Here is a 56,988-nt window from a genome sequence, read left to right on the forward strand (position 1 = left end):
GCGGCTGCCTGCCCAAGTCCATCGGCACCGGGATCGCGGTAGGTTTCCTCACCGGCCTGTTCGGCGTCGGCGGCGGCTTCCTGATCATCCCCGCCCTCGTCCTGCTGCTGGGCCTGGACATGCCGGCGGCCGTCGCCACCTCACTGCTGATCATTGTGATCAACTCAGCCGCCGGCTTCGCCGCGCACGCCGGCGACGCCGCGATCGACTACCGGATCGCCGCCGCCTTCACCCTCACCGCCATCGCCGGGTCACTCGTTGCCGCCCGGATCGCCACCCGGATGCCCACCCGGCGCCTGCAACGCCTCTTCGCCTACCTGGTCTTCGCCGTCGCCGCGTTCGTCGTCATCCGCACGATCTGACCGGGGTGTCAGGCCGGCGACAGCGGTCCCGGCGCTACCCCGCGGCGATGTCCAGGTAGAGCCGGCCCGGCAGCTCGCCGACCCGGAAACCGGCCAGGTGGTCGACGCCCAGCGCGATCGAGACGTAACCCTCATGATCGCCGACGACGGCGTACGACTCGAGGTTTGGCAGGTCGAGGTGGTGGACGCCGGTCACCGTGGCGGTGCCGTCGTCGCGGTGCGCCTGTGCCGGGTTCATGACCACGAGCAGGTGCCGGTGGCCGGGCACGGAGACCGGTTTGTCGGACGGGTCGGCGTGGACCTGCGTCACATACTTGACCGAGTAGCCGGGCATGGCTCCGCTGATGTCGAAGACGATCCGGTCGTAACCTTCGCGCGGGTGCGCCGCATACCGGACTCCGGTGAGGACCGGTACCGGTGGCACGGCCGGGTGATGGGTCACCGTCACCGGGCTGGTCGGCCAGGGCAGATGGGGGGCGACCGGCGGGGTGCTCGTTGCGGCTCCGCCTTCGCCAGGGGCGGACGAGGTCGGAGCGGACGAGACGGTCGTGCCGGCCGAGGGTGTGGGCGCTGTGCTGCTGCTTTTGCCGCCGCCGCAGGCAACGGTCATGGCGGCAACGGCCACCAACGTGACCGCGAACCGCAAGCGTGTGTTCATGGTTCAACACTGACCACGGCGGGCGCCGGCGGCCAGAGGCCAACGACACGACCAGCCAGGACATCGGCCCCGCTGCCGAGGCGCCGGCTACCGCAGCACCCGCGTGGGACAAAGGACTCTACCGGTGGGGCCCGGCGCAGGCGCAGAGTGAGGACACGGGGAGGCGGCCCGCCAACGCTTGCGCCGCGTCCGGTGCGGCCGGAGGTGAGCTCGATGTGGTACGAGATCCTGTTCATGCTGGTGTCAGCCGGCCTCCTCGGGTATGCGATCTGGCCGGCCGTCCGTGACTCGTGGAAGAGAAGGCGGCGGCCGTGGCTCGATGCCGGCGAGGCCTGCCCGCCCGAGCCGGAGAGCGTCGAGGGTGTGCTGGCCGGCCGGCTCGCCGCCGCCGAGATCAGCCGGCGGCAGTACATCCGGGCGATGGAACGCCTGGCCGCCCGCGACGACAAACGTAATCCGGTGGAGGTGCCGCCGGAGGCCGGCTCGGCGGCGTGATGTCCGATCGCACCGCACCACCACATCAGGCGAAGGGTTTGCGTTCGAGCCGCAGGGCCAGTGCCGGACAGGCCGCGACGGCCCGGGCCGCCGCGGCGGTGAGACGGCGGGGGACCGGTGCGGTCAGCACCGGGTAGCCCCACTCGTCGAGGTCGATGAGTTCGGGCAGCAGTTCGGCGCAGATGCCGTGGGCCGCGCAGGCGATCGGGTCGACCCGCAGCCGGCGCTCGTTCATTGCCAGCCTGCCGGGGTGGGGTCGCCGGCCGCGGGCAACGACAGCCACGGGTGCCCGCTGCCCGGGCAGGGCCGGCCGTCGGCGTGATCGCGGAAGTCGTCGGCGAACGCGTCGAGGGCGCCGCGCACGAACCGGGTGAAGCCATCGGGGTGTCCGCAGGCGCCACGGCCGGGCAGCAGGCCCAGCCGCCGCATCAGCCGTCGCAGGATCGTCCGGGGATCCTCGCGGGGGTCGTGCAACGCCCACAGGTCGCCGGCCACCGCCGGCAGTCCGAACATGCACGGCCCGCACTGCCGCGCGGACTCGCCGGCCAGATAGGTCGCGATGCGCGCGGTCTCGGTGACCCCGCACACCCAGGCCGGTACGGCGAGGATTGCCGCCACGCCCAGCGCGGCCCCGGCGGCCCGCAGCTCGGCGTGGTCGAGCCGGACGTCGAGGGCCCGCCGGAACGGCAGCCACCCGCCGCCGAGGCCGCCGACCAGCAGGGCCTGCACCGGCTCGGCCGGGCCGCCGGACAGCTCGAGAATCGTGCCGAGCGGGGTGCCGAGCGCGACCTCGAGCACGCCGGGGAAGGCAACTCCGCCGCCGACGGTGACCAGTGTGGTGCCCGGCGAGTCGGCGGTGCCGACGCTCCGGAACCAGTCGGGCCCGTATCGGGCGATCAGGGCCACGTGCGCGAGCGTCTCGACGTTGGCGATCAAGGTGGGGCGCCCGTCGATACCGCGCTCGAACGGCCGCGGTGGCTTGGCGGTCGGCCGGGCCGTGCCGGTGTTGACGAAGTTGACCAGGGCCGATTCCTCGCTCGCGGCGTACCGGCCGGGGACCTCGACCACCCGGACCGGGCGCCCGTCGTGGGCCCGCTCGGCAGCGGCGGCCCGCACCGACGGCACGATCGGATCGCCGCGGTGCACGCACAGCAGGACTTCCTCGGCGCCGAGCGCGGCGGCCACCGCCAGGGCGCCGTCGAACACGAGATGGGGTGCCAGTTCGAGCAGCACGTGGTCCTTGCCGCTGATCGGCTCGCCCTCGCAGCCGTTGGCCACGACCGTCGGGCGCCGGCCGGTGAGCTGGGCCGACACCGAGGCGATCTTGCGACCGGTCGGGAAGCCCGCGCCCCCGCGCCCCCGCAGGCCGGCCCGGGTGACCGGGTCGATCAGTCCGGCATCGCCGGGCGCCGGCAGGGGGCCGAAGTGGGCGAGATGGGCGGCGAGGCCTGGGCCGTGCTCGGCCGGAGCGCTCAGCAGGCGGGAGACGCTCGCCGCGATCGGACCGGGGCTCGGCGGTGCCGGGTGCGGGCCGATCACGACGTCACCCGCCCGCCGCGACGGGCCTCGGTGTCCGGATGCACCGACAGCAGCCGCCACGCGATCGCGCCGATGACGGCCAGGACGCAAGCCACGTCGAGGGCGACGACCCAGGTGGTGTGCCGATCGGTGGTACCGGTGCCCAGGCCGTGCAGCACGGCGACCGGCCAGCAGGCGTAGCTCGCCCAGTGCACCAGGCGCCAGAGCCGGACGCCGAGGCGCCGGCGCAGGAGGCTGGTGGCGAGGATGGCGAGGAACAGGTCGCCGGCCACCGCACCCAGCCCCAGCCAGAGCGGCCGGTAGACCGAGCCGAACGGCACGACCGCGTCCAGCCAGCCGATTCCGGCGTACGGGTCGATCACCGCGGTGGCCACGTGCACGGCCAGGAACGCCAGCGCGATGAGGGAGAAGTTGCGGTGCACCGCGGCGACGACGAAGCGCGGCCAGCCGGACGAGGCCAGCCGGCCGGTGTTCAGGGCGCCGAGCACGACGGTCGCGGTCAGCAGCAGCAGCGAGACCAGCCCGGTCGCTCGGCTGCTGTACCAGAGGGCGTGTCCGATCACGGTACGGGCACCTCCTCCGGCCATCCCGCGACCGTCAGTACCCGGCCGTCCACCGCGACCAGCCGCGCCGGCACGGCGCGCTCGCTCAGCCAGGCGGGCGCGTCCGCACCCAGCACGATCGCCGCGGTGGTGGCCGTGTTGGCGTCGACGCACGAGGCCGCCGCGACCGACGCCGTACGCCAGTGCGGCGCGACCGCGTCGCCGGTACGCGGATCGATCAGGTGGTGGACGATCCGGTCGCCGCGCCGCCAGCGCCGGCGGGTCGTGCTGGAGGTGGCGAGGCCGCCGGAGGTGACCGCGACGACGATGGCCGGGTCCCGCTCCGCGGCGAGGTGGTCGTCGCCGATCGCGACCCGCCAGCTGCCGGCCGGCGCGGGACCGGCCACGGCGAGATCGCCCCCAAGGTTCACCAGCACCCCGCAGCCCGCGGCGTCGGCAGCGGCGGCCGCCGCCAGGTCGGCGGCCAGCGCCTTGGCGGTCGCCCCGAGGTCGAGGACGATCCCGCGGGGCAGCACGAACCGCCGTGACCCCGGCTCCCGGCGCAGCCGCCACCAGCCGGGCGCCGGGACGCTCGGCGCGGGCGGTCGCGGATCGCCGCCTTCGATCAGGGCGAAGTCGCGGTCGTAGCCGACCGCCCGCAGCGCGGCGCCGACCGTCGGATCCACCAGACCGTCGGTCAGCTCGGCCGCCCGCAGCGCGACGTCGAGGGCCTCGGCGAGCAGCGGGCTGACCGTGGTCGGGCGCCCGGCCCGTGCGTGCAGGCGGCTGATCTCGGAGTCGGCACGGAAACGGCTGCACGTCCGGTCGATCGCGGACAGCACTCGCCGGACCGCGCGGCCGGCCGGCGCCAGCCCGTCCGGATGCTCGGTGACCAGCGCCGCGGTGGTGCCCAGAGCGGGGAAGCGGAGCTGGCCGGGCGCGGGCGCGGTCACGAGCCCCCCGAGGAGGTGTGCTGCGAGCCGGTGGCCGCGGCCGGTGGCGTCGTCGGCGGGGTGAGCCGGGGCGTGCTCGTGCGCCGGGGATGCGGCCGGGCGGTTACGGCCGGCGTACGGGAGGGCCTGGCGGTGTCCTCGGGGGGTGCGGCCGGTGTGGTGCCGGCGTTCGAACCGCTGGTCACGGCGCGACCGGACGCGGGTGACGCCGTCGCGGGCACGAACGCGATCGCGGCCGCGACCGCAAGACCGGCCGACCCGGCGGCCGACCACACTGTCACGCTCCGGACGCGGCGGATCCCGCGGTCGCGGACGGCGAACCTGCTGGTGTGGGCACGTGGCATGGAACCCGGTCCTCCTCAGATCGTGGCCGGCCGGTGTCTTCGGGTCCCAGCATTGCCCGTGGTTTCTTCGGGTTCTCGAAGAAACCTCACCTCGCGCTCGGGCTTGGGTCCGGCACCAGGCTGAAGGCACCCTCCTCCTCCTGCGCGTTGTGCAGCCGCAGGATGGCGTAGAGGCCGTAAAGCAGGCGGCGTACGTCGGTGACGTCCTCCGCCTCGGCCCGCTCGCCCGGGTCGTCCGCCAGCGTCCGGCGCAGCCGCCCGATCTGATGCTCGATCTCCGCGTGGGTACGGCTGAGTCCGCTGGTCACCTCGACCCCGCCGAGCGCCCTTGCCATGATCGGCAGCAGTTCGGCCTCCTCGGCGCGCTCGTGCGCCAGCAGGCGCAGATGCAGATCGTCGGCCAGCTGCCGGGCCGGGCCCAGGTCGTACGGCGGCTGGTTCAACGCGTCCGCGACCGTCCGCACGCGCTCCACCAGCGGGAGCACGTCGCGATGTTGCGCGTGCAGGCGCTGCGCCGTGGTGATGTCGGCCGGCGTCAGCGTCACGGTGTGCGAGCGGACGGGCAGCAGCGCCGTCAACGCGATCGCGATGGCGGCGACGTCGATGCCCTCCTGCAGCAGCGCGCCGGCGACCGGTGGCAGGAGGCCCGCGGCCGCCACGAGCATCGCCGCGGCCGACAGTCCCATCCCGACGGTGACCGCCCACAGCGCGACCCTGCGGCAGTGCCGGGCGATGAGGATGGCGTCGGCCAGCGCGTCGATCCGGTCGATGGTCAGCACCACGTCCGCGGCCTCGGCCGAGGCGGTGGCTCCGCGGGCGGCGAGGGCGACCCCCACGCCGGCCGCGGCCAGCGCCGGGGCGTCGTTGATGCCGTCGCCGACCATGATCGTGGGCGCCCGGCGTTGCTCGGCGCGTACCAGGGTCAGCTTGTCGCCGGGGTCCCGGTCGGCGTGCACCGCGTCGACGCCGACCACTCGCCCGACCGCCTCCGCCGTATCGGCGTGATCACCGGTCACCAGCACGACCCGGGCGATCCCGGCTTGACGCAAGGCCCGCACCATCCGGGGCGCCTGCGGGCGGACCGGATCCTCCAGCAGCAGCACGCCGGCGGGCACGTCGTCGACGGTGACGAAGACGGTCAGCGACCCGTCGAGGGCCGCCCGGCGGCGGGCGTGCCGCACCCACGCCGGGGCGGGACCGGCGGTCATCGTCGCCGCCTTGCCCAGCCGGACGCGGTGGCCGTCGACGGTGCCGTCCACCCCGTACCCGTGGCGCTCCCGGACCCGCTCCGGCGCCGACAGCCGCAGCCCGCGGTCCCGGGCGGCGGTGACGATGGCGCCGGCCAGCACGTGCGCCGAGCTCTGGTCGAGGCTCGCCGCCAGGCGCAACACCTCACCGGCGGGCAGCCGGCCGTCGGCGGGCGTCACGACGTCGGTGAGCACCGGCCGGCCGGCGGTCAGCGTGCCGGTCTTGTCGAACAGCAGGACCCGTCCCGCCGCCAGGCGTTCCAGCGCGGCGCCGCCCTTGACGATGACGCCGCCGCGGGCCGCCCGGGAGATCCCCGACATGATCGCGATGGGTGCGGCCAGCAGCAGCGGGCACGGGGTGGCGACCACCAGCACCGCGACCGCCCGTACCGGGTCGCCGGCGACCGCCCACGCGACGCCGGCCAGGAGCAGTGTCAGCGGCACGAAGACGACGGCGAAGCGGTCGGCCATCCGCACGAACGGAGCGCTCTGCGCCTGTGCCTGCTCCACCAGGCGGACCACTCCGGCGTACGTCGAGGCCTCCGCGGTCGCGGTGGCCGTCAGCCGCATCGGGGATCCCGCGTTCACGATCCCGCTGCGGACATCCTCACCGGCGCGGCGTTCCACCGGCAGCGGCTCGCCGGTCAGCGCCGACTCGTCCAGCACCGCCGGGCCGAGCAGCCGCCCGTCCACCGGCACGATCTCGCCGGACCCGACCACGAGCCGGTCGCCGATCACCACCTCGGCGACCGGGATCTCGACGGGCCCGGACCCGGTCTCCCGGCGGGCGGTTCGCGGCGCGCGTGCCACCAGCGCGCTGAGCTCCCGGCGGGCCCGCGCCTGGGCACGCGCCTCCAGCAGGACACCGCTGGCGAGCATCACGGCGATCACGGCGCCGGCGAGGGGCTCACCCACCCACAGCGCGCCGGCCAGGGCCAGCCACGCGATCACATCCACGCTGGCCTCGCGCCGGCGCGCCGCCGCGATCAGCGTCGCGGACGAGTACCCCAGGCCCAGCAGCGTGGCGGTGACCCAGACGGCGCGTGCCGCCGCGTCCTCGCCGCCGCCCGCCAGGATCAGGCCGGCCAGGACCAGCGTCGTCGTCGCGGCGAACAACGCCTGCTCCCGTCGCTGCCACCACCAGCGCATGCCGCCTCCCGCAAGACGCTCGTCCCTCCACGGTCCGCCCCCGGACGCCGGGACGGGCAGGGCCGAAGGGCCTTGATCAACGGGAGCGATCCCGGAGCTGCGGGGACCATCGGCTCTGGGGGGCCGTGGCATCCCCGGCCCACGCTGGAAGGAACGCCACTACGGCAACGGGAGGATCCGATGTGGCAAGCACTGCGAGACATCCTCGGCAGCGTCAAGGAATCCGTGGGCATCGAAGGTCCCGCCGTTCCCGATCCCGCGGTCGTCGCCGATCCGGCGGCCGAGGCAGCCACGAGCGCGACCGAAGTCGCGACGGACGCGGCCGGCAGCGTCGCGGAGGCCCTCGGCGGAGCGGGCCAGGAGATCACCGCCAAGGTGTCGGACTTTCTCGGCGGCCTCGGCGGCTGACCAAGTGGGGGTGATGGTCCGGCCGAGCCGCCGCCGGGTCTGGCACCGCCTCGGCATCGAGCGCTTCCTCCGGCTCGACGCGAGCAACGGCCGGGGCTGAGCGGCATCCGACGCCTCAACGCCAGTCGAAGTGTTCCCGGTGCAGGTTGCGGTTGCGCACGCCGGCCTGGCGGAACCGGCGGACGAAGGTGTCCACCATCGCGGCCGGACCGCAGAGGAAGACCGAGAGCCCGCGCGGGTCGCCCCCGACGGCGTCGAGGACGGTGTCGGCGGTGAGGTAACCCCGCGCGGCGGTGTCGTGCAGGTGGACCTTGATCGTGGGATGGGCGCCGGCGATGTCGGTGATCTCGCCGGCGAACGGCGGCTCGCCCTGCGTGCTGTAGAACAGGTCGACCTGGCCGGGCGCGGTCTGCTGGTCGAGGGCGCGCAGCCAGCTGAGGAACGGGGTGATGCCGATCCCGCCGGCGATCCACACCTGCCGGCCGGTGCCGCGGGCCCGGTCGAACCGGCCGTGCGGTCCGCCGACGACGGCCGGCATGCCCGGCCGGACGTGGTCCTGCATGCGGGTGGTGTCGTCGCCGAGCGCCTTGATGGTGAAGCGCAGGAGCTCCTCGTGGGGCGCGCTGGAGATGGTGAACGGATGCCGCCGCCACCCCAGGCCGGTCTCGAGGAAGAGCATGGCGAACTGGCCCGGGGTGAAACTGATCGGCCGGCCGAGCGGGGCGAGCGCGAGCTCGGTCAGGCCCGGTCCGACGGGTCGCACGGCGGCGACCTGGTAGTCGTGCAGGGCGGTGAGGTGCCGGGCGACCACCTCGCGATAGGCGTAGAAGGCCAGGCCGACCCCGCCCGCCGCCACGTACGCCCAGCGCAGCACCGCGGAGCCGAACATGGTGCCGTCGAGGAGGCCGTGCACGAACGCTGCCGCCAGGAACAGGCCGGTCAGCCGGTGCAGCGCCCGCCATCGCTCGTAGCCGCCGAAGATCCATCGTCCCGCGCTCAGCATGCGATGAACCGCGGCGTTGCCGGCCAGCCGGTCGGCCGCACGGGCCAGATACGGGCCGGCCCACGGCAGCATCGTGCGCCAGCGCGGCGCGATGGCCCACGCGGCGAGCGCGAGCAGTCCCCAGATCCCGATCTGAGCCAGCAGCCCGCCGATGTTGCCACCGCCGTCGTCGGGTGCCATCGGCCCCGCGCCGGCGGCCGGCGGTGCGTGCTGACCGGAGGAGAGCATGACGTGCGGCGCGAGCAGCGCCAGGCCGGCGATCGACAGGCGACGGTGCCAGATCGCGGCGCGGTCGATCCCGTGGAACCACACCTCGACGGCCGGCAGCAGGGAGATCAGCACCATGGCGAGCGACATCAGCAGGACCGCCTCGGCGCCGGCCAGCTGCCCGGCGAACGACACCCAGCGCCCGTCCGGCGGCCCGGCGACCACCCAGAGGACCGCGAACGCGGCAGCCATGGTCGCGATGCTGAGCGGACCCAGATACCGCGTCGGCGGCAGCACCGATCTCGCGGCGTCGGCGGCGGCCCGTGCGGCGGTACTCACCGGACCAGGGTCGCACCGTCGGCATCGCCAGGACGCCGACTCGGCGCGACCAGGAGGTATCGGCGTACGGAGGGAAGGGTCGGCAGCAGGGCCAGCGCCACGCCGACACCACCGTAGAGGGCCTCCAGCCAGGATCGTTCGGGCAGGTAGACGACCTCGAGGCCGATCCAGGCCAGCATGCCGAGCCCGAGGAGCTCGGTCATCGCCCACGACCAGTGGCGCCCGGTCAGCCGCTCCACCGGGGACGGCCAGGCCGTCCGGGGGCGGCGCAGCATCCCGTACGCGGCCACCAGCGAGCCCACCCCGAAGCCGGCGCCGAGCACCAGCCCGGGCAGCACCCAGCTGTCGATCAGGGGGATGGCGTCGAGCCAGTCGCCGGGGGGTTGGGCGCTCATCCAGAGACCGAAGGTCAGCTCGATTCCGCCGAGGACGGCCGTGATCCCCAGGAAGAGGAGCACGCCGATGGTTGTTCGTACCGCTGCCGGCCTCGGTGGGGCCACCGCCGTCGTTGGTTTGCCCATGGTGCCAGCATTGCGACGGCGCGGGCGGGACGAACACTGCCGAAAGACCCGACGGGCCGGCCGATGGTCCGGCGTGTGTCCCGCACGGTCCGGTTCCGTACGCAGTCTTTAACATAGATGTACATCTATGGTACTCCGGCGTAATCCATTAACATCCGTGAATATCTACAGGTTGTAGGAGTAGGAGGACACGGATGCGCGGGAACCGATTTACCGAGGTCGTCTGGGCGCTGTTCCGGGTGGTGATCGGGCTGCTGTTCGCCCTGCACGGTGCGTCGACGGTGTTCGGCGTCTTCGGTGGCAACCGGGGCAGCGGACACGCGGCGCAGGCGTGGACCTGGCCCGGCTGGTATGCCGGCGTGATCGAGCTGGTGTGCGGCCTGCTGGTGCTGGTCGGCCTGCTGACCGTGCCGGCCGCGATTCTGGCTTCCGGTTCCATGGCGTACGCGTATTTCACCGTGCACCAGCCGCACGCGCTGCTGCCGCTGGAAAACGGCGGTGACGCGCCGGCCCTGTTCTGCTGGGCTTTCCTGGCCATCGCCGTGGTCGGCCCCGGTCCGTGGTCGATCGACGGGCTGCTGCGCTCGCGCACTCAGTCGACGGCGTACGAGACGGCCGAAGCCTGACCGCGCCCGGCGGGAGGCAACGTCCCGGGGAAGGTGCGCGGATCACCCGAGCGTCAGCACCTCCTCGAGTCCGGCGCGGACGCACTCCACCAGCACGTCCGGATCGGGCACGACCGAGCCGTCCATGGTGAGCCCCAGGCAGCAGGTGCCGCCCTGCGACACGATCGCGGCACTGACCGCGCTCCCGGGCACCGGCCCGAGGGGGTAGACGCGCTCCACCCTCGCGCCGGCCAGGTAGGCCGGGCGGGGGGTGCCGATCCGGTTCGTCGCCGACAGGTCGGCGCCCGCCGTGATCCGGCAGGCCGCGGCGCCTACCCCGGAAGGGAACCGGTTCAGCACTGGTGCGAGCGCGGCAAGACCGTCCTGCGCGGAGTCCACCCGCAGCGTCATGGTGATGCCGCGGAGCGAGGCGATCCGCTCGGCGAGATCGCAGACCCCCACGGGTGCGGCGAACACCGAGCCTACCCAGCCGCCAGGGTCGCGCGGCAGGCTGACCGGCATCTCGTCGAGCTCGATTCCGTGCCGCTCGTGGTAGCGCCGTATCCCGCCGAGCAGCGCGGCCAGGTAGGCATCGGTCACCGAGCCGCCGGCCGCGTGTGCGGCCGCCCGCAGGTCGTCGAGTGGGCACTCCAGCAGGCCGAACCGCCAGGACACGCCGGTGCGCCCGTGAAACAGCGGCGATCCGGCGACCGGAGTGGACGCGGCGCGACGCAACGACACCGCGAGGCGCAGCGTGCTCGCGGCCGCCGCACCGGGATGCGTGAGCGCGTGCGCCCCCGTCGTCAGCAGCCGGCCGGTGGCGAGCGGAAGGGTCAACGCCTGCCGGGCGACATCAGCCAGCGCAAGCGAACGGGCGTCCGGCGGGATCGTCTCCGCCCGCGGCAGGTCCCCGGGCCTGCCGCTGAGCGAGCGGTGTGCTTTCAGCACATACGCCGCCCGGCCGTGCGGCAGCCCTTCGACCAATGTGCCTTCCCACAGCGGGCGATCGCGGTCGAGCGGCGCCGTCGCGGCCTCCTCCGCGAAGGCGAGCAACTGGGCCGGGCTGCCCGGCGCCGGCAGGCGTGCCCGGCGCAGATGGCGGTCGAGGTCGAAGTCGTCGTCGGGAATCCACGCGGGCGGCCCGACCGGCACGGCCGGCTCCAGCACCCGCTCGCGCATCCCCGGGATCAGCCGGGTCGCCCGCTCGTGGACGGCACGCAGCCGCTTCCACTCCGGCGCGCCTTCGAGCAGCGCCACGGTCGACGACTGGGTGGGTTGCCGCTCGCTGCGCCAGATCAGCGTCTCCAGGTCGGTCATGCGGCGCTGTGGAGTCGTGGTCACCATGCCTCCCCGTGCACCTCGTGCCCGGGCGTGACGCGCAGCAGCCCGCGGTACGTCTCCTCGACCGGCTGGCCGTGGTTGAGCACGGCGTCCACATCGCGGGCGATCGGTATCTCGATGCCCCGCTCGGCCGCGAGCTTCATCACCGACGCCGTGGTCTTGACGCCCTCGGCCACCTGGTTCATCCCGGCGAGGATCTCCGCGAGGGGCCGGCCGCGGCCGAGCTCGAACCCCACATGCCGGTTGCGGCTGTGCGGGCTGATGCAGGTGACGATCAGATCGCCCATGCCGGCCAGCCCGGCCAGCGTCTCGGCGCGGCCGCCCAGCGCCACCCCGAGCCGGGTCATCTCGTGCAGCGAGCGGGTGATCACCATGGCCCGGGTGTTGTCGCCGGCGCCCAGCCCGTCGCCGAACCCGACCGCGATCGCGAACACGTTCTTCAGCGCGCCGGCGATCTCGACGCCGAGGACGTCCTCGCTGGTGTAGACGCGGTAGCGCGAGGTGTGGAAGATGCCCTGCAGGGTCTGCGCGGTGTGGTGGTCGGGCATGGCGAGGGTGGCCGCCGCGGCGTAGCCCTGGACGATCTCGCGCGCGATGTTGGGGCCGGACAGCACGCCGGCCGGGTGGCCCGGCAGCACCTCGGCGATCACCTCGGTCATCCGCTTGCCGGTGCCCAGCTCGATGCCTTTCGCGATGCTCACCACCGGGATCAGCGGCCGCACGTGGTCGGCGGCCGCAGTCAGCACGCCGCGCAGGTGCTGCGAGGGCGCCGCGGCGATCAGGACGTCGGCGTCCGCCACCGCCTCGGCCGCCTCGGCCGTCGCCCGCAGGGCCGGGGTGAGGTCGAAGTCCGGGAGGTAGCGGGGGTTCCGGTGGGTCACGTTGATCGCCGTCGCGATCTCCGGGTCCCGTACCCACAGCACCGTCCTGGTCGCTCGCGCGGCGAGCGACGCCACGGTCGTGCCCCAGGTGCCACCGCCCAGCACCGCCACCGTCGGCGTGCGGAGGGTCATCGCGCGTTCACCTCCTGCGGCCAGTTCTCGAGCGCGTCGGCGAACCGCCGCCGTACCTCGGCGATCCGCTCGTCGAGATCGGCGGCGGTCCAGTCTCCGGTCGGGATCGGCTCGAGCACCGCGACCTCGACCGTGCCCGGGTTGACGACCAGCGAGCGGCGCCAGGCCAATTCCCCAGTGTTGCGCAGCACGATCGGCACGATCGGCACGCCGGCCTGCCGGGCGAGGTGGAACGCGCCCTTCTTGAACCGGCCCAGGGTCGGCGTGGGCATCCGGGTGCCCTCCGGGAGGACGAGGATCGACGTGCCGCCGCGTAGCCGCCGCGCCGCGCCGTCCAGGCTCTGCTTGGCCTTCGCCAGGTCGGACCGGTCGATCCAGGCCGGGTCGAGAACCGCGCCGATGACCGCCATCCGCGGGTCGAGGCGGGCCTCCTTCTTGGCCACGGCGGTGAAGTCGTGCCGCAGCAGCGCTCCCAGCACGAGCACGTCCAGAGTGCTCTGGTGGTTGGCGATGAAGACGGCGGGACGGCCCTTCTCCAGGTTTTCCGCGCCCACGACGTCGAGCTTGACGCCGGCGAGGGCCAGCGCCAGGTCGGCGGACAACCCGATGCCCGCGTTGACACCCAGCCGCCGGTCACCGGTCAGCAGCCCCCAGCCCACGCCGGTGGCCAGCCCGGCATTGACGCCGAGCAGCCCGCCGACGGTGCCCAGATAGGCGCGCAGACCGGGGGACCGGGGCTCGCGCAGGGTGAGCACCGGCCAGCCGAACTCGCCGGCGGCGCGCCGCAGCGTCGGGTGCGGATTCAGGGCGTACGGGCGGCCGACCGAACCGAGGAACGCGATGTCCTCCGGTCCGTTCGCGTAGCCGTAGCTGTGCTCGAGGTCGATCCCGTGGTCGCGGGCGAAGGCCCGCACGGCCCTGGCCTTCGGCTCGCCCCAGAGCATGCCGGTGGTGCTGCGGCCGGTCAGCACGCCGTCCGCCTCCTCCAGTTCGGTGCAGACGACGTGGGCGATGCCCAGGTCGCGCGCCACCGGCGCGATCTGCATGCAGGTGGCCGAGGACGCGATCACGACCGTGTGGCCCATCCGCAGGTGGGCCCGGACGAGATCGCGGGCCTCGGGCCGCATCGTGCCGGCGATCCGCTCCACGAACAGCCGCTCGCCGACCCCGGCGACTTCGTCGACGGTCCGGCCCCGCAGCGACGCGAAGCCGACCCGCCCGATGGCCTGCGGATCGCCGCCCAGCAGCGTGCCGTCCACCGCCGCGACGATGATCCGGGCGAGCTCCAGCGGGCCGGCTTCGCCGTGGCGGATCCGGTCGCTGTAGAAGCTGTTGGCCGTGTAGCCCTGCACGAGCGTCCCGTCGAAGTCGAAGAACGCGCCGATCCGCGGCCCGGTGCCGCCGGCCCGGACCGCCGCGGTGACCTCGGCGGCGGTGACGTTCACGGCCGGTCCCGGTGCAGATCGGCGATGACGTGCACCCGCCGTACGATCTCGTGCATCTCCTCGCGGAAGTCCTCGCGCCGCTTGGCCACCTCGGGACCGGCGGCCAGCAGACCGCGGTGCTCGGCCAGCCGCAGGGCCGGCTTGAACAGCTCCAGCGACACCGACTCCTCGCTGGCCACCCGCTTCTGCAGCGCCCACTGCCGGCCGAGCCGCAGGCATTCGTCGAGGAACAGGTCGGCATCGAACGGCTCGTCGTCCGGCCAGGCGGCCAGCCGATCGGCCACCACGAGGTACGCCTCCAGGAACGGGCGCAGGACCAGGTGGGCGACGAGCAGCTCGCTGTCGGTCAGCCAGCGCCGGGCCTCGGCCGGCCCGAACTCGTGCAGCCGGTCGGCCTGCCGGGGGTCGACGATCGCCAGCTCGGCGGCCATCTCCCGGGCGAACTCGCGCCGGGACGGGAAGAAGAAGTCGAACTTGAGCAGGTCACGCAGCCGCAGGGTCTCCCGGTTCGCGGTGGCCAGTCCGTCCTCCCCGTTCTCCATCGCGGCCGCCAGGCCCAGCTCGCCGATCGCCCGGTCGACCAGCATGTGCACGGCAGTGTTGCGGTAGAACGCGGCCACAAGATGCTGCCCGGGCGCGATCGCCCAGATCGTCTCGGTGCCGCCGTCGAAGCCGGCGAGGACCCCCGAGCGGGCCAGGTCGTCCAGCGCGCGGTGGATGGTGGCCCGGTCGGTGAGGTTCGCCGCGCCCGCCACCGGACGGCCGCGCTGGGCGATGTAGCGGGCCAGCGGGGCCACCGTGGCCAGCACCTCGTCGAGCGTGAGCGCCCGGTCGGCGGCGAGCAGCGCCAGGCAGACGACGGCCGTGGTGGTCACCGGGGTGGCCTGGTTGATCCGATGGGAGGTCTCGACGGCGATCCGCTCGACCACGCGCGTGCTGCCCGGGTCGTCGCCGCGCAGCTCGGCGACCCGGTCGCGCAGCGGGAGCGGCTCGCCGAACTCCACGTACGCCCGGCCGAAACGCTCCCGCTGGGAGCGCCCGAAGGTCCACAGCCACCGCAGGTTCTCGGGCCGCTTGCCGATGCCGCGCGCCTCCGTGGTGACCAGCGGCACCTCGTGCAGCTGCTCGTACACGATCGAGACCGGGACGATCAGGGCCTGCATGCCGGCCTCCGCGTCGAGGGCGTCGATCACGTAGTGCAACAGGCCGTACGTCGGCGGGCGGAGCTTGCCGGTACGGGTCCGGCCGCCCTCGATCGACCAGCAGAGGTTGCGCCGGTTCTTGATCATCTGGGCGACGTACGAGCGCAGCGCGAACCGGTACACCGGGTTGTCGGCGGTCGAGCGCCGGATGTAGACGTACCCGGAGCGGCGCAGCAGGCGGTTGAACGGGAACACGTCGAGGTTCGCCCCGGCCAGCACGAACGGCGGCGCGATGCCGTTCTGCGAGATCGCCGCGGGCACCGTGACGCCGTCCAGGTAGGAGCGGTGCGAGAACGGGAACAGCAGCGACTGCCTGCGGTCGAGCGCCCGCAGCCGGCGCGCCTGCTCCGGGTCGATGATCAGCTCGTGGGCGCGGGTCAGCCAGCGGCTGAACCTGGCCCAGTCGCTGGTGGCGCGCCTGGTGCGGGTGGCGCCCATCTCGCGCAGGTAGCCGGCGACCTCGGCGCGCACCTCCGGGACGGCGCGGCCGAGCGAGCCGGCCAGATCGGCGACCTGCGCCGCGAATCCGGTGTCGGACAGCAGCGCGGCCACCTCCGGAGCGTCCGCCGGACGCGGATCGGCGGGCTCGTCGGCCAGGCCGACCCGGCGCATGACCCGGCGAGCCCCGGCGGGGTCGAGTGCGGTCAGGATCGAGGGATGCTCGCTGACGATCGGAATCATCGCCGCCTCGCAGGGGGTGCGCGTGGATACGGTCGTGCCCCCAGCCTCCTCCGCCGAGAGGGCGGAGGGGCAAGGGTCTTTGGTCCCTCGGGAAGGGACCTCAGAGCCTGAAGTTGATCGATGGCTCCTCTTTACGCTGCGTGACACGGGCACCACCGGCGTCAGGGGAGACCCATGAAAATCGTTGTTCTGGTCAAGCACGTTCCGGAGCCCACCGCGGGCCGGTATTTCGCCGGCGACCGCACCCTCGATCGGGAGCACACCGAGGGCGGGTTGTCCGAACTCGACGAGTACGCCGTCGAACAGGCCGTCCGGCTGACGGAGGCCGGCGTCGCGACGGAGGTCGGCTACCTCACCATGGGGCCGGCCCGGGCGGTGGACGCCCTGCGCCGTGCCCTCGCCATGGGCGGGACCGGCGCGACCCACCTGCTCGACGACCGCCTGCACGGCACCGACGCGGTCGGCACCTCGCTCGTGCTCGCCGCCGCGCTCCGGCGGATCGGCTTCGACCTGGTGCTGTGCGGCATGGCGTCGACCGACGCCGAGATGTCGGTGGTGCCGGTGATGGTGGCCGAGCGCCTCGCCGTGCCGGCGGTGACCAACGTCGTGGCGCTGAGCGCGGACGGCTCGGCGGTGACCGCCCGGCGCGACACCGGCGACGCCACCGAGGAGGTGACCGCGCCGCTGCCCGCCCTGGTGACGGTCACCGACCGGGCCGGTGAGGCACGGCTGCCGTCGTTCAAGGGCATCGTCGCCGCCAAGAAGAGGCCGATCACCACGTGGTCGCTGGCCGACCTGGGCATCGAGCCGGAGCGGGTCGGCGCCGCGGCGGCGGGCACCTTGGTGCGCGCCATCAAGCCACGCCCGCCTCGCGAGGCCGGCACGGTCGTCACCGACGAGGGCGACGCCGCCGCGCGGCTCGCCGACTTCCTCGTCGCCAACAAGCTGCTGTAAGCCCCGAGCCGCTCAAGCCCCGAGCCGCTCAAGCCCCGAGCCGCTGTAAGCCACGAGCCCCTGGGAGGCTGTCGTGCGTACCGTCCTCGTCCTGGCCGAGCCCGACGGCGCTGCCGTCCGCAAGGCCACCCTGGAACTGCTGACCCTGGCCCGCCGGCTGGGCGAACCCGCCGCGGTGGTGCTCGGCGACGCCGGCGCCGAGCTGGTCGCGGTCCTCGGCCGCCACGGCGCCACCACGGTGTACGAGGTGCCGCCCGCCGACCCGGTGGCGGCAATGACCGACCTGGCGGCCCGCGTCTCGCCGGCCGCGGTGCTGCTGGAGTCGGGGGCCGCCGGCAAGGAGATCGCCGCCCGGCTCGCCGTACGCCTCGACGCCGGGATCCTCACCGACGCGGTCGATGTCACCGCCGGCCCGGACGGCCCGGTGGTCACCCAGTCGGTGCTCGCCGGCGCCTGGCTGGCCGAGAGCCAGGTGTGCCGCGGCACGCCGGTCATCACGGTGCGCCCCAACACGGTCACCCCGCAGGAGATGCCGGTCGAGCCGGTCGTGACGGCGGTGCCCTCGCCCGGCGTGGCGCCGGTCCCGGCGGCGCGCGTCGTCTCCCGGGAACCGAAGACGGCGACCGGCCGTCCCGACCTGGCCGGCGCGAACGTCGTCGTCGCGGGTGGACGCGGCTTCGGTTCGGCCGAGGCGTTCACCCTGCTCGACCGGCTGGCCGACGAGCTGGGCGCCGCCGTCGGCGCCTCCCGCGCGGCCACCGACCTGGGCTGGTGCCCGCACCAGCTGCAGATCGGGCAGACCGGCACGACCGTCGCCCCGCAGCTCTACCTGGCCGTCGGCATCTCGGGCGCGATCCAGCACCGGGCCGGCATGCAGGGCTCGCACACGATCGTGGCGATCAACAAGGACCCGAAGGCGCCGATCTTCCAGATCGCCGACTTCGGCGTCGTGGGTGATCTGCACCGGGTCGTTCCGGCCCTGATCGACGAGGTGCGGGAGCGCCGGGGAGGGATGAGCTCATGACCGCGACCACCACCGGGCTGGACGGCGACACGCTGCGGATGATGCTGTCCGCCCTGGACGACTTCGTCGCCGGCGCGCTGCCGGACAGCCGCCTGCTGGAACTCGACCACGACGACACCTGTCCCGAGGAGACGGTGCGCGCCATGTGCGGCGACGACCTCGGCGTACACCTGGTCTTCATCCCCGAGGAGTACGGCGGGCTCGGCGGCGGCGCGTTCGACGCCTACCGGGTCTGCGAACGGCTCGCCCGGCTGGACATCGGGGTCGCCACCTCGGTGTTCGCGACCTTCCTCGGCAGCGACCCGGTGCTGGTGGGCGCGACCCCCGAGCAGCGCAAGGAGTGGCTGGGCCGGATCGCCGAGCAGGGCACCATGTTCGCCTACGGCGCCACCGAACCCGAGGCCGGCAGCGACCTGGGCGCGCTGACCACCACGGCGACGCCCGTCGAGACCGACGGCCGGGTCACCGGCTACCGCCTCACCGGGCGCAAGCAGTGGATCAGCAACGGCTCGATCGCCGACGTCACCACCGTGCTGGCGCTCGCCCCCGGCGGCCCGTCCTGGTTCCTGGTGGAGAAGGGCACGCCCGGCTTCTCGGCCGCCACCCCGGAGGACAAGCACGGCATCCGGCTGTCCAACACCGCCGCGCTGTTCCTCGACGACGTGCTGGTCCCGGCCGAGAACCTGGTCGGGCGGGTCGAGGGCCGCGGGCTGATCCAGGCCCAGCAGGTCTTCGGCTACACCCGGGTGATGGTCGCCGCGTTCGGCCTCGGCGGGGGCTGGTCCGCGCTGGACCGGGCGATCGCCTACTCCGCCGACCGGGTGCAGGGCGGCACGCCGCTGTCCGCCAAACGCGGATACACCCACAAGCTGATCGTGCCGCACCTGGTCCGGCTGGAGGCCGCCCGCGCGTACCTGGAACAGACGGCCGCCCTGATCGACGCGGGCCAGGGCAGCACGGCCGATCTCAACACTGCGGGCGCCATCGCGAAATACCTGGCCACCGAGGCGGGCAACGCGGCCGCGGACGCCGCCATCCAGGCGCACGGCGGGTACGGCTACACCCGGCCGTACCTGGTGGAGAAGATCCGGCGGGACGTCCGGATCACCACGATCTACGAGGGCACCTCGGAGATCCTCGAGATGACCATCGCCCGGGACCGCTGGCAGCAACACCTCAAGACGCACGGGCAGTACCACCGGGACGCCGCCCGCGCGCTGGCCGGGCTGCCGGACGAGTGCGGCGCCCCGGCCGCGGCGCTCGCCCTGGACTGCCTGGCCGACGTGCTCGAAGCGTGCCGCGCCGACCGGCTGACCCGGCATCAGCACATCCTGCTGCGGCTGGGCGAGCTGATCGCGTACGCGGAATGCGCCGGCGCCCTGGCCCGGCGCGCCGCCGACGCGATGTCCGAGACCCTGCCGGAGAAGGCGGACCGCAGGTTCGACGCCGGCACCCTCGCCGCCGTCGCCCGGGTCTTCGCGCGCGAGGCCACGCTGAAGGTCGCCGAGGACGGCCTGCGCTGGGTGACCGGCGCGGTGCCGCTACCCAAGCCTGGACCATCGATCGGCGGAGCCCGTCCGGAGCCCGCGGCCGCCGGCCTCGCCGCCGCCCTTCCGCTCGACCGGGTGCGGGCCGCGCAGGCCGGCCTGATCGCCGACCTCGACCAGATCGCCGACGCCGTCTACGGCCGGGAAGCCACCCCGGAGGTGCCCTCATGACCGCCACCACGCCCATCGCCGTCGTCGGAGTCGGCGCCATCATGCCGGACGCGCCGGACGCGGCCGCCTTCTGGGCGAACATCAAGGCCGGCCGGTACAGCATCGGCGACGTGCCGCCGGAACGGTGGGACCCGGCCCTGTACTACGACCCCGACCCGCGGGCGCCCGACCGTACCTACTCGCGCATCGGCGGCTGGGTCCGCGCGTACGAATGGAACCCGCTGGGCTGGCGGCTGCCGGTCCCGCCGGCGGTCGGCGCGCAGATGGAGGAGGGTCAGAAGTGGTCGGTCGCGGCGTCCCGGGCGGCCCTGCTCGACGCCGGGTGGCCGGACTGGACCGTGGATCCGGAACGCGTCGCCGTCATCCTCGGCAACGCCCTCGGCGGCGACAAGCACTACCGCAGCAACCTGCGCGTGGAGTACGCCGAGCTGGACCGCGCGCTGCGGCGGGCGCCCTCGTTCGCGGCGCTGCCCGAGCACGTCCGCGACACCGTGCTGGCCGAGACCCGCGACGGCTTCCTCGGCACCATGTTCGAGATCACCGAGGACACCATGCCGGGCGAGCTGGCGAACGTGATCGCCGGCCGGGTCGCCGCCCTGCTCAACTTCCGCGGCCCCAACTTCACCACCGACGCCGCGTGCGCCTCCGGGCTCGCGGCCATGACCGCGGCGGTACGCGGCCTGCAGGCCGGAGACTTCGACGCCGCCGTCACCGGCGGGGTCGACCGGAACATGAACGCGGCCGCCTTCGTCAAGTTCTGCAAGATCGGCGCGCTGTCGGCGACCGGCACCCGCCCGTTCGACGCCGGCGCCGACGGCTTCGTGATGGGCGAGGGCGCCGCGCTGTTCGTGCTCAAGCGACTGGCCGACGCCGAACGCGACGGCGACCGGATCTACGCGGTTCTGCTCGGTCTCGGCGGGGCCAGCGACGGACGCGGCAAGGGCATCACCGCGCCCAACCCGGTGGGGCAGCGACTGGCGGTGGAGCGCGCCTGGCACGACGCCGGCGTCGACCCCGCCCTGGCGGCCTGCATCGAGGCGCACGGCACCTCGACCCGGGTGGGCGACGCCACCGAACTGGCCGCTCTCACCGACGTGTTCGGCAAGGCCGGCGCCGCACACGGCACGATCGCGCTCGGCTCGGTCAAGTCCAACATCGGGCACCTCAAGGCCGCCGCGGGCGCGGCCGGTCTGTTCAAGACCGTGCTCAGCCTGCACCATCGGGTGTTGCCGCCGAGCCTGCACTTCGAGCGGCCGAACCCCAACGTGGACTGGAACTCCGTCCCCTTCCGGGTCAACACCGAGCTGCGGGAGTGGCCGGCCCCGCCCGGCCGCGTCCGGTACGCCGGGGTCAGCGCCTTCGGCTTCGGCGGCACCAACTTCCATGCCGTGCTCGAGGAGTACGTGCCCGGCCGGCACCGCCAACCCGAGGCAGCCCGGTCGTTCGCCGGAGAGACGTTGCCCAGGAGCGAACCGGTCGGCACCGCGCCCCGGCCACCGCTGCGCGGGGCGGCGGTGGTCGGCGGCCGTGACGAGACTGAGGTCGCCGGCCGGCTGGAGGAGCTGCGGTCCGCGGCCGCCGCGGGACGCGCGCCGGCGCCGGCCGCGCCCGATCCCGCGCTCGCCGACGCCGCGATCCGGGTCGCCATCGACTACGCCGACGCGGGGGACCTCGCCACCAAGGCGGGCAAGGCCTTGCAGGCGCTGCGCGGCAACAGCGAGCCGATGTGGCGGATGCTGCGGGCGCAGGGCGTCTTCCTCGGCCGCGGCAAGCCCGGCAAGGTGGCCTTCCTCTACACCGGACAAGGCTCGCAGTACGTCAACATGCTCGCCGGGCTGCGGCGCAGCGAGCCGATCGTGGCCGGCGCCTTCGCCGAGGCCGACGCGGTCATGACCCCGCTGCTGGGCCGGCCGCTGTCGGCGTACATCTTCGCCGACGACCCCGACGAGGCCACCACGCGGCGGCTCGAGCAGCAGCTCATGCAGACCGAGATCACCCAGCCGGCCGTGCTCGCCACCGACCTGGCGATGACCCGGCTGCTGGAGGCCTACGGCGTGCGGCCCGACCTGGTGATGGGCCACAGCCTCGGCGAGTACGGCGCGCTGGTCGCGGCCGGCGCCCTGTCGTTCCGGGCCGCGCTGGAGGCGGTCAGCGCCCGTGGCCGGGAGATGGCCGACCTGGCCATGGCCGACAACGGCGCCATGGCCGCGGTGACCGGTCCGCTCGCCGAGATCGAGCGGATCGTGGCCGCGACCGACGGGTACGTGGTCGTCGCCAACATCAACAGCATCAGCCAGGCGGTGATCGGCGGCGCCACCGAGGCCGTCGGGCGCGCCGTCGAGGCTTTCCGAGCCGCCGGGATGACCGCCAACCGGATCCCGGTCAGCCACGCGTTCCACACGGCCATCGTCGCACCGATCAGCGAACCGCTGACCGCGGCGCTGCGCCGGCTCGACGTGCGGCCGCCGGCCCGCCCGATCGTGTCCAACGTGACCGGCGACTTCTACCCGGCCGACGCCGACGTCGAGACCATGCTCGATCTGCTCGGCCGCCAGGTCGCCTCGCCCGTGCAGTTCGTCCGGGGCCTGCGCACCCTCTACGACGCCGGCGCGCGGATCTTCGTCGAGGTCGGCCCGAAGAAGGCGCTGCAGGGCTTCGCGGCCGACGTCCTCGGCGACGACGTGCTGAGCCTGTACACCAACCATCCCAAGACCGGCGAGATCGCCTCGTTCAACCAGGCACTCTGCGGTCTGTACGCCGCGGGGCTGGGTTTCGGGCCCGGCCGGGCCGAGTCGGAAGGCGCCACCATGACCACCGATCGCTACACCGAACTGGGCCATCTCTTCGCCGACGTGCTCGAACGCGGCATGCGGATCTACTCCGGCGAGCCCGCACGGGCCGGCAGCGGGCCGGCCCCGGCCACCGGCGAGCCGGTGGTGGTGACCGGCGCGGCGCTGGGACTGCCCGGCGTCCCGCGCGTCTTCGACGACGAGAACGTCGCCCGGATCCTGAGTGGACAGCAGTTCATCGACACCATCCCGCACCGGCTGCGCCGCGAGATGGTGGACCGGCGGATCACCCGGCTGATCAAGCGGGCCGACGGCGACCCCACCTTCGAGACGATCGACAGCGAGGCGGACGTCGTCAAGCTCGCCGGCCGCGCCGCCGGGCTCGACGTGGTGGCGCAGTTCGGCGTCGACGCCGACCGGGACGCGGCGCTGGACGATGCGACGCGGCTGGCCATCGGCTCCGGGTTCGACGCGCTGCGCGACGCCGGCATCCCGCTGGTGATGCACTACAAGACCAGCACGCTCGGCACCCGCCTGCCGGACCGGTGGGGACTGCCGGAGGCGCTGCGCGACGACACCGGCGTCATCTTCGCCTCGGCCTTCCCCGGGTACGACAACTTCGCGCACGAGATGCAGCGCTACTACACCGACCGGGCGCGCCGCGACCAGCTGAGCGGGCTGGAGACGCTCCAGGCCCGGATGCGCGGCGACGACCCGGCCGCCGCCGAGGTGGACCGGCGCGTCCGGGATCTGCGGCGGGAGATCGAGGCCGACCCGTTCGTCTTCGACCGGCGCTTCCTGTTCCGCTGCCTGTCGATGGGCCACTCCCAGTTCGCCGAGATCATCGGGGCACGGGGACCGAACACCCAGATCAACGCCGCGTGCGCGAGCACCACCCAGGCGGTGGCGCTGGCCGAGGACTGGATCCGCGCCGGGCGCTGCCGCCGGGTGGTCGTCGTGTCCGCCGACAACGTCACGTCGGACAGCCTGCTGCCCTGGGTCGCCTCCGGGTTCCTCGCCTCCGGCGCGGCCGCCACCGACGACATCGTCGAGGACGCGGCCACGCCGTTCGACCGGCGCCGGCACGGCATGATCGTCGGGATGGGCGCGGCCGCGCTCGTCGTGGAGTCGGCCGAGGCGGCCCGCGAACGCGGCCTGCGGCCGATCTGCGAGGTGCTCGGCGCGGTCTCCGCGAACAGCGCCTTCCACGGCACCCGCCTCGACGTCGAGCACATCGGCCAGGTCATGGAGCAGCTCCTGGGCCGGGCCGAGGCGTACGGCGCCGACCGGCACGCGATCGCGCCGGCCACCGTGTTCGTCTCACACGAGACCTACACCCCGGCCCGCGGCGGCAGCGCGTCCGCCGAGATCAACGCCCTGCGCCGTACCTTCGGCGCGGACGCCGACGCGGTGGTCATCACCAACACCAAGGGCTTCACCGGCCACGCCATGGGCGCCGGCGTCGAGGACGTCGTCGCGGTCAAGGCCCTCGAAACCGGGCTGGTTCCGCCCGTACCCAACTTCAAGGAGCCCGACCCGGAGCTGGGCCGGCTCAACCTCTCCACCGGCGGCGCCTACCCGGTGCGGTACGCGCTGCGGCTCGCGGCCGGGTTCGGTTCCCAGATCGCCATGTCGCTGCTGCGCTGGACGCCGTCGCCGGACGGGCGGCGTCGTGCGCCCGACGAGCTCGGCTACGCCTACCGCATCGACGACCCCGCGGCCTGGCAGCGCTGGCTGTCGCTGATCGCCGGCGCCGGAGCGCACCTGGAGGTCGTCCAACGGCGGTTGCGGGTCGTCGACCAGGCGCATCCGGCGGCCATCCCGCCCCAACCGGCCTCGCCGCCCGCCGTGCAGAATCCCGTGCTCCCGGAGCCGGTCGCTGTGGAGCCGGAACTTCCGGCTTCCCCGGCGACCGACGAGGTCACCGACGCGGTGGTGGGGATCGTGTCGGAGCTGACCGGCTATCCGCCGGACCTGCTGGACCTGGATCTGGATCTGGAGGCCGATCTGGGGGTCGACACGGTGAAGCAGGCCGAGGTGTTCGCCGCCGTGCGGCAGCGTTTCGAGGTGGCTCGCGACGACGATCTGCGGCTGCGTGATTTTCCCACGCTGTCGCACGTGATCGGCTGGATCCGGGAGAAGACGGGAACGCCTCCGGCGCCTGCCGTCGAGGCGCCACCTCCGCAGGCGACCGACGAGGTCACCGACGCGGTGGTGGGGATCGTGTCGGAGCTGACCGGCTATCCGCCGGATCTGCTGGACCTGGATCTGGATCTGGAGGCCGATCTGGGGGTCGACACGGTGAAGCAGGCCGAGGTGTTCGCCGCCGTGCGGCAGCGTTTCGAGGTGGCTCGCGACGACGATCTGCGGCTGCGTGACTTTCCCACGCTGTCGCACGTGATCGGCTGGATCCGGGAACGGACAGCAGCGTCGTCGTCCGCGCCGACGCCGGTCGAAGCCGCCCCGGCCGAACCGGTGCCGACCGGCCGGATCACCCGCCGGGTCCCGGTGCCGGCGCTGCGCCCCGACCTCGCCGCCTGCGTCCCGACCGGCACGACGCTGGACGCGGGCACCCGGGTCGTCGTCATGCCCGACACCGGTGGTGTCGGCGAGGCGCTGGCCGCCCGGCTGCGGCGGCTGGACGTCGAGGCGTTGACGCTCGACCCGGACGACCCGGCCGCGAGCCTGGCCGGGTTCGCCGCCGACGGACCGGTGCACGGCGTCTACTGGCTGGCGGCACTGGACGACGAGGGACCGCTGGACGAGCTTGGCCCGGAGGACTGGGACGCGGCCGTACGCCGGCGGGTGCACTCGCTGCACGCCACCATGCGCGTCCTCTACCCGCACAACCCGTTCCTGGTCACCGCCACCCGGCTCGGCGGCTTCCACGGCTACGACGACGCCGGGGCGACCTGTCCGCTCGGCGGCGCGGTCACCGGCTTCGCCAAGGCCTACCGCCGCGAGCGCCCGGATACCCTGGTCAAGGCCGTCGACTTCGCGCCGAGCCGGAAGACCGCGGCACTCGCCGAGCTGCTGGTGGAGGAGACGCTGCGCGATCCCGGCTGCGTCGAGGTCGGGCACGCCGAGGGCCGGCGGTGGGGCGTCGGCCTGGCCGAGCGGCCGTTCGGCGAGCCGAGCGCGCAGCTCGGACCCGATCAGGTCTTCGTGGTCACCGGCGCGGCCGGCAGCATCGTCTCGGCCATCACCGCCGATCTCGCCGCGGCGTCGCGCGGCACCTTCCACCTCATCGACCTCACCCCGGAACCGGACCCGGCGGATCCCGCCCTGCGGCGCTACACCGAGGACCGAGAAGCATTCAAGATTGAGTACGCCGATCGCCTGCGCGCGGCCGGCGAGCGGCCCACCCCGGTGGCGATCGAACGGGAGCTGGCGCGCCTGGAACGGCTGCAGGCCGCGCTGGCCGCGATCCAGGCCGTGCAGCGAGCCGGCGGATCGGTCCACTACCACTGCGCCGACCTCACCGACCCGGGCGCCGTCGAGAAGGCCCTCGCGCCGGTGCGTGACGGCGGAGGCCGGGTGGACGTGCTGGTGCACGGCGCCGGCCTGGAGATCAGCCACGCGCTGCCGGACAAGCCGCCGGCGGAGTTCGCGCTGGTGTTCGGCGTCAAGGCGGACGGGCTCCACCACGTGCTGCGCGCCCTGGGCGACGTGTCGCTCGGCACCGTGGTCGGGTTCAGCTCGGTCGCCGGACGCTTCGGCAACGCCGGGCAGACCGACTACAGCGCCGCCAACGACCTGCAGTGCAAGCTGCTGAGCAGCCTGCGCCGGACCCGGCCCGGCGTGCGGCCGCTGGCCGTCGACTGGACGGCCTGGGGCGACATCGGCATGGCCACCCGCGGCTCGATCCCGACGGTGATGGCGCAGGCCGGCGTCGAGATGCTGCCGGCCGCGATCGGCGTGCCGTGGATCCGGCACGAGCTGACCTGCGGCACCACCGACCCCGAGGTGGTCGTCGCCGGCGAGCTGGGCGTGCTGGCCGCCGAGTTCCACGACACCGGCGGCCTCGACCCGGCCGCGTTGCCGGCCGGTGGCCCGGTCGCCGGCCGGGCGGTCCGGTTCGGCCTGCACGATGGACTGGTCGTCACCACCACCCTGGACCCGGCCGGGACACCGTTCCTCGACCATCATCGGATCGAGGGTGTCCCGGTGCTGCCCGGAGTGATGGGCATCGAGGCGTTCGCCGAGGCCGCCCGGCTGCTCGCGCCCGGCTGGCACGTGATCGGAGCCGAGGGCATCGACTTCCACGCGCCGGTCAAGTTCTACCGCGACCAACCCCGGACACTGACGGTCGCGGCTCTGCTGCGCCCCGACGGCGGCGACCTGCTCGCCGAGTGCCGGCTCAGCGCCGAGCGGACGCTGCCCGGCTCCGACCGGCCACAGCGGACGGTGCACTTCACCGGTGCGATCCGGCTGTCGGCCGAACCACCGCGGCCGGTCACCGGGGAGCCGCCGGCGGCCGAGCCCGAACGGGTGAGTGGCCCGAGCGACGTCTACCGGCTGTTCTTCCACGGGCCGGCGTACCAGGTGGTCGCCGCGGCCTGGCCGGACGGCGACGGCGTGGCGGCGCGGTTCGCCGGCGACCGGCCGGCCCAGGCCGGTGCGCCGACGCTGGCCGGCCCGCGCCTGGTGGAGCTGTGCTTGCAGGCCGCCGGGCTGGACGAGGCGGCCCGGCAGGGGCGGCTGGCGCTCCCGCTGCACATCGGGGAGATCCGGCTGAGCGCCGAGCCGGCCGAGCAGGCCGGGCTCGTCGCGACCGTCCGGCCGGACGGGACCGGCGGCTACGACGGGGTCCTGCACGATGGCGACACGGTGGTCCTGGCCGTGCGCGGCTACCGCTCGGTGGCACTGCCGGAGGCCCTGCCGGACGACGTGATCGACCCGATCCGATCCGTCCTGCGCGGTTGAGGGAGTGACGGCGATGACCACGCAGATCCGCCGGTTGGCGATCGCCAACCGCGGCGAGGCGGCGATGCGCGCCCTGACCGCGGTCCACGAGCTGAACCAGGCCGGTGACGACCCGCCGATCACCACGATCGCGCTGCATACCGACCCGGACGCCCAGGCGTGGTTCGTCCGGGAGGCGGACGAGGCCGTCCCGCTCGGGCCGGCGACGTTCCTCGACGCCTCGACCGGTCATCGCCAGTCCCGCTATCTCGACGAGGACGCGGTGCTCGACACCCTCCGGCGGGCCCGGGCCGACGCCGTCTGGGTCGGCTGGGGATTCCTGGCCGAGCGAGCCTCGTTCGCCCGGAAGTGCGAGGAGACCGGGATCGTCTTCGTCGGCCCGTCCAGCGAGACGATCCGACTCCTCGGCGACAAGGTGGCCGCCAAGCGGCTGGCCGAGGCGGCCGGCGTCCCGGTGGTGCCGTGGAGCGGCGAACCGGTCGCCGACCTCGGCCACGCCCGGGGGCACGCCGCCCGGCTCGGCTACTCGCTGGTGCTCAAGGCGGCCGCGGGCGGCGGCGGCCGGGGCATCCGGCTCATCCACGCCGAGGCCGAGCTGGAGGTCGCGCTGACCTCGGCGCGCGCCGAGGCGGAGCTCGCGTTCGGCGATCCCACCGTGTTCCTGGAGCGGATGGTCCCGGCGGCCCGGCACGTCGAGGTCCAGGTGATCGCCGACCGGTACGGCACGACGTGGGCGGTCGGCGTCCGCGACTGCACCCTGCAGCGGCGGCACCAGAAGGTGATCGAGGAGTCGGGGTCGACGGCGCTGGACCGGCGCCTCGAACGGGAGATCCGCGACGCAGCCCTGCGGGTTACCGCAAGCGCCGGCTACTGCGGCGCCGGCACCGTCGAGTTCCTCGTCGACCCGGACACCGGCCGTTTCCTATTCCTGGAGGTCAACACCCGGCTGCAGGTCGAGCACCCGGTCACCGAGGCCACGACCGGCCTCGACCTGGTCAAGTTGCAGTTGCACGTGGCGCGCGGCGGCCTGCTGACCGGGACACCGCCGGCGGTCCGCGGGCACGCCGTCGAGGCGCGGCTGTGCGCCGAGGACCCGGAGAACGACTTCGCCCCGGCTCCCGGCCGGCTGCTGCGGCTCGACCTGCCGGCCGGCACCGGCGTCCGGGTGGACACCGGCGTGCGGGAGGGCGATGTGATCCCGCCGGACTTCGACTCGATGATCGCGAAGATCGTCTGCTGGGGTCGTGACCGGGAGGAGGCCGTCGCGCGGCTGCGGCGGGCGCTGCGCCAGACCACGGCGGTGATCGAGGGCGGCACGACCAACCGGTCGTTCCTGCTCGCCCTGCTCGGCCGGCCGGAGGTGCGCGCCGGCCGCTTCGACAACCACTGGCTGGACCGCCTGACCGCCGCGGGCGGACACCTGCCCGACCCGGACCCGGTAGCGCTGCTGGTGGCCGCGGTCACCTCGTACGACGCGGACCAGGCCGCCGAACAGGCCGCCGTGCACGCCCGGGCCGCCCGCGGCGGGGCCGAGCCGCCGGCCGGGGTCGGGCACCGCTGCCGGCTGCGCTACCGCGGCCACCACTACGACCTGCACGTCTACCGGACCGGCCCGGACACCTACCGGGTCGCCGGGGTCGGCGGCGCCGCCGACCTGACGATCGGCCACCCGGACCGGTACGCGGGCCGGGTCACCGTGGCCGGCCGGACGCTCCGGTTCCTCGCCACGGTCGACGGCGCCACGATCAGGGTCGACCTCGACGGGGTCGCGCACACCGTCTCCCGCGACGACGGCGGCGTGGTGCGCTGCGCCGGCCCGGCGTTCGTGGTGTCGGTGCTCGTCGGACCGGGCGACCCGGTCACCGCCGGGCAGCCGCTGGCGGTGCTGGAGAGCATGAAGATGGAGTCCACGATCAGCGCGCCGTTCGGCGGCACCGTGGTTTCCGTCGAGGCCGGCGCCAACGTCCAGGTGGACGCGGGCGCGCCGATCATGCGGATCCGGGCGGACGAGGGCGACACGAGCGCCGGCGGGCCGTCCCTGAGCCTCGCCGGCCTCACCGCCGTCCCGGCGCCGGGCACCCCGCCGTGCGAGCGGGTGTACCGCGCCCTGGAGGGCTACCTGCTCGGCTACGACCTCGACCCCGGCACCCTCCGGGAGATGCGCACCCGGCAGCGGCGGCTGAGCGAGACCGCGCCGGCCGCCGACCCCGGCCTGCTGCGCTGCGAGGACGGCCTGCTGGACCTGTTCGCCGACGTCGGCGCGCTCTACCGGCCGCGGGAGGAGGCCGGCGCCGACGAGACGCCGGACGGCGGCAGCAGCCGTGAGCACCTCCTGTCCTACCTGCAATGGCTCGACGCCGACCGGGCCGGCCTGCCGTTCGAGTACCGCGAGCGGCTGACCCGGGCGCTGCGCCGCTACGGCGTCGACGGGCTGGACCGCACCGACCGGCTCGCCGAGGCGATCGTGTGGCTGCTGCGCTCGCTGCACCGGATCGACGACATGGTTCCGGTGATCGTGAACATCCTGGAGCGCCGCCTGCACCACCGGGCCGAGCTGGTGAGCCTCGTCGACCCGGGCACCCGCGCCCGGCTCGATCGGCTGGCCACCGCCGTCCGCGGGCATCGCGCCTTGGTCGCCGACCTGGCCCGCGACGTGCGGTTCCGCTTCGTCGACGAGCCGCTGCTGGCCGCCGTGGTGGCGGAGGAGAACACCCGCGCGCAGCAGGACCTCGGCGCGCTGCGCGCCGACCCCGACCGGCCCGATCGGGCCGCTCGCATCGACCGGCTCGTGGCCTGCCCGCGACCGCTGCACGACACGCTGCTGGGCGCCTGGCGCGGCAGCACCGACCCGGGACTGCGCCGCGCGGTGCTCGAGGCCTGCACCCGTCGCTACTATCGCGTCGGCCGGCTCTCCGGCCTGCGCTTCGCCGGCCACCGCGACCGGCCGCTGTGCGTCGCCGACTGCACCGCCGAGGGCGAGCGGTTCCACCTGGTCACCACGTTCCTGCCGCTGCCTTGCCTGCCCCGGGCGGCCGGCGTGATCGCCGAGCACCTGGCCACGGTGGACCCGGCGATCCCGGTGGTGGTCGACGTGGCCGCCTGGCGCGACGGTCCGGACGTGGGGGAGGAGCAGGTCGTCGCCGCGATGGACAAGCTGGCCGCGGAGTGCGACTTCGGCCGGCCGCTGCACGGCCTGAACATCACCGTCACCACGGCCGGCAGCGACCGGCATCACGTGACGTACCGGCGTGGCGAGGGCGGCTTCATCGAAGATCCGCGCTACCGCAATCTGCATCCAATGCTGGCCGCCCGCCTGGAGCTGTGGCGGCTGGCAAACTTCCGGCTGCGCCGCCTCGCCTCCGCGGAGGACGTCTATCTGTTCGACGCGGTCGCCCACGACAACCCCGGCGACCACCGCCTGTTCGCGCTGGCCGAGGTGCGCGACCTCACGTCGGCCCGCGATTCCACCGGCGCGCTGCGATACCCGCGCCTGGAGCTGATGGGGCTGCTCGGCCTGTCGGCCATGCGCGAGGCGCTCGCCGCACTGCCCGAGCGGGAGCGGCCCGCCGTCAACCGGCTCGTGCTCTACGTCCGACCGCCGTGGGAGCTGGCGCCCGCGGCATGGAACGGGCTGGCCCAGGCCCTGGCCCCGCTTGCCGCGGGAGCCGGGCTGGACAAGGCAGTCCTGCGGGTACGCCTGCCCGAGGGCCGCGACACCGTCCTACACGTCGAGGGGCTCGGCGGCGGTGTGACGGTGCGGGAGCGGCCGCCGGGCCGGGAGCCGATCCGGTCGCTGACCCCGTATCGGCAGAAGCTGCTGCGGGCGCGGCGGCTGGGCGCGCCCTATCCGTACGAGATCATCCGCATGCTCACGCCGCCGCCGGACGCCGTCGCCCGCTTCCCGGCCGGCCGGTTCACCGAGCACGACCTGGACGAGCACGGAGACCTCGTGCCGGTGTCCCGCCCGTACGGCATGAACACCGCCAACGTCGTGGTGGGCGTGCTGGCGAACGACACCGCCAAGGTCCCCGAGGGGATGACCCGGGTGATCCTGCTCGGCGACCCCACCCGGGGACTGGGCAACATCGCCGAACCGGAGTGCCGGCGGATCATCGCGGCCCTCGACCTCGCCGAGCGCCGCCGCATCCCGGTGGAGTGGTTCGCGCTGTCCTCGGGCGCCCGGATCGCCATGGACAGCGGCACCGAGAACATGGACTGGATCGGCGCGGTGCTGCGCCGGCTGATCGAGTTCACCCAGGCCGGCGGCGAGGTGAACATCGTCGTCACGGGGGTGAACGTCGGAGCCCAGCCCTACTGGAACGCCGAGGCCACGATGCTCATGCATACCCGGGGCATCCTCGTGATGAGCCCGGCGAGCGCCATGGTCCTCACCGGCAAGCAGGCGCTGGACTTCTCCGGCGGCGTCTCCGCCGAGGACAACTTCGGCATCGGCGGCTTCGACCGGATCATGGGGCCGAACGGGCAGGCGCAGTATTGGGCCGCGAACCTGACCGAGGCCTGCGACATCCTGCTGCGGCACTACGAGCACACGTACGTGGTGCCGGGTGAGGCCGGTCCCCGCCGTCGGTGCACCACCGACCCGATCGGACGGGACGTGCGCCAGGCGCCGCATGCCGGGGGCGAGGACACCGGGCTGCGCCGGGTCGGTGACATCTTCTCGGCCCAGCTCAACGCCGACCGCAAGAAGCCGTTCGACATGCGATCCGTGCTGCGCGCCGTCACTGACGCCGACGCCGAGCCGCTGGAACGGTGGGCGTACTGGCGTGGCGCGGAGACCGCGATCGTCTGGGACGCGCACCTCGGTGGCATCCCGGTCTGCCTGCTCGGCATGGAATCGCATCCGCTGCCGCGGCGCGGGTTCGTGCCGGCCGGCGGCCCGTCGGCGTGGACCTCCGGCACGCTGTTCCCGCAGTCGTCGCGCAAGCTGGCCCGGGCGATCAACGCGGCCTCCGGCAACCGGCCGCTGGTGATGCTGGCCAACCTGTCCGGCTTCGACGGCTCGCCGGAGTCCATGCGCCGCTGGCAGCTCGAGTACGGCGCGGAGATCGGCCGGGCGGTGACCAACTTCCGCGGCCCGATCGTGTTCGTGGTGGTGTCCCGCTATCACGGCGGCGCCTTCGTGGTGTTCGCCAAGACGCTCAACGAGCGAATGGAGATCGCCGCCGTCGAGGGCTCGTTCGCCTCGGTGATCGGTGGCGCACCGGCGGCGGCCACGGTCTTCGCCCGAGACGTCCGGCGCGCCACCGAGGACGACCCTCAGGTGCGGGCGGCCGCCGAGCGGCTGCGGCTGGCGGGCGACGCCGAGGCGGCCAAGGCGCGTACCGCCCTGGCCGAGACCACCGCCGCCGTGCGCGCCACGCAGCTCGGCGCGATCGCCGACAAGTTCGACCGGATCCACACGATCGGGCGGGCCCTGGCCGTGGGCTCGGTCGACCGGGTCATCGCGGCCGAGCGGCTGCGGCCCTATCTGGTGGACGCCCTCGAACGGGGACTGGCCGGATCACCGTAGCGGCCGGTCCAGCCAGGAGTGCCGGGGAGACGCGGCGGCGAGCCCGGCCGGGTCGCCGAGCGCGACCGGCGGCAGGCTCGCCGTCCGGCCGGCCATCGTGAGGACGAACCGGCCGTACCGCCGCCACCAGCCGGTGAGCGGGCAACCCTCGGCGACGCGTACGGTCAGCGGCGCCCAGCCGCCGGAGGCCGCGGCGCCCGGGCTCACCTCGACCTGACGCGTGTCCCGATCCAGGCCGGTGCGCAGCGCCTTGAGCGCGCTCTCCTTAGCCGACCAGATCAGGGTGGCCGGCGCACCCTCGTCGTCCGGCGGCCACTCCGCGACCAGGCGCTGCTCCGACCCGGTGAGGAAGTCGCGGACAAACCCGGGACTGCGGGGCTCCACCAGCTCCAGGTCGCAGCCGACACCCCGGCCCACGACGCAGACGGCCCAGCCAGCCCGGTCGGAGATCGAGACGTCGAGGCCGGCCGGCGTCCCGTCGACGAACACCTCCGGCGCCCCGCCGGGAGCGTTCGCCACCTCGACACCGGCCAGCGCGACGGGAGTGACCGGCCGCCCGAGCACCGCCGCGACGGCCCGCTTGGCGACGAGCCGGCGCAGCAGGTACTCGGTGTGCCGCTTGCGGTGGCGCCGGCCGGCGGCGCGCTCCGCCTCGGCGGAACTGAGCCAGCCCGAGCCGTCGGGCAGTGCGTCCTCGCCGAGCGCCAGCCAGCGCGGTGCCTCGCCGGTCATTCCTCGACGATATCCGGGACCAATGGCCCTGACCCGCCGGCGGCCGCCGGACGTAGCTTGGCCGGAGCAGGCGCGGCATGTCGGCGGACGACGACGTGGCGTACCGACTACCGTCCGCTGTGGATCTGGTTCGGCTTCGACATCTCGAGGGGTGCTCCATGCAGCCAGGAGGCGACACCGGGCACGAACGACCCATGACGATCGACGCACCGGCGTTGCAGGCCCTGTTCGACGCGCTGCACTCCCGCGGGTACACGGTGGTCGGCCCGACGGTCCGCGACGGGGCGATCGTGCTCGACGAGCTGACCTCCGCCACGCAGCTGCCGTACGGATGGGGCGTCGACACCGAGGCGGGCCGCTACCGGCTGCGCCCCCGCGGCGACACCGCCGCGTTCGCCAACTCGGCCGGACCGCAGTCCTGGAAGCAGGTCCTGCATCCGGCACGTGCCCGGATGTGGTCGGCCGACCGCTCCACGGGGGCGGTGGTCACCGAGCCGCCGGAGCCACACCGGTACGCGCTGCTCGGGGTGCGCCCCTGCGACCTGGCCGCCATCCGCGTGCTGGACCGGGTGCTCGCCGGTGGCCGGCACCCCGACCCGATCTACACGGGCCGCCGCGACGGCAACCTGATCATCGCGGTGGAGTGCACCGAGCCGGGCGCCACCTGCTTCTGCACGTCCATGGGTACCGGCCCGCACGCCGACTCGGGTTTCGATCTGGCGCTGACCGAGATGGTGGACGACAGCGGGCACCGGTTCCTGGTGCGGGCCGCCACCCCCGCGGGCGCCGACGTGCTCGCCGCCGTGCCCCATCAACCCGCCGAGGAGGCGGCCGTGCGGCAGGCCGGGGACGCGGTCGCGCAGGCCGCCACCCGGATGGGCCGCCGGCTGCGTACCGAGGGCCTGCCCGAGATGCTGGCCGCGAGCCGGCAGTCGCCGCACTGGGACGACGTCGCCTCGCGGTGCCTGACCTGCGGCAACTGCACCATGGTCTGCCCGACCTGCTTCTGCACCACCACCGAGGACGTCACCGATCTGACCGGCGAGCACGCGGAGCGGTGGCGTCGCTGGGACTCCTGCTACGACCTCGACTTCTCCTACCTGCACGGCGGCAGCGTGCGCACCAGCGGCGAGTCCCGCTACCGGCAGTGGATCAGCCACAAGCTGGGCACCTGGCACGAGCAGTTCGGCTCCTCGGGATGTGTCGGCTGCGGCCGGTGCATCGCCTGGTGCCCGACCGGTATCGACATCACCGAGGAGGCCGCCGCCCTGTTCTCGTTGCAGGAGGCCGCCGAACGGGAGGACCCGACATCATGACCGACGAGCTGATCGCCATCAACCCCGTCTTCGCCCAGCTCAGCGCCGCGCACCGGGCGCTGCTGGCGGACGGTGGCATACCGGTGTCCTTCCGGGCCGGGGAGCGGCTTTTCGCCGAAGGCGGCCCCGCCGACAAGTTCTGGCTCATCGACTCCGGCAGCGTGGCCCTCGACATGCAGGTGCCCGGCCGGGGGGAGCAGGTCATCGAGACCCTGGTCGGCCGCACGGTGCTGGGCTGGTCGTGGCTGCACCCGCCGTACCGCTGGCACTTCGGCGCGGTGGCCCGCGAGCAGACCACCGCGGTCGCGTTCGACGCCGTCTCCGTCGGTCAGCGGTGCGCGGACGACCCCGCGTTCGGGTACGCGATCATGTGCTGCTTCACGCCGATCATCATCGAGCGGCTGATGGCGACCCGGCTGCGGGTGCTTGACCTCTACGCCGCCCCGGCGCAGGCGGGCCGGCCCGCGACCGAGGTGCCGTCGTGACCGCCCCGGCCGCCGCGGAGACTGCCACCTCGGCGCCGTACCCGTACCGGGTGGTGTCGCGGCGGGTGGACACCTACGACACCGTGACGCTGGAGTTGCGGAACGACGCCGGTCCGCTGCCGCCGTTCGCCGCCGGGCAGTTCGCGATGCTGACCGCGTACGGGATCGGCGAGGTGCCGATCTCGTTGAGCGGCGGCGGGGAGGACGGCGACTGCCTGGTGCACACCATCCGCTCGGTCGGCGCGGTCACCCGGGCGCTGACCGGCACGGCGCCGGGTGGCACGGTCGGTGTCCGCGGGCCGTTCGGCACCGCCTGGGACCTGCCGGACGCGGACGGCGGCGACGTGGTGATCGTCGCCGGCGGGATCGGGCTCGCCCCGCTGCGCCCGGTGGTGCGGGCCGCGCTCGCCGAGCGGTCCCGGTACGGGCGGGTGAGCCTGCTGATCGGCGCCCGCACGGCCGCCGATCTGCTCTACGAGGCGGAGCTGCGCGAGTGGGCCGACGCCGGCATCGACGTCGCGGTCACCGTCGACCGGCCCGACGGCGGGTGGGGCGGGAACGTCGGCGTGGTCACGTCGCTGCTGCCGGGTGCCGAGTTCGACCCGGCGCGTACCGTCGCGTTCCTCTGCGGCCCCGAGGTGATGATGCGGTTCACCGCGCAGGGGCTGCTCGCCCGCGGAGTCCCGGCCGGCCGGATCAAGGTATCGCTGGAACGCTCCATGCGCTGCGGGGCGGCCTGGTGCGGGCACTGCCAGCTGGGGCCGCTGCTGGTGTGCCGGGACGGACCGGTGGTCGGCTGGGACGTGGCCGAACCGCTGCTGAGCGTACGGGAGCTGTGATGGACGACGCCGACCGCGACGGCCGCCCGACCCTGGCGGTGTGGAAGTTCGCCTCCTGCGACGGCTGCCAGCTCACCCTGCTCGACTGTGAGGACGAACTGCTCACCGTGGCGGGCCGGGTGCGGATCGCGCACTTCCTGGAGGCCAGCCGCGCCGTGCTCCCGGGCCCGTACGACGTGTCCCTGGTCGAAGGCTCGATCACCACGCCGGAGGACGCGGAGCGCATCCGGCGGGTCCGGGAGCTCTCCCGGACGCTGGTGACCATCGGTGCGTGCGCCACCGCGGGCGGGGTGCAGGCGCTGCGCAACTTCGCCGACGTCGACGAGTTCCGTTCGGTGGTCTACGCCCAGCCGCAGTATCTGTCCACATTGGCCACCTCCACGCCGATCGCCGCGCACGTCGACGTCGACTACGAGCTGCACGGCTGCCCGATCGACCGCCGGCAGCTGCTGGAGGTCATCGGCGCGCTGCTGGTCGGGCGCAAGCCGAACATTCCGGCGCACAGCGTCTGCTTCGAATGCAAGCAGCGCCACACGGTCTGTGTCGTGGTGGCGCACGGGACGCCCTGCCTCGGGCCGGTCACCCATGCGGGCTGCGGTGCGCTGTGCCCAGCGCATCAGCGCGGTTGCTACGGCTGTTTCGGTCCGATGGAGTCGCCCAACGCCGCCGCCGAGGCCGGGCTGCTGCGGGCCACCGGCATGTCCGAGGCGGACATCGTCCGGGCGTACCGCACCTTCAACGCGGCCGCGCCGGCGTTCGTCGAGCTGTCCCGGGTGACCGTCGGCCCGCCGCCGGCCGCGGGGCCTTCAGATGTGGTGTCCCGCCGGCCCGTCGGCCCGCCGGCCGCCGGGCCCGGGGACGTGGAAACGGAGCGGGGATGAGTCACCGGTCGGATCGGACCCTCGACGTGCGGGCGCTGGCCCGGGTCGAGGGCGAGGGCGCCATGCACGTACGGGTCCGCGGCGACGCCGTCGAGGACGTACGGCTGGAAATCTATGAACCGCCGCGCTTCTTCGAGGCGTTCCTGCGCGGACGCCGGCACACCGAACCACCGGACATCACCGCCCGGATCTGCGGCATCTGCCCGGTGGCGTACCAGATGAGTGCGTGCGCGGCCATCGAGGACGCCTGCGGGGTCAGCGTGCCGGAACCGATCGCGAACCTGCGGCGGCTGCTCTACTGCGGGGAGTGGATCGAGAGCCACACCCTGCACATCTACCTGCTGCATGCGCCCGACTTCCTCGGCTACCCGAGCGCGCTGGAACTCGCCAAGGACCGGCGCGACCTCGTCGAGCGGGGCCTGGCGCTGAAGAAGGCGGGCAACGCGATCGTCGAGCTGCTCGGCGGCCGGGCCATCCACCCGATCAACGTGCGGGTCGGCGGGTTCTACCGCGCGCCCGCGCCCAGCGAGATGGCCGAGCTGGCCCTCACCCTGCGAGTCGCGCTCGACCAGGCCCTGGACACCGTGCGCTGGGCGGCCGGGTTCGACTTCCCCGACTTCCACCACGACCACGAGATGCTCGCGCTGACCACGCCCGGCCGGTACGCCATCGAGAGCGGCACGGTGACCACCACCGGCGGGCTGACCTTCGGGCCGCAGGAGTTCGAGCAGCACGTCATCGAGGAGCAGGTGCCGCATTCCACCGCGCTGCACGCCCGCCTGGCCGGCCGTGGCCGTTACCTGGTCGGCCCGGCAGCCCGGTACACCCTCAACCGGCAGTGGCTGACCCCGCTGGCCCTCCAGGCCGCCGACGCGGCCGGGCTGGGCGCCGAATGCCGCAACCCGTACCGCAGCATTCTGGTCCGCGCGGTCGAGGTGGTGTACGCGGTGGAGGAGGCGCTGCGGCTGATCTACGCCTACGAGCCGCCCACCCGGCCCTACGTCGACGTGCCACCCCGGGCCGGGGTCGGCTTCGGTGCGACCGAGGCGCCCCGCGGGATCCTGTTCCACCGCTACGGCCTGGACGCCGAGGGTCTGCTCACGACGGCCCGCATCGTGCCGCCCACCTCGCAGAACCAGGCCAGCATCGAGGACGACCTGCGCCGGTTCGTCAGCGCCCGGCTGGACCTCGACGACGAGCGGCTCACCGCGGAATGCGAGCAGGCGATCCGCAACTACGACCCGTGCATCTCCTGCTCCACCCATTTCCTCGACCTGACCGTCGACCGGGGATGACCCGCGTGGACGGACAGCGCTGCGTGGTGATCGGGGTCGGCAACGAGTACCGCCGGGACGACGGGTTCGGCCCGGCGGTGGTGGCGAGGCTGGCCGAGTTGCGGGCGGCCGATCCCCGGCTGGCCTCGGTGGAGCTGCGCGCCAGCGACGGGGAACCGACCCGCCTGCTCGACCTGTGGACCGGCACCGACCTCGCCGTGGTCGTCGACGCGGTCCGGGACGGCGCCGACCACGGCGGCCACCGGTACGAGCTGGTTCTGGACGAGCTCGCCGAGCTCGCCGACGGCGTCACGAGCTCGCACGGGGTCAGCCTGGGCAGCACGGTCGAGCTGGGCCGGGCGCTCGGGAGGTTGCCGCGGCGGCTGGTGGTGCTGGCGGTGGGGGCTGCCGAGTTCGGCTTCGGCGCCGGGCTCAGCCCGGAGGTGGCCGAGGCGGTGGACCCCGTCGTCGCCCGGGTCCGCGAGCTGGTGGGCTGAGGCATGACCGTGACCCCCGCGCCCGCGCGCGAGGCCTGGTCCATCCGGGTCGAGGGCACCGTCCAGGGGGTCGGTTTCCGGCCGTTCGTGCACCGGCTGGCCACCGGGCTGAGGCTCGACGGCGTCGTCCGCAATGTCGACGGCGATGTGCTGATCGAGGTCGCCGGGCCGGCCGCCGCCCTGGCCGCGCTGGCCCGCGCGTTGCGGGAGCAGCCGCCGCCCAACGCGGTCGTGACGCGGGTGAGTGTGACGCCGGGCGGCGGGGAGTCGGCCGCGATCGGGGTCGGGACCGGCTTCACGGTGGCCGTGAGCGGCTGGGTGCCGGGCGTGCGGGCGGGCTTCGCCGGTCTGCCCGTCGACCTCGCCACCTGCGACGACTGCCTGCGCGAGCTGTTCGACCCGGCCGACCGGCGTTACCGGTACCCGTTCGTGAACTGCACCGCCTGCGGGCCCCGGGCCACGATCGTCGACGGGCTGCCCTACGACCGGGTGCGGACGGCGATGGCCGGCTTCCCGCTGTGTGCGGACTGCGCCGCCGAGTACCAGGATCCGGGCGACCGCCGATTCCATGCCGAGCCGGTCGCCTGCCCGGCCTGCGGGCCGAGCCTGTCGTGGCAGCCGGCGGGCGCCACCGGAGAGGGTGCGCTGTCCGCCGCGGTGGCCGCGATCGCCGCCGGGCAGATCGTCGCCGTCAAAGGGCTGGGCGGATACCAGCTGGTCTGCGACGCCACCGACGCCGCCGCGGTCGATCGGCTGCGTGCCCGTAAGCGGCGGCCCCGCAAGCCGTTCGCCGTCATGGTGGCCGACGTCGCCGCGGCCCGCGCGCTGAGCCGGCTCACCCCCGCCGAGCTGCGGTTGCTCACCGAGCCGGCCCGCCCGATCGTGCTGCTGACCGCCCGGCCTGGCATGCCGTTGGCCCCCGGCGTCCATCCCGGCACCGACCAGGTCGGACTGTTCCTGCCGTACACCCCGCTGCATCACCTGCTGCTGCGCGCGCTGGCCCGGCCGCTCGTGGTGACCAGCGGGAACCTCAGCGACGAGCCGATCGCCATCGACGACGGCGACGCGCTGATCCGGCTGGCGCCGGTGGCCGACGGGTTCCTGCTGCACGACCGGCCGATCCGGGCCCGCTACGACGACTCCGTGGCCCGGGTGATCGGCGAGCGGCGCGTCACCGTGCGCCGGGCCCGCGGTTACGCGCCCGGCCCGCTGCCGTTGCCGGTGCCGGCCGCCCGGCCCGTGCTGGCGGTCGGCGCCCAGCTCAAGCACACGTTCACGCTGGCCCGCGGCGATCGGGCGCTGGTCGGCCCGCACGGCGGCAGTCTCGACGACGCCGACGCGCTGGCCGCGTTCCACGGCACCCTCGGCCAGCTGTCCCGGCTGCACCGGTTCACGCCCGAGGTGCTCGCCCACGACCTGCACCCGGGCTACCTGTCCACCCGGTACGCGGCGGAACAGCCGGCCGGGCTGCGCCGGGTGCCGGTCCAGCACCACCACGCGCACGTGGTGTCGTGCGCCGCCGAGAACGGCATCCGGGGTCCGTTCCTGGGCGTCGCCTACGACGGGCTCGGCCTCGGCGCGGACGGCACGCTGTGGGGCGGTGAGCTGCTGCTGGCCTCGTACACCGGATTCCGCCGGCTGGGCCGGTTCGGCACCGCACCGCTGCCCGGTGGGGAGGCGGCCGTGCGCCACCCGGCCCGGATGGCCCTGGGCTACCTGCTGGGTGGCGAGTTCCCGGTGCCGGCCGGCTCTTTCGACCGGCTCGCGGCCGCGGAACGCGACATCATCGCGCGGATGATTGCCCGCGGCGTCAACAGCCCGCGGGCCTCCAGCGCGGGCCGCTTGTTCGACGCCGTGTCCAGCCTGCTCGGGCTCTGCGACGAGGCCAGCTACGAGGGCGAGGCCGCCGTCCTGCTGGAGGCCGTCGCGGCCGCCGTTCCCCGTGCCGAGGCGCTGCCGTGGCGGTTGACCGAGGTCGAGGGCCTGTGGGTGTACGACTGGAGCGGCACCCTCACCGCGGTCCTGGACCGGACCCGCGCCGGTGTGCCCGCGGGCGAGCTGGCGGCCGCGTTCCACACCACGATCGTCGAGGTGACCGTGGCACTGTGCGCCCGCGCGGCCGAACGCACCGGGGTTACCGTGGTGTGCCTGTCCGGTGGGTGCCTGCAGAACCGCATCCTGGCGTCCCGGCTCCGGACCGAGCTCGACGCGGCCGGTCTGACCGGCCACCTCAACCGCGACGTGCCCGCCAACGACGGCGGGATCAGCTACGGCCAGGCCGTGGTGGCGGCCGCGATCTGCGACGAAGGGGGCTGATCGGCATGTGCCTCGGCATCCCCGGCCGGGTCACCGAGGTGACCGACCGGGACGGGCTGCTCATGGGTGTCGTCGACTTCGACGGCATCCGCAAGGACGTGTGCCTGTCCTACGTCCCGGACGTCGGCGTCGGCGACTACGTGATCGTCCACGTCGGCTTCGCGATCACCGAGGTGGACCGGCAGGAGGCCGAACGCACCCTCGGCGTGCTGCGGGCGATGGGCGACGCGGTACGCGAGGAGCTGGGCGAACCGCTGCCCGCGAAGGACGGCTCGGCATGAGGTACCTGGACGAGTACCGCGACCCCGAGCTCGCCCGGCTGCTGCTCGACGAGCTGCATCGCACCGCGACCCGGCCGTGGACGCTCATGGAGGTCTGCGGCGGCCAGACCCACACCATCGTGCGGCAGGGCATCGACGAGGTGCTGCCGGCCGGCATCCGTATGATCCACGGCCCGGGCTGCCCGGTGTGCGTGACCCCGCTGGAGACCCTGGACCGGGCGATGGCCATCGCGGCGCGACCCGAGGTCACCTTCACCAGCTTCGGCGACATGCTCCGGGTGCCCGGCTCGCACACCGACCTGCTGGCGCTCAAGGCGCGCGGCGCCGACGTACGGGTGGTCTACTCCCCGATGGACGCGGTGGCCCTGGCACAGCAGCGACCGGACCGCGAGGTGGTGTTCCTGGCGGTGGGCTTCGAGACCACCGCGCCGGCCAACGCGATGGCCGTGCTGCACGCGGCGGCCCTCGGCCTGCCCAACTTCAGCATGCTGGTCAGCCACGTGCTCGTGCCGCCCGCGATGACCGCCATCCTGGAGGCGGCCGGCTGCGAGGTGCAGGGCTTCCTCGCCGCCGGGCACGTCTGCACGGTGATGGGCTGGACGGAGTACGAGCCGCTCGCCGAGAAGTTCCGGGTGCCGATCGTGGTGACCGGCTTCGAACCGTTGGACCTGCTGGAGGGGATCCTGATGGCGGTACGGCAGCTGGAGCAGGGCCGGTTCGAGGTGGAGAACCAGTACGCCCGCGCGGTGCGCCGCACCGGCAACGGCCCGGCCCAGGAGGCGGTGCGCCGGGTGTTCCAGGTCACCGACCGGGCCTGGCGCGGCATCGGCACGATCGACGCGAGCGGCCTGGAGCTGTCCGATGAGTACACCGCGTTCGACGCCGCCCGCCGATTCGACGTCGGGCGGCTGACCGCGATCGAGGACCCGGCCTGCATCGCCGGGCAGATCCTCACCGGCATGAAGGTGCCGACCGACTGCACGGCGTACGGCACCACGTGCACCCCCCGGTCGCCGCGGGGCGCGCCGATGGTGTCCAGCGAGGGCACCTGCGCGGCGTTCCACCGGGCCGGCCGCCGCCGGTCCGCCGACGCACCGGTTACCGGAGGTGCCCGATGACCACGGTGGATCCCCTCGCGGGCAGCTGCCCGGTACCGCTGGCCGAGACCGAACGGGTGCTGCTCGGCCACGGTTCCGGCGGACAGTTGTCGGCCGATCTGATCGCCGGCGTACTGGTCCCCGCGCTCGGCTCGGCGGCTCCGCCCGGGGCGCTGGAGGACGCCGCCGTGGTACCGGTCGACGGCGTCGACGTTGTCCTCAGCACCGACGCGTACGTGGTCAGCCCGCTGTTCTTCCCGGGCGGTGACATCGGCGCGCTCGCCGTGCACGGCACGGTGAACGATCTGGCCATGCGGGCCGCGGTGCCGGTGGCCCTCTCGGTGGCCTACGTCGTGGAGGAGGGATTCCCGCTGGCCGATCTGCGGCGGGTCGCCGCGTCGGTCGGCGAGGCCGCGCGAGCGGTGGGCGTGCCCGTGGTCACCGGCGACACCAAGGTCGTCGGCCGGGGCGCCGCCGACGGGCTGTTCGTCGTCACCACCGGCGTCGGACGCCGCCTCGCCGGTGCCGCGCCGTCGGCGACCGGTGCCGCGCCCGGCGACGCCGTGCTGTTGTCCGGCCCGATCGGCAGCCACGGCACGACGATCCTCTGCGCGCGGGAGGGCCTGGGCTTCGAGGCCGACATCCGCTCGGACACGCAGCCGCTGCACCGGCTGGTTCAAGCCATGGTCGATGCGGGTGGCGACGCCGTGCACGCGCTGCGCGACCCCACCCGCGGCGGCATCGCCTCGGCGCTCAACGAGATCGCGGCGTCCTCCGGAGTCGGCATCGAGATCGACGAGCAGGCGCTGCCGGTACCGGCAGCGGTCCACGCGGCCTGCGAGATCCTGGGCCTCGACCCGGCGCAGGTGGCCAACGAAGGGTGCCTCGTCGCCTTCGTCGCGCCGCGCGAGGCCGACGCCGTGCTGGCCGCCATGCGCGCCCGGCCGGAGGGCCGGTCCGCGGTCCGCATCGGCACCGTGCACCGGGACGAACCCGGCCGGGTCGTGGTGCGGACCGCCGTCGGATCGCGCCGAGTCCTCGACATGCTGGTCGGCGAGCAACTGCCCCGCATCTGCTGAGCCCGGCCAGGTCAGCCGGCCAGGAAGCGACCCGGACCAGGTCAGCCGGCCGGGAAGACGATCCGGGCGAGCTCAGCCGGCCAGGAAGACCGGACAGTTGGCGTGCTGGACCATGGCCCGGCTGACCGACCCGAGCATGGTGACCGGGTTCATGCCCACGCCGCGCCGGCCGACCACGACCGCCGCGGCCCGGTGCGAGTAGTCGATCAGCGCCGGTGCGGGATGCGCGTCGACCGTCAGGTGGTGCACGACGACACCGCCGATGGTGTCGGTCCGCTCGGCGGGTGCGGCGTTGGGCTGGGCATGCAGCATGACCAGGTGGCATCCGCGCAGGCGGGCCTCGGTCTGGGCGAACGTCACCGCCGGTGTCACCGCCGCGTGGTTGTCCACGCCGACGACGATGGGCAGCAGGTCAATGCCGGGTCCCGGCGGCCAGTACGGCACCCGAACGACCATGACGACCCCGGAATGCTGGGCGGCCACCCGGTCGCCGACGCTGAGTCCCAGCGTGGTGCCGACCGCGTGGTGCCGGTGCCCGACGACGAGCAGGTTCGCGGTGCCGCCCTCGATGAGCAGCAGGGAGGCCGCTGATCCGGTCACCAGGTGGCTGGTCACCGGCACCGCCGGCGCGGCGGCGTGGACCCGGTCGGTCATCCCTTCGAGCAGCCGGAAATCGGCCGCCTTCGTGGTCCGGCGCTCGCCGGGGTGTTGCACGTGCAGCAGCCTCAGCTCCCAGCCGTGCAGCTCCGCCTCCCGCGCCGCGAGATCCAGCGCCGCGTAGCTGGCCGGCGAATCGTCCACGCCCACCAGCACCGATCCGGCGGGCGTAGCTTCCAAGGGAGCGTGGGCGGCTGCCGGGGCGGATCGCACCGAGGCCGCGAGAATGCCATGCAGGGCATCCGGCTTGCCGGCCGGCGGGGCACCGCCGCTTCGGGGCTCCTGGAGGACGCGATACGTGCCGATCTCGTTCATGACCCACCCCCTGCGCCGTTTCCGACTTTTCCTCCTTTACCAGTACAACGCCGTCATGGCCGCGGTAACCAGGGTCGTTGGTCCCGCCCGGACGGCACTCCGGCACTACACCGTCAGGCCGTTGTTACCGGAACGGGTTCGTCGGCCGCTTGCCACGTGGTCCTCGCGAGCTCGGTCACCAGGTCGGCCGGGGACTTCGCCCGTCGCCAGGCGGCCCGCTGGCGATCGGCGCCGGTGCCCCGAGCCGCCAGCGCATCGAGCAGGCCGGCAGCCGTCTCGGCGTCGCCGAGCGTGGCGAGGGCTCGGCCGGTGTGGTCCACGAGGTGGTGCACCAGCGCCCATGGCTGGGCACGCGCACCGGTCCACGGGTCGACGGCGAGGCCGGTCAGCCCGTGCCGGGCGGCGGCATCGAGGCCGGCGAGGATCGTTGCCCGGCAGGGGCGGGGTGGCGGTTTCGCCGCGGTGATCTCGGTGAGCGCCGTGGCGACCAGGCCGCGGACGAGTACGGCCAGCAGCAGAGCCGTGTCGGCGTCGGCGCCGACGTCGGCGACCCGGACCTCGATCGTCGGGTATCGCGGTGACAGCCGGGCGAGCAGGTAGACGCTGCGCTCGTCGAGCGCGGCACCGTGTCCGATCAGTTTTCCCAGGGCCCGGTCGTAGGCCGCCGCGTCGGTGAACACCGGGGGTGGGCTCGCGGTGGGCCAGCGGGCCTGACTCGGGTAGCGGCGGCTTGCCCAGCCGGTGTCCCGGCCGTTCTCCACCGGGGAGTTGACGCTGAGCGCGAGCAGGGTGGGCAGCCAGGGCCGGAGCCGGGCCAGGACCTGGACGCCGTGCTCGCGCGAGGGCACGCCGACGTGGACGTGACAGGCGCAGGTGCCGGAGGCCGCGGTCAGGCGGGGATAACGTCGCGCGAGCTCGCGGTAGCGAAGGTCGTCGGTGAGCGCGGCCAGCCCCGGTGTCGGGTACGGCGAGGTGCCGCTGGCTACGAGCCGGCAGCCGCACACTCGGGCGGCCTCGGACGCCATATGCCGCAGGCGCAGCAGTTCGGCGTGCAGCTGGCCGGCGCTGTCGCAGACTCGGGTCGCGGTCTCCAGCTGGTATCGCATCAGCTCGGCGCCCGGCCCGGGCCGGCCGCGCAGCAGCCGCAGCAGGCGCGGCGCGGCCGGGACCGGGTGTCCGCTGACCGGGTCGAGCAGGAGGAACTCCTCCTCCACGCCGAAGGTCGGCGGCCGGCGCGCGATCATGTCACCCTCCTCGGCTCGGTGGGGGTCAATGCGCGCCCGTGAGCGGGCGGACGATCGGCGCGGACGTCGTCGCCTGCGCTGCTCGAGATCGCGCCCGTACAGTCTCACGATCGTCCCGGGGACCCGCCGCCGCCAGGGCCGATGGTCCCCGGCCGCGCGGATGTCGGTCACCACGGTTCAGGGCGACCGCCTCTGACCGCGTCGCCGTGCTCGGTGCAGCATGGACAGTGAGCCCACCGGTACCTTGGCGAGAGCCTCGGACGGCGGAACCATCAGGCTCGAGCGCCATTGCCGACGCCCGGGCCCGGCCCCCCTTCCGCCGTGGGTCAGCGAGCAGCGCCGCCGGTGGGCGTCGTCCTGTCCGCCGCGCGCCGGACTCTGCCGCTGCTTAGGTCCTCCATGCCAGGGCCTTCGGCCCCTACGGATCGCGTCGCCTCGCCCATACCGTAGGGGGTATCCAGAACGGCGAGGAGGTGGGCCCGATGCGACGGCTGCTGGTTCTCGGCGCCGGTACCGCGGGCACGATGGTGGTCAACAAGCTGCGGCGGAGTCTCGCCCGCGCCGACTGGGACATCACCGTCGTCGAGGCCGGCGACCGGCATTTCTACCAGCCCGGCTTCCTGTTCCTGCCGTTCCGCGCGTACGCGCCGAAGCAGGTCTCCAAGCCCACCCGCGGGCTGATCGCGGAGGGCGTCGAGCTGGTGCACGGCGAGGTGGACCGGGTGGACCCGGCGGCGAACCGGGTGCTGCTGGCCGACGGCCGGACGCTGCCCTATGACTACCTGGTGATCGCCACCGGCGTCACGCCCCGCCCGGACCAGACGCCCGGCCTGTTGGACGGCGGCCAGTGGCGCAAGACGATCTTCGACTTCTACACGTACGACGGTGCGGTCGCGCTGGAGCGGGCCCTGCGGCACTTCGACGGCGGCCGGCTCGTCGTGCACGTCACCGACATGCCGATCAAGTGCCCGGTGGCGCCGCTCGAGTTCGCCTTCCTCGCCGACGACTTCTTCCGCGGGCGCGGCCTGCGGGACCGGATCGAGCTGGTGTACGCGACACCCTTGCCGGGCGCGTTCACCAAACCGATCGCCGCCGCCCGCCTCGGGTCCATGCTGGACGATCGCAAGATCTTGGTGGAGCCCGACTTCCTGGTCGAACGGGTCGACGGCACGAGCCTGGTCTCCTACGACGAGCGGGAGATCCCGTTCGACCTGCTGGTGACCGTGCCGCTGAACATGGGCGCCGACTTCGTGGCCCGCTCGGGCCTGGGCAACGAGCTGAACCTGGTGCCGGTCGACCGGCACACCATGCTCGCCAAGGCGCACGACAACATCTTCGCGCTCGGCGACGCCAACGACATCCCGACGTCGAAGGCCGGGTCGGTGGCGCACTTCGCCGTCGACGTGTTCGCCGGCAACTTCGTCGAGCACGCCGCGGGCCGGCCGATGACCGGCAGCTTCGACGGGCACGCCAACTGCTTCGTCGAGTCCGGCCACGGCCGGGCCCTGCTGATCGACTTCAACTACGACACCCAGCCGCTGCCGGGCCGCTACCCGGTGCCGGTCGCCGGGCCGTTCCGGCTGCTCGGCGAGTCCGCCGTCAACCACTGGGGCAAGCTCGCGTTCCGGTGGATGTACTGGCACCTGCTGCTGCCGGGGCACATGCCTTCGAAAGGGAAGTGAGACAGCCATGCCAGTCACCACCATCGGCGGCCGCGAGATCCACGTCGACGACGAGGGCTTTCTGACCGCGTACGACGAATGGGATCCCGCTCTGGCCAAGGAGCTCGCCGCCCGGATCGGCATCGACCTGACCGACGCGCACCGCAAGGCGATCGACTTCGTCCGCGACGACTACCGCGAGCAGGGCGAGACCGCGACCCTGCGCCGGGTGTCCGTGGTCGGCGGCATCCCGACCAAGGAGCTGTTCACGCTCTTCCCGAAGAAACCGGCCAAGAAGCTGGCGTACGTCGCCGGCCTCCCCAAACCGCACGGCTGTGTCTGAAAGGGGTTCCGCCATGACCACCGAGACCGCCCCGGCGATCGTGCCCGACTTCGGCGACGACGAGGCCACCGGCCGCAAGCTCGCCATCATCTGCTCCAAGGGCAACCTCGACATGGCCTACCCCGGACTGGTGCTGGCCAACGCCGCGCTGGGCGAGGGCGTCGAGACGCACCTGTTCTTCACCTTCTGGGGCTTCGACATGATCACGAAGTCGCGGATGGGCGAGCTGAAGTTCACCATGCTCGGCAACACCGCGACCCACCTGCCGCAGGGCCTGGGCGGGCTGCCCGGGATGACCGCGATCGCCACCCGCCAGATGCGCAAGCAGATCACCGAGGTCGGGGTGCCCGACGTGCCGGAGTTCCTCGATCAGATCGTCGCCTCCGGCGGCCACCTGTGGGCCTGCCGGATGTCTGCCGACATGATGCACCTGAGCAAGGCCGACCTCTACCGCGGCGTCGAGGACATCATCAACGCGTCCGACTTCATCGAGAAGACCGCCGGCGCGCAGCTCCTGTTCATCTGATGAGGCCAGGTCTCACCAGCGCAACAGGGCGGCGACACCGTCGGCGTCGGACAGTGGTTCGGCGACCTCGCGGTCGAGCAGGGTGACCTGCGCGCCGGTACGGTAGGCGAGCTCGATCATCCGCTCCGGAAGATCGGGCTCGGGCCGCAGCGTGCCCCCGTCGGCCGGCCGTTCCGGGTCGGCCCACAGGCGACCCCGGTCGTCGCGGTGGCCGGCCCAGTGCGCCGATGCGTCGATCAGGAGGTGCCCGACCCGCCCTTCGGCGAGCAGAGCGAGCGTGTCGCTGAGGCCGCGCGCCGCGTGCCCGCGCCCGAGCGCGGCGCTCACCAACGCTTGCTGCCGGGTTCGCTGCGCGGCGTGCAGATCACCGGCGACCAGTGCGGCGATCCGCGCGGGCGGCAGCGCCTCGGGTACCGTGCGGTGCGCCGTCGCGAGGCGTTCGCGGGCCGCGCCGGTCAGGCCGGCGGCGAAGGTGGCGACCAGGCCCGGTTCCCCGGTGACCAGCAGGTGTGCCCAGCCGGAGAACTCGGCCGCGTGGCTCACCCGTCCCGCGGCCCCGGCGAGGAAGCGGTCGAGGTGGTCCTGCCAACGGCGCCGGCGGTCGTCCAGCTCGTCCCGGTCGTTACCGGCAGTCCTCCCGACCTCGGTGGTCGACTCGTGACGCAGCTCGGCGATCGGGCTCAGAAAGCCGTGGCGGGCCTCGAGGACGCGTACGCCGTGCGCTGTCACCGCGACCACACCGGCGGGGTCCCCGGCGCCGTACGCCTCGACGAGCGGCCGCAGGTACGGCGACTCGTCCAGCACCACGTGGTCGCCGAGCGAGGCCTGGGTACGGACGGTCCGGATCTCGCCGCCGCTCAGACCGGCGAAGAGCGCGCGGCCGCGGCCGGGCGTCGCGCCGCCGGTCAGCCTTCGCAGGTGCGGCTGCAGCTCCGTCAGCCGTGCGGCGAGCCGCGCCTGCCGGGCCGGTTCACCGCGGTCGCCGAGCGCGGCCGCCACGGCGTGGAGTCCTTTGAACAGCTTCGTCTCCCCGGGAAGACCGCCGGCGGTCTCCTGATCGGGATCGACGGTGACGTAGCAGGAGAGCACACCCTCCTGATCGCGCAACTGCGCGACTGCGGTCAGATCGTCACTGTGCATCGCGGACATCTGTCACCTCCGCGGGTTCACGGCAAGCATCGCGCGGGTTCGCGCCCGTCGTCAGGGCCGGAGGTCCCGTAGCTACGGCCGGTCCGCTCGAGGCCGGGGCCCAATGGCCCTGGCCCGGCGCGCGCTCCCGGCGTTGTGGTGGAGGTGTTCGGGCCTATGCGAAGGGAGTTGGTCGGCATGACTTCGTCAGAGCCAGCCACGGATGTCCTCGACGCGGTGCGAGCCGCGGTGGACGGTACGACCGCCGGCCGGGTGTTCGGAACCCCGGTAAGCGGCGAAGGAATCGTGTTGCTTCCGGTGGCGCGGATCGCCGGCGGGGGCGGCGGCGGAACCGGGCCGGCCGCCGAGGGCGGCCAGGCGGAAGGCACGGGCGGCGGGTTCGGCACGTCCGGCCGCGGGCTCGGTGTCTTCGTCATCAAGAACGGCAAGGTGGGCTGGCGTCCGGCGATCGACGTCAACCGCATCGTGCTCGGCGGCCAGGTGGTTGCCGTGGTTGCGCTGCTGGTTCTGCGCAGCGTCGTGCGCTCTCGCCGGAGCCGCAGAAGGTGAGACTCCACTCCGGACGTCCGGCCTCTACGTCCAGCCGCGGGCATTTCGGCCCTGCCCGCGGCGGGGTCCGGTTTCTACGGTCAGAGGAGGGAGGTGTCTAACATGATCATGAGCAGTGCCATGCGGCGCCGGATGTACCGGGGTGGCCGGCCGAGCCGGCTGGCCCGGGCGCTCAACCGGGTGTCCGCCCTGCAGTTCGGCTCCGGAATTCTGGCCCCGGCCGGCTGGGTCACGATGGAGGTGACCGGCCGCAGATCCGGAAACATGGTGGTCTGCCCGCTGGTCGTGACCCGGTACGAGGGCGAGCGCTACCTGGTGTCGATGCTCGGGGAGAAGGCGAACTGGGTGGCCAACGTCCGGGCCGCGGGCGGCGACGTCGTGCTGCGTCACGGCCGGCGGGAGCGGGTGCGGCTGGTGGCGGTGGAGCCGGGCGAACGGGCCCCGATCCTGCGCCGGTTCCTGACGGTCGCGCCGGGTGCCCGCCCGCACGTGCCGGTCGACCGGCACGCACCGCTGGAGGAGTTCGAGCGGATTGCCGCCGGCTACCCGGTGTTCCGGGTGACCCCACGGCCTTGAGGGCCCGGGTCACCGGCCCGTTCTTCGCCAACGGCCGAGGAGCTCGGCGCCGGGCCGGCTGACCGGTCAGCGGGGGCACCACCCCTGCACGGCCTGCAGCTGCCGGATGGTGGCGGCGGAGAGCCGGGTGTACGCGTCGTGCACGTCCGGCGCGGACGCGTGCGGCAGTTCGGCGTCGAGCAGCACCAGCACGCGATGCAGGGCCTCGGCGACGGCCCGCGCGGCCTCGGCTCGCCCAAGGTTGCCGCGGGCGAGCAGATGGTCGTAGTCGTCGCGTACCGTCGTGACGCCGAACCGCCCGGCCGGGTAACGGCGGAGCAGATCGCGCAGCAGCCGCACCTCGCGCTCCTGCGCCTCGGCGAGGCGGGGGAAGGCCGCGTATCGGTCGGCGAAGGTGAGCAGCAGATCGTGGGCGACCTGGACCCGGTCGGCGATCTCGGCCAGCCGGGCCCGCTGCCCGAGATCGAGGCGGCCGGCCGGGCGGCTCAGGACGTCGGCGCCGGAGAACCCGGCCGGATCGAGAAGCATGACAGCCTCCCTGGCTCGGAGCCCATCGGGCACCCGGTCGCGGCGCCGGCGAGCGTCTTGACGACGATGGGTCTGGCGGCTCGGTGGCCGTCCCCTGCGGTGGCCGGTCGCCGTGTCGCGAGCGTCCGATGAGCTCGGGTCCAGCATCGCTCCGGTGGTCGGCTGGTGGTCAGGGTCGTTGGTCACCTGTCACCACGCGTCGCGTTGCGCGAGCGGCACGACGGCGACCGGGCACGGGGCCTCGGTGGCGACGGTGAGCGGCACGTCGCCGGTGCGGGCCCGGCCGATCACGCCGCGCCGCTTGTCGCCGACCACCAGCAGCCGGGCGCCCGCGGCCGCGTGGACGAGCTGGTCGCCGACCGGGCCGGCGAGCACCGAGCAGCGGGTCGGCACCAGGGGATAGGCCCGGGTCCAGGGCGCGACCGCGTCGGCGAGCAGGCCGGCGGCGTCGCCCGGCGCCTGCCCGGAGACGTGCAGCGCGGCGACCGGCAGCCGGTTCTGCTCGGCGTAGGCGTATGCCATCTCGAGCGCGGCCCGGCTCGCTGGGCTGTCGTCCACCCCGGCTACGACGTGGCCCGCGTACGGGCTCGCCGGAACCCGGGCCGGCGGACGCACGACGACGATCGGGCAGTGTGCCTGGCGGACCACCCGGCGTACCGTCCGGCCGCCCTCGCCGTCCCCGATGACCAGCAGCCGCGCGCCCGCCGACGCGTCGGCCAGCTGCTCGGACGGCGAGCCGGCGCGGATCTTCAGAACGGTGCGTTCGTGGCCGAGGCGATCCCGCACGGTCGTGTAGGCGCGGGCCAGGGCCGGATCGACGACCTCGACCTCGGCCGGGGTGGGATCGTTGACGGTCCGGTCCAGCGGCGAGCCGGGTACGCAGACGTGCAGCAGGATCAGCCGCTCGCCGGTGTGGGCGGCGAACTCGGCGGCCCAGGTCAGGGCGCGCCAGCCACCGGCACCGCCGACACCGGCGGCGATCGGGTGTCGCATCGGGCGCCTCCGCGGGCTCAGCGCCGGGGCGCCGGCTCGGCGTCGGCGCGGTCCGGCGCCGGCATCGGGATGACGACGACCGGGCAGGTTGCCCTGCGGATGCACTCCTCGCTGACCGAGCCGAGCACGGTGTGCCGGACCCGGCTGTGCCCGTGGCTGCCGAGCACCAGCAGGTCGGCCGAGCCGGCGGCCCGGGCCAGGGTCTCGCCCGGGCTTCCCTCGACCACCTCGGCGGCGATCGGCAGGTGTGAGCCGTGCCGGGCGACCAGCGCGTGGATTTCGTCGTCGAGCAGGCGCGTGGCTCGCTCCTTGGCCTCTTGCGGGTTGGCGGCGATGGCCGGCGTGTAGTCCAGGCCGTCCCACTGCCAGGCGGTGACGGCCTGCACGGCGCTCCCGCGGGTGTCCGCCTCGCGGACCGCCCACTCGAGGGCGCGTCGCCCGCCGTCCGAGCCGTCCACGCCGACGACGATCAGATGCCGGCTGTTCATGGCGTCTCCCTTCCTCGGTCTTACCGTGCCCACCGCCGCCCCGCTCGGGTCAGGGCCGAAGGTCACCGGCGATGGGTAAGCCGGGCCCAATGGCCCTGACGTCCGGCGGCGACCGCTCCTAGCGTCGGTATTGAGGGGAGGTCCGCGATGAAGGAGAGGCCCGTGATGAAGAACTGGACGGTGGACGATGTGATGTCCACGAAGGTCATTTCCGTGGATCAGGGCGCCTCGTACCGCTCGGTGGTGGACACGCTGATCGAGAACCGGGTCAGCGCCGTGCCCGTGGTCGACCCGTTCCTGCGGGTCGTCGGCGTGGTGAGCGAGGCGGACCTGCTCCGAAAGATCGAGTACGCGGGCGACGAGGAGCCTCGCCTGTTCGAGGGCCGCCGGCGTCGCGGCGAACGCGACAAGGCGCGCGCCCGGACGGCGGCGAACCTGATGAGCGCACCGGCGGTGACCGCGCTGACCGGGACGTCGATCGCGGCGGCCGCTCGCCGGATGGACGCCGACGGCGTGAAGCGGCTGCCGGTGGTCGACGACCTGGGGCGGCTGATCGGCATCGTGACGCGCGGCGACCTGTTGAAGGTGCACCTGCGCCCGGACGACGACATCCGCGCCGACATCGAGTCCGGCGTGCTGCACGGGCCGCTGGCCGCCGACGCGGTGACCGTGACGGTCGAGGACGGCGCGGTGACGCTGTCCGGCAAGGTCGAGGCGTGGTCCACGGGATACGAGGCTGCCCGGCTGACCCGGCAGGTCCCGGGTGTGGTCGAGGTGATCGACGAGGTGGGCTTCGAGGTCGACGACCGCTTCGTCTACGCGCCCGGCACGGCCTACGGCGCCGCCTGAGCGGAGGGAGGCTGCGATGAATGACACGGACGTCGTGGTCGGTGTCGACGGCTCGCCGTCGTCCAAGGCCGCGCTGCGCTGGGCCCTCGACCAGGCCCGCTTGACCAAGGCCCGGCTGCGGGCCGTCATCGCGTGGGAGGTTCCGACGTTCACCGGCTGGGGCGCCGGGGCGCACCAGGACTTCGGCGCCGCGGCCGGCAAGCTGCTCGGCGAGTCGGTCCGGGAGGCCCTCGGGTATGACCCGCCGCCGGACGTCGAGGTGCTGGAGGTCGTGCTGCCCGGGCATCCCGCGCAGGTGCTGATCGATCAGTCGGCGCACGCCGCGTTGCTGGTCGTCGGCTCCCGCGGGCACGGTGGCTTCGCCGGCACGCTGCTCGGCTCGGTGAGCCAGCTCTGCCTCCAGCACGCGCATTGTCCGGTGCTGGTCGTGCGCGGCAAGCGCTGAGCTCACGATGACCGCGCCGCCGCGGATCGAGCGGGCCGGCGACGCCGACCTCGCCTTCCTGGCGATGGACCGGGGACCGGTCCCGGAGCATCTCGGCGTCGTGCTGGTCCTCGACCGGCCGCTGACCCCGGCGGCGTGTGCCCGCCTGCTCGGCGACCGCGCCGGGCGGGTGCCGAGGCTGCGGCAGCGGCTGGTGCGGACGCCACCCGGTTGCGGGGCGCCGATCTGGGCGGACGACGAGACGTTCGACCCGTGGCGGCATCTCGAGATCACCGGCTGCCCGGCGCCCGGCGACGACCGGGCTCTGGTCGACGCCGTCCTGCCGTGGGTGATGCGTCCGCTGCCGCGGGACCGCCCGCTGTGGCGGGCGGTGCTGATCGGCGGGCTGCCGGGCGGCCGCTGTGCGCTCGCGCTGATCGCCCACCACGCGATCAGCGACGGCCTGGGCGGGCTGGCGGTGCTCGGTCTGCTCGCGGACGGCGCCGCCCCGGCGGCCGTGGCCCCGGCGTTGCCCCGGGCGGGCACGCGGGCCCTGGCCGCCGACGCCTGGCGGTCCCGGTTCGCCGGGTTGCGGTCGGCGCCGGACCGGGCGCGGCGGCTGCGGACCGCGATGGCCGCCGGCGGGGGCGTTCATCCCGTACGCGTGCAGGCGTGCTCGTTGGTGCGGGTGACCGGTGCCCGCCGCCGGGCGGTGGTGGTCCGCGCGCCCCTGTCCGCGCTGCGGGAGTCGGCGCACCGCCACGACGGCGGGGTGAACGCGGCACTGCTGGTGGCCGTGTCGACGGCCGTGGGCCGGCTGCTGGAGCGGCGCGGCGAGACGATCGGGGCGGTGGCGATCGCCGTTCCGGTGGGCACGCCACGCGCCCCGGGCACGGCTGCGGGCAATGCGGTCAGCCCGCTCGTCGTGCGGGTCCCGACCGCCGGCCCGTGGGCGCAGCGCCTCACCCGGGTCGCCGCGGACGTCCGGCGCCGCCGTGCCGCGGCCGCCGGCCCCGCGCCGATCACCGTTGCGGGCGGGGCGTTCCGGCTGTTCTCGGCGCTGGGCGGATACCGGTGGTACATGACCCACCAGCGCCGCCTGCACACGCTGGTCAGCCACGTCCGGGGTCCCGCCGGGCCGGTACGTCTCGGCGGCGCGGTGGTGCGCGACATGATTCCGCTGGTGACCGGCGGCGCGTCCAACGTGACGGTGCTGTTCCTGGCTCTCGCGTACCTGGACACGCTGACCGTGACCGTCATCGCCGACCCGGACCGGTGCCCGGACCTGGACCTGCTGGCCCGGCTGCTCGCCGACGAGCTGACCGCGCTCAGCCGGGTGACCATCGGCCCGTCCGAACAGGACCTGCCGCCCTGACCCGGCAAGGCCACCCGGCCGGACGATCGAGGGGAGACCTGAGAAGGGAGCGGTCATGAAGGTCAATGCCATCATCGTCGGCGCTGATGGCACCGACAACAGCAAGGCGGCGGTGCGGTGGGCGGCGCGCGAGGCGCAGCGGCAGGGCCTGCCGTTGCGGGTCACGCACGTCTACGACTGGGAGTGGCGCGAGGCCCGGTACGACTCGAGCAACGTCTACCTGGACGACGCGCGGCGGCACGCCGAGGGCGTCACGGCCACCGCGGTGCACGAGGCACGGGTGGCGGCGCCGAAGGTGGCGGTCGAGGGCGATCCGGTGATCGGTCACCCGGCGGCGCGGTTGCTCGCCGAGACCGAGCACGGGCAGTTGACTGTCCTCGGCAGCCGGGGCCGCGGCGGGTTCGCCAGCCTGCTGCTGGGCTCGGTGAGCCAGCGGGTGGCGACCCACGCGGCGACGCCGGTCGTGGTGGTGCGCGGTCGTGGTGACGTCACCGAGGGCCCGGTCGTGGCCGGGGTGGACGACTCGCCGACCGCGGAGGAGGTGCTGGCGACGGCGTTCGACGCGGCCGCCAAGCGCGGGTGCGAACTCGAGGTCGTACGGTCGTATCTGCCGGTCGTCCCGCTGTGGATGGACAAGAGGGCGGACGCCGACGCCGTCGCGCCGGACGCCGACCAGCAGGAGCTGGCGAAGCTGGAGGCCCAGCTGGCGCCGTGGCGGGAGAAGTACCCCGACGTTCCGGTCGAGGTCCTGCTCACCCACCACGGAATCGCCGGCGAGCTGGTCGCCGCCTCCCGCCGCGCCCAGCTGGTGGTCGTCGGCAGTCGCGGGCACGGTGTCATCACCGGGACCATGCTGGGCTCGACCGGCCTGCAGTTGCTGCACCACGCCGACTGCCCGGTCCACATCGTCCGGCCCAAGCACTGACCGCGTACGGAAATACCGGCCGCCGCCCGCGAACCGCGGACGGCGGCCTCTTTCAGACGAGCTCTTTCTTCCCGGCCTTGCCGGCGGCACTGCGCCGCGGGCGCCGGGTCGCGGCGCGCGATGCCACCGGACCCATGCGGCGAATCTCGTCCACGACGGCCGCGGCGAACTCGGCGGCCTCGGGCACCGCGGAGAAGTCGGTGGTGACGCCGAACGCGGCCGTCCCGCCGTAGGTCAGCACGGCGACGCCCACCCGCATCCGCTCGGCGATCGGCACGTACGGCAGGATCTCCCGGATCGGCCGGCCGAGGATGTAGAGCTGCTTCGGCGGGCCGGGCACGTTGGTGGTGACCGTCGCGATGCCCCGGTTCGGCAGGCTCAGGGCCGTGCGGGTGAGAAACGAGACCATCGCGTACGGCTGCAGCCCGGCGAGGTCGAGCAGGGCGACACCGGCCTCCACCTCGCGCCGCTCGCGCAGCTCCGCGATCCGCTCGTGCACCGCGCGCAGCCGCCCGGCCGGGTCGTCGATCTCGATCGGCAGGTCGAGCAGCAGCGAGGCGATCCGGTTGTCGAACACGTGCCGGGCGTCCTCGT

49 protein-coding genes and 1 pseudogene (1 of these 50 only partly in view) are annotated in these 56,988 nt (G+C 74.0%); 28 read left to right on the plus strand and 22 right to left on the minus strand.

Annotated elements, in window-relative coordinates; genetic code table 11:
• A partial coding sequence (locus tag ODJ79_RS37565; protein ID WP_263028447.1) for a sulfite exporter TauE/SafE family protein occupies positions 1–362 on the plus strand: 362 nt, incomplete at its 5' end.
• A 34-nt stretch (positions 363–396) separates the two neighbouring features.
• Here the strand turns inward: ODJ79_RS37565 and ODJ79_RS37570 are convergent.
• A complete protein-coding gene (locus ODJ79_RS37570; protein WP_263028448.1) occupies positions 397–1,020 on the minus strand; it encodes a hypothetical protein in 624 nt (207 codons plus the stop codon).
• A gap of 213 nt (positions 1,021–1,233) precedes the next feature.
• On the opposite strand from ODJ79_RS37570, the gene ODJ79_RS37575 reads away from it, so the two are divergent.
• Positions 1,234–1,515 (plus strand): hypothetical protein, encoded by a 282-nt coding sequence (locus tag ODJ79_RS37575; protein ID WP_263028449.1) that lies wholly within the window; start codon positions 1,234–1,236, stop codon positions 1,513–1,515.
• A gap of 25 nt (positions 1,516–1,540) precedes the next feature.
• Here ODJ79_RS37575 and ODJ79_RS37580 read toward each other — a convergent pair whose 3' ends face one another.
• The 7 genes and pseudogenes from ODJ79_RS37580 to ODJ79_RS37605 form a co-directional block, all read right to left on the minus strand.
• Positions 1,541–1,750: a ferredoxin gene (locus tag ODJ79_RS37580; protein ID WP_263028450.1), complete on the minus strand. Its 210-nt coding sequence runs from the start codon at positions 1,748–1,750 to the stop codon at positions 1,541–1,543.
• Entirely contained in the window at positions 1,747–3,054 is a 1,308-nt protein-coding gene (locus ODJ79_RS37585; protein ID WP_263028451.1) for an NADH-ubiquinone oxidoreductase-F iron-sulfur binding region domain-containing protein, read from the minus strand. Before ODJ79_RS37585 ends, ODJ79_RS37580 begins: the two co-directional genes overlap by 4 nt.
• Positions 3,051–3,617: a ferric reductase-like transmembrane domain-containing protein gene (locus ODJ79_RS37590; RefSeq protein WP_263028452.1), complete on the minus strand. Its 567-nt coding sequence runs from the start codon at positions 3,615–3,617 to the stop codon at positions 3,051–3,053. Before ODJ79_RS37590 ends, ODJ79_RS37585 begins: the two co-directional genes overlap by 4 nt.
• Complete coding sequence (locus tag ODJ79_RS37595) at positions 3,614–4,549, minus strand: FAD:protein FMN transferase (protein ID WP_263028453.1); 936 nt, start codon at positions 4,547–4,549, stop codon at positions 3,614–3,616. The genes ODJ79_RS37590 and ODJ79_RS37595 overlap by 4 nt, the downstream gene beginning before the upstream one ends.
• Positions 4,546–4,893 carry a hypothetical protein gene (locus ODJ79_RS37600; protein ID WP_263028454.1) on the minus strand — a complete coding sequence of 116 codons (348 nt, stop codon included), beginning with the start codon at positions 4,891–4,893 and terminating at the stop codon, positions 4,546–4,548. Before ODJ79_RS37600 ends, ODJ79_RS37595 begins: the two co-directional genes overlap by 4 nt.
• A gap of 86 nt (positions 4,894–4,979) precedes the next feature.
• Positions 4,980–5,438, minus strand: coding sequence for a hemerythrin domain-containing protein (locus ODJ79_RS47305; RefSeq protein ID WP_411267410.1), 459 nt, complete (start codon positions 5,436–5,438; stop codon positions 4,980–4,982).
• Between the two features lie 21 nt (positions 5,439–5,459).
• A pseudogene (locus ODJ79_RS37605) lies at positions 5,460–7,289 on the minus strand (heavy metal translocating P-type ATPase); the annotation flags it as partial.
• 180 nt (positions 7,290–7,469) lie between these two features.
• Here ODJ79_RS37605 and ODJ79_RS37610 point away from each other — a divergent pair.
• Complete coding sequence (locus ODJ79_RS37610; protein WP_263028456.1) at positions 7,470–7,697, plus strand: hypothetical protein; 228 nt, start codon at positions 7,470–7,472, stop codon at positions 7,695–7,697.
• Between the two features lie 115 nt (positions 7,698–7,812).
• On the opposite strand, the gene ODJ79_RS37615 is transcribed toward ODJ79_RS37610, so the two are convergent.
• Together ODJ79_RS37615 and ODJ79_RS37620 are read right to left on the minus strand one after the other, a co-directional pair.
• Positions 7,813–9,246 (minus strand): hypothetical protein, encoded by a 1,434-nt coding sequence (locus tag ODJ79_RS37615; protein WP_263028457.1) that lies wholly within the window; start codon positions 9,244–9,246, stop codon positions 7,813–7,815.
• Positions 9,243–9,704: a hypothetical protein gene (locus tag ODJ79_RS37620; protein WP_263028458.1), complete on the minus strand. Its 462-nt coding sequence runs from the start codon at positions 9,702–9,704 to the stop codon at positions 9,243–9,245. The genes ODJ79_RS37615 and ODJ79_RS37620 overlap by 4 nt, the downstream gene beginning before the upstream one ends.
• Positions 9,705–9,961: 257 nt before the next feature.
• On the opposite strand from ODJ79_RS37620, the gene ODJ79_RS37625 reads away from it, so the two are divergent.
• A complete protein-coding gene (locus ODJ79_RS37625; RefSeq protein ID WP_263028459.1) occupies positions 9,962–10,393 on the plus strand; it encodes a DoxX family protein in 432 nt (143 codons plus the stop codon).
• 42 nt (positions 10,394–10,435) lie between these two features.
• Here the strand turns inward: ODJ79_RS37625 and ODJ79_RS37630 are convergent, their stop codons facing one another.
• Genes ODJ79_RS37630 through ODJ79_RS37645 form a run of 4 tightly spaced genes read right to left on the minus strand, consistent with a single transcriptional unit; the run spans position 10,436 to position 16,054 of the window.
• Complete coding sequence (locus ODJ79_RS37630) at positions 10,436–11,713, minus strand: wax ester/triacylglycerol synthase domain-containing protein (RefSeq protein WP_263028460.1); 1,278 nt, start codon at positions 11,711–11,713, stop codon at positions 10,436–10,438.
• Positions 11,710–12,726 carry an NAD(P)H-dependent glycerol-3-phosphate dehydrogenase gene (locus ODJ79_RS37635; protein WP_263028461.1) on the minus strand — a complete coding sequence of 339 codons (1,017 nt, stop codon included), beginning with the start codon at positions 12,724–12,726 and terminating at the stop codon, positions 11,710–11,712. The genes ODJ79_RS37630 and ODJ79_RS37635 overlap by 4 nt, the downstream gene beginning before the upstream one ends.
• Complete coding sequence (locus ODJ79_RS37640; protein WP_263028462.1) at positions 12,723–14,171, minus strand: HAD-IB family hydrolase; 1,449 nt, start codon at positions 14,169–14,171, stop codon at positions 12,723–12,725. The genes ODJ79_RS37635 and ODJ79_RS37640 overlap by 4 nt, the downstream gene beginning before the upstream one ends.
• Positions 14,168–16,054, minus strand: coding sequence for a lysophospholipid acyltransferase (locus ODJ79_RS37645; RefSeq protein WP_263028463.1), 1,887 nt, complete (start codon positions 16,052–16,054; stop codon positions 14,168–14,170). Before ODJ79_RS37645 ends, ODJ79_RS37640 begins: the two co-directional genes overlap by 4 nt.
• Before the next feature lie 174 nt (positions 16,055–16,228).
• Between ODJ79_RS37645 and ODJ79_RS37650 the strand changes: the two genes are divergently transcribed.
• The 5 genes from ODJ79_RS37650 to ODJ79_RS37670 all read left to right on the plus strand — a co-directional run bounded on the left by ODJ79_RS37650 (position 16,229) and on the right by ODJ79_RS37670 (position 32,995).
• The gene (locus ODJ79_RS37650; RefSeq protein ID WP_263028464.1) at positions 16,229–17,008 is read left to right on the plus strand and encodes an electron transfer flavoprotein subunit beta/FixA family protein; all 780 of its coding nucleotides are present in this window, start codon (positions 16,229–16,231) and stop codon (positions 17,006–17,008) included.
• A gap of 73 nt (positions 17,009–17,081) precedes the next feature.
• Entirely contained in the window at positions 17,082–18,032 is a 951-nt protein-coding gene (locus ODJ79_RS37655; protein ID WP_263028465.1) for an electron transfer flavoprotein subunit alpha/FixB family protein, read from the plus strand.
• Positions 18,029–19,750, plus strand: a complete 1,722-nt coding sequence (locus ODJ79_RS37660) for an acyl-CoA dehydrogenase family protein (RefSeq protein WP_263028466.1) — start codon at positions 18,029–18,031, stop codon at positions 19,748–19,750. Before ODJ79_RS37655 ends, ODJ79_RS37660 begins: the two co-directional genes overlap by 4 nt.
• Positions 19,747–27,465 carry a type I polyketide synthase gene (locus tag ODJ79_RS37665; RefSeq protein WP_263028467.1) on the plus strand — a complete coding sequence of 2,573 codons (7,719 nt, stop codon included), beginning with the start codon at positions 19,747–19,749 and terminating at the stop codon, positions 27,463–27,465. The genes ODJ79_RS37660 and ODJ79_RS37665 overlap by 4 nt, the downstream gene beginning before the upstream one ends.
• A 13-nt stretch (positions 27,466–27,478) precedes the next feature.
• On the plus strand, positions 27,479–32,995 hold the full coding sequence (locus ODJ79_RS37670; RefSeq protein WP_263028468.1) for a carboxyl transferase domain-containing protein: 5,517 nt from the start codon (positions 27,479–27,481) through the stop codon (positions 32,993–32,995).
• On the opposite strand, the gene ODJ79_RS37675 is transcribed toward ODJ79_RS37670, so the two are convergent.
• Entirely contained in the window at positions 32,987–33,727 is a 741-nt protein-coding gene (locus ODJ79_RS37675) for a 4'-phosphopantetheinyl transferase family protein (protein WP_263028469.1), read from the minus strand. The two genes, ODJ79_RS37670 and ODJ79_RS37675, sit on opposite strands and share 9 nt — an antisense overlap.
• A gap of 194 nt (positions 33,728–33,921) precedes the next feature.
• Here ODJ79_RS37675 and ODJ79_RS37680 point away from each other — a divergent pair, with 194 nt between their 5' ends.
• The 10 genes from ODJ79_RS37680 to hypE are packed head-to-tail and all read left to right on the plus strand — an operon-like array spanning position 33,922 to position 43,792.
• Positions 33,922–35,043, plus strand: coding sequence for a 4Fe-4S dicluster domain-containing protein (locus ODJ79_RS37680; RefSeq protein WP_263028470.1), 1,122 nt, complete (start codon positions 33,922–33,924; stop codon positions 35,041–35,043).
• A complete protein-coding gene (locus ODJ79_RS37685) occupies positions 35,040–35,528 on the plus strand; it encodes a cyclic nucleotide-binding domain-containing protein (RefSeq protein WP_263028471.1) in 489 nt (162 codons plus the stop codon). Before ODJ79_RS37680 ends, ODJ79_RS37685 begins: the two co-directional genes overlap by 4 nt.
• Positions 35,525–36,367, plus strand: coding sequence for an FAD/NAD(P)-binding protein (locus ODJ79_RS37690; protein ID WP_263028472.1), 843 nt, complete (start codon positions 35,525–35,527; stop codon positions 36,365–36,367). Before ODJ79_RS37685 ends, ODJ79_RS37690 begins: the two co-directional genes overlap by 4 nt.
• Positions 36,367–37,248, plus strand: coding sequence for an oxidoreductase (locus tag ODJ79_RS37695; RefSeq protein ID WP_263028473.1), 882 nt, complete (start codon positions 36,367–36,369; stop codon positions 37,246–37,248). Before ODJ79_RS37690 ends, ODJ79_RS37695 begins: the two co-directional genes overlap by 1 nt.
• A complete protein-coding gene (locus ODJ79_RS37700; RefSeq protein ID WP_263028474.1) occupies positions 37,245–38,543 on the plus strand; it encodes a Ni/Fe hydrogenase subunit alpha in 1,299 nt (432 codons plus the stop codon). The genes ODJ79_RS37695 and ODJ79_RS37700 overlap by 4 nt, the downstream gene beginning before the upstream one ends.
• Before the next feature lie 5 nt (positions 38,544–38,548).
• Positions 38,549–39,019: a hydrogenase maturation protease gene (locus tag ODJ79_RS37705; RefSeq protein ID WP_263028475.1), complete on the plus strand. Its 471-nt coding sequence runs from the start codon at positions 38,549–38,551 to the stop codon at positions 39,017–39,019.
• Positions 39,020–39,022: 3 nt separating this feature from the next.
• Positions 39,023–41,335 (plus strand): carbamoyltransferase HypF, encoded by a 2,313-nt coding sequence (hypF, locus tag ODJ79_RS37710; protein ID WP_263028476.1) that lies wholly within the window; start codon positions 39,023–39,025, stop codon positions 41,333–41,335.
• Between the two features lie 5 nt (positions 41,336–41,340).
• The gene (locus ODJ79_RS37715; RefSeq protein WP_263028477.1) at positions 41,341–41,616 is read left to right on the plus strand and encodes a HypC/HybG/HupF family hydrogenase formation chaperone; all 276 of its coding nucleotides are present in this window, start codon (positions 41,341–41,343) and stop codon (positions 41,614–41,616) included.
• On the plus strand, positions 41,613–42,734 hold the full coding sequence (gene hypD, locus ODJ79_RS37720) for a hydrogenase formation protein HypD (RefSeq protein ID WP_263028478.1): 1,122 nt from the start codon (positions 41,613–41,615) through the stop codon (positions 42,732–42,734). Before ODJ79_RS37715 ends, hypD begins: the two co-directional genes overlap by 4 nt.
• Positions 42,731–43,792 carry a hydrogenase expression/formation protein HypE gene (gene hypE, locus ODJ79_RS37725; protein ID WP_263028479.1) on the plus strand — a complete coding sequence of 354 codons (1,062 nt, stop codon included), beginning with the start codon at positions 42,731–42,733 and terminating at the stop codon, positions 43,790–43,792. The genes hypD and hypE overlap by 4 nt, the downstream gene beginning before the upstream one ends.
• A gap of 72 nt (positions 43,793–43,864) precedes the next feature.
• Here the strand turns inward: hypE and ODJ79_RS37730 are convergent, their stop codons facing one another.
• Entirely contained in the window at positions 43,865–44,764 is a 900-nt protein-coding gene (locus ODJ79_RS37730; RefSeq protein ID WP_263028480.1) for a universal stress protein, read from the minus strand.
• A 113-nt stretch (positions 44,765–44,877) separates the two neighbouring features.
• Positions 44,878–46,008, minus strand: a complete 1,131-nt coding sequence (locus ODJ79_RS37735) for a glutamate--cysteine ligase (protein WP_263028481.1) — start codon at positions 46,006–46,008, stop codon at positions 44,878–44,880.
• Positions 46,009–46,490: 482 nt separating this feature from the next.
• Between ODJ79_RS37735 and ODJ79_RS37740 the strand changes: the two genes are divergently transcribed.
• From ODJ79_RS37740 to ODJ79_RS37750, 3 genes are read left to right on the plus strand one after another with little or no spacing between them, the layout of a single operon-like run.
• Positions 46,491–47,690, plus strand: a complete 1,200-nt coding sequence (locus tag ODJ79_RS37740) for an FAD/NAD(P)-binding oxidoreductase (protein ID WP_317620738.1) — start codon at positions 46,491–46,493, stop codon at positions 47,688–47,690.
• Between the two features lie 7 nt (positions 47,691–47,697).
• Entirely contained in the window at positions 47,698–48,012 is a 315-nt protein-coding gene (locus ODJ79_RS37745) for a TusE/DsrC/DsvC family sulfur relay protein (RefSeq protein WP_263028482.1), read from the plus strand.
• Between the two features lie 13 nt (positions 48,013–48,025).
• Positions 48,026–48,538 carry a DsrE/DsrF/DrsH-like family protein gene (locus ODJ79_RS37750; RefSeq protein ID WP_263028483.1) on the plus strand — a complete coding sequence of 171 codons (513 nt, stop codon included), beginning with the start codon at positions 48,026–48,028 and terminating at the stop codon, positions 48,536–48,538.
• A 12-nt stretch (positions 48,539–48,550) separates the two neighbouring features.
• Here ODJ79_RS37750 and ODJ79_RS37755 read toward each other — a convergent pair whose 3' ends face one another.
• Positions 48,551–49,678 (minus strand): hypothetical protein, encoded by a 1,128-nt coding sequence (locus tag ODJ79_RS37755; RefSeq protein WP_263028484.1) that lies wholly within the window; start codon positions 49,676–49,678, stop codon positions 48,551–48,553.
• Between the two features lie 186 nt (positions 49,679–49,864).
• Here ODJ79_RS37755 and ODJ79_RS37760 point away from each other — a divergent pair, with 186 nt between their 5' ends.
• Both ODJ79_RS37760 and ODJ79_RS37765 read left to right on the plus strand, forming a co-directional pair.
• Positions 49,865–50,236: a sporulation protein gene (locus ODJ79_RS37760; RefSeq protein ID WP_263028485.1), complete on the plus strand. Its 372-nt coding sequence runs from the start codon at positions 49,865–49,867 to the stop codon at positions 50,234–50,236.
• A 102-nt stretch (positions 50,237–50,338) separates the two neighbouring features.
• Positions 50,339–50,812, plus strand: coding sequence for a nitroreductase/quinone reductase family protein (locus ODJ79_RS37765; RefSeq protein ID WP_263028486.1), 474 nt, complete (start codon positions 50,339–50,341; stop codon positions 50,810–50,812).
• Positions 50,813–50,878: 66 nt separating this feature from the next.
• Here the strand turns inward: ODJ79_RS37765 and ODJ79_RS37770 are convergent, their stop codons facing one another.
• The 3 genes from ODJ79_RS37770 to ODJ79_RS37780 form a co-directional block, all read right to left on the minus strand.
• Positions 50,879–51,340 (minus strand): hypothetical protein, encoded by a 462-nt coding sequence (locus ODJ79_RS37770; RefSeq protein WP_263028487.1) that lies wholly within the window; start codon positions 51,338–51,340, stop codon positions 50,879–50,881.
• A gap of 189 nt (positions 51,341–51,529) precedes the next feature.
• Complete coding sequence (locus ODJ79_RS37775) at positions 51,530–52,333, minus strand: universal stress protein (RefSeq protein WP_263028488.1); 804 nt, start codon at positions 52,331–52,333, stop codon at positions 51,530–51,532.
• A 17-nt stretch (positions 52,334–52,350) separates the two neighbouring features.
• Entirely contained in the window at positions 52,351–52,821 is a 471-nt protein-coding gene (locus ODJ79_RS37780; RefSeq protein WP_263028489.1) for a universal stress protein, read from the minus strand.
• Between the two features lie 147 nt (positions 52,822–52,968).
• Between ODJ79_RS37780 and ODJ79_RS37785 the strand changes: the two genes are divergently transcribed.
• From ODJ79_RS37785 to ODJ79_RS37800, 4 genes are read left to right on the plus strand one after another with little or no spacing between them, the layout of a single operon-like run.
• The gene (locus ODJ79_RS37785; protein WP_263028490.1) at positions 52,969–53,670 is read left to right on the plus strand and encodes a CBS domain-containing protein; all 702 of its coding nucleotides are present in this window, start codon (positions 52,969–52,971) and stop codon (positions 53,668–53,670) included.
• Positions 53,671–53,686: 16 nt separating this feature from the next.
• Complete coding sequence (locus ODJ79_RS37790) at positions 53,687–54,115, plus strand: universal stress protein (protein ID WP_263028491.1); 429 nt, start codon at positions 53,687–53,689, stop codon at positions 54,113–54,115.
• Between the two features lie 7 nt (positions 54,116–54,122).
• Positions 54,123–55,469 (plus strand): wax ester/triacylglycerol synthase domain-containing protein, encoded by a 1,347-nt coding sequence (locus tag ODJ79_RS37795; RefSeq protein ID WP_263028492.1) that lies wholly within the window; start codon positions 54,123–54,125, stop codon positions 55,467–55,469.
• 55 nt (positions 55,470–55,524) lie between these two features.
• Positions 55,525–56,394 carry a universal stress protein gene (locus ODJ79_RS37800; RefSeq protein WP_263028493.1) on the plus strand — a complete coding sequence of 290 codons (870 nt, stop codon included), beginning with the start codon at positions 55,525–55,527 and terminating at the stop codon, positions 56,392–56,394.
• 52 nt (positions 56,395–56,446) lie between these two features.
• Here the strand turns inward: ODJ79_RS37800 and ODJ79_RS37805 are convergent, their stop codons facing one another.
• On the minus strand, positions 56,447–56,988 hold the end of the coding sequence (locus tag ODJ79_RS37805; RefSeq protein WP_263028494.1) for a wax ester/triacylglycerol synthase family O-acyltransferase. It continues 904 nt past the right edge of the window; only the last 542 of its 1,446 coding nucleotides appear in the window; its start codon lies beyond the right edge, outside the window — the gene reads right to left on this strand; its stop codon occupies positions 56,447–56,449.

Source organism: Actinoplanes sp. KI2, from assembly GCF_025630775.1.
In the GTDB taxonomy this organism is placed as follows: domain Bacteria; phylum Actinomycetota; class Actinomycetes; order Mycobacteriales; family Micromonosporaceae; genus Actinoplanes.

Bases quoted from the DNA above. Each gene is read 5' to 3' on its own strand.
- ODJ79_RS37570 (WP_263028448.1), bottom strand. From the start codon at position 1,020: ATGAACACACGCTTGCGGTTCGCGGTCACGTTGGTGGCCGTTGCCGCC.
- ODJ79_RS37575 (WP_263028449.1), top strand. From the start codon at position 1,234: ATGTGGTACGAGATCCTGTTCATGCTGGTGTCAGCCGGCCTCCTCGGG.
- ODJ79_RS37580 (WP_263028450.1), bottom strand. From the start codon at position 1,750: ATGAACGAGCGCCGGCTGCGGGTCGACCCGATCGCCTGCGCGGCCCAC.
- ODJ79_RS37600 (WP_263028454.1), bottom strand. From the start codon at position 4,893: ATGCCACGTGCCCACACCAGCAGGTTCGCCGTCCGCGACCGCGGGATC.
- ODJ79_RS37610 (WP_263028456.1), top strand. From the start codon at position 7,470: ATGTGGCAAGCACTGCGAGACATCCTCGGCAGCGTCAAGGAATCCGTG.
- ODJ79_RS37625 (WP_263028459.1), top strand. From the start codon at position 9,962: ATGCGCGGGAACCGATTTACCGAGGTCGTCTGGGCGCTGTTCCGGGTG.
- ODJ79_RS37635 (WP_263028461.1), bottom strand. From the start codon at position 12,726: ATGACCCTCCGCACGCCGACGGTGGCGGTGCTGGGCGGTGGCACCTGG.
- ODJ79_RS37645 (WP_263028463.1), bottom strand. From the start codon at position 16,054: ATGATTCCGATCGTCAGCGAGCATCCCTCGATCCTGACCGCACTCGAC.
- ODJ79_RS37650 (WP_263028464.1), top strand. From the start codon at position 16,229: ATGAAAATCGTTGTTCTGGTCAAGCACGTTCCGGAGCCCACCGCGGGC.
- ODJ79_RS37660 (WP_263028466.1), top strand. From the start codon at position 18,029: ATGACCGCGACCACCACCGGGCTGGACGGCGACACGCTGCGGATGATG.
- ODJ79_RS37665 (WP_263028467.1), top strand. From the start codon at position 19,747: ATGACCGCCACCACGCCCATCGCCGTCGTCGGAGTCGGCGCCATCATG.
- ODJ79_RS37670 (WP_263028468.1), top strand. From the start codon at position 27,479: ATGACCACGCAGATCCGCCGGTTGGCGATCGCCAACCGCGGCGAGGCG.
- ODJ79_RS37675 (WP_263028469.1), bottom strand. From the start codon at position 33,727: ATGACCGGCGAGGCACCGCGCTGGCTGGCGCTCGGCGAGGACGCACTG.
- ODJ79_RS37680 (WP_263028470.1), top strand. From the start codon at position 33,922: ATGACGATCGACGCACCGGCGTTGCAGGCCCTGTTCGACGCGCTGCAC.
- ODJ79_RS37685 (WP_263028471.1), top strand. From the start codon at position 35,040: ATGACCGACGAGCTGATCGCCATCAACCCCGTCTTCGCCCAGCTCAGC.
- ODJ79_RS37695 (WP_263028473.1), top strand. From the start codon at position 36,367: ATGGACGACGCCGACCGCGACGGCCGCCCGACCCTGGCGGTGTGGAAG.
- ODJ79_RS37700 (WP_263028474.1), top strand. From the start codon at position 37,245: ATGAGTCACCGGTCGGATCGGACCCTCGACGTGCGGGCGCTGGCCCGG.
- hypF (WP_263028476.1), top strand. From the start codon at position 39,023: ATGACCGTGACCCCCGCGCCCGCGCGCGAGGCCTGGTCCATCCGGGTC.
- ODJ79_RS37715 (WP_263028477.1), top strand. From the start codon at position 41,341: ATGTGCCTCGGCATCCCCGGCCGGGTCACCGAGGTGACCGACCGGGAC.
- hypD (WP_263028478.1), top strand. From the start codon at position 41,613: ATGAGGTACCTGGACGAGTACCGCGACCCCGAGCTCGCCCGGCTGCTG.
- hypE (WP_263028479.1), top strand. From the start codon at position 42,731: ATGACCACGGTGGATCCCCTCGCGGGCAGCTGCCCGGTACCGCTGGCC.
- ODJ79_RS37730 (WP_263028480.1), bottom strand. From the start codon at position 44,764: ATGAACGAGATCGGCACGTATCGCGTCCTCCAGGAGCCCCGAAGCGGC.
- ODJ79_RS37735 (WP_263028481.1), bottom strand. From the start codon at position 46,008: ATGATCGCGCGCCGGCCGCCGACCTTCGGCGTGGAGGAGGAGTTCCTC.
- ODJ79_RS37740 (WP_317620738.1), top strand. From the start codon at position 46,491: ATGCGACGGCTGCTGGTTCTCGGCGCCGGTACCGCGGGCACGATGGTG.
- ODJ79_RS37745 (WP_263028482.1), top strand. From the start codon at position 47,698: ATGCCAGTCACCACCATCGGCGGCCGCGAGATCCACGTCGACGACGAG.
- ODJ79_RS37750 (WP_263028483.1), top strand. From the start codon at position 48,026: ATGACCACCGAGACCGCCCCGGCGATCGTGCCCGACTTCGGCGACGAC.
- ODJ79_RS37755 (WP_263028484.1), bottom strand. From the start codon at position 49,678: ATGCACAGTGACGATCTGACCGCAGTCGCGCAGTTGCGCGATCAGGAG.
- ODJ79_RS37760 (WP_263028485.1), top strand. From the start codon at position 49,865: ATGACTTCGTCAGAGCCAGCCACGGATGTCCTCGACGCGGTGCGAGCC.
- ODJ79_RS37765 (WP_263028486.1), top strand. From the start codon at position 50,339: ATGATCATGAGCAGTGCCATGCGGCGCCGGATGTACCGGGGTGGCCGG.
- ODJ79_RS37770 (WP_263028487.1), bottom strand. From the start codon at position 51,340: ATGCTTCTCGATCCGGCCGGGTTCTCCGGCGCCGACGTCCTGAGCCGC.
- ODJ79_RS37775 (WP_263028488.1), bottom strand. From the start codon at position 52,333: ATGCGACACCCGATCGCCGCCGGTGTCGGCGGTGCCGGTGGCTGGCGC.
- ODJ79_RS37780 (WP_263028489.1), bottom strand. From the start codon at position 52,821: ATGAACAGCCGGCATCTGATCGTCGTCGGCGTGGACGGCTCGGACGGC.
- ODJ79_RS37785 (WP_263028490.1), top strand. From the start codon at position 52,969: ATGAAGGAGAGGCCCGTGATGAAGAACTGGACGGTGGACGATGTGATG.
- ODJ79_RS37790 (WP_263028491.1), top strand. From the start codon at position 53,687: ATGAATGACACGGACGTCGTGGTCGGTGTCGACGGCTCGCCGTCGTCC.
- ODJ79_RS37795 (WP_263028492.1), top strand. From the start codon at position 54,123: ATGACCGCGCCGCCGCGGATCGAGCGGGCCGGCGACGCCGACCTCGCC.
- ODJ79_RS37800 (WP_263028493.1), top strand. From the start codon at position 55,525: ATGAAGGTCAATGCCATCATCGTCGGCGCTGATGGCACCGACAACAGC.